At 39.3% G+C, this 53,590-nt stretch carries 46 protein-coding genes and 2 riboswitches; of the genes, 42 read left to right on the plus strand and 4 right to left on the minus strand.

All coding sequences use genetic code 11. The features are described 5' to 3' along the window. On the minus strand, positions 1-191 hold a 191-nt coding region (locus BM163_RS09135; protein ID WP_373855181.1), incomplete at its 3' end, for a hypothetical protein. Between the two features lie 365 nt (positions 192-556). Further along, positions 557-657: riboswitch (purine riboswitch) on the plus strand. A gap of 130 nt (positions 658-787) precedes the next feature. Between BM163_RS09135 and BM163_RS09140 the strand changes: the two genes are divergently transcribed. Next, positions 788-2,086, plus strand: a complete 1,299-nt coding sequence (locus BM163_RS09140) for an NCS2 family permease (RefSeq protein ID WP_089802392.1) — start codon at positions 788-790, stop codon at positions 2,084-2,086. A gap of 50 nt (positions 2,087-2,136) precedes the next feature. Here the strand turns inward: BM163_RS09140 and BM163_RS09145 are convergent, their stop codons facing one another. Continuing rightward, positions 2,137-2,460 carry an Hsp20/alpha crystallin family protein gene (locus BM163_RS09145; RefSeq protein WP_089802394.1) on the minus strand — a complete coding sequence of 108 codons (324 nt, stop codon included), beginning with the start codon at positions 2,458-2,460 and terminating at the stop codon, positions 2,137-2,139. A gap of 103 nt (positions 2,461-2,563) precedes the next feature. On the opposite strand from BM163_RS09145, the gene BM163_RS09150 reads away from it, so the two are divergent. The 40 genes from BM163_RS09150 to BM163_RS09340 all read left to right on the plus strand — a co-directional run bounded on the left by BM163_RS09150 (position 2,564) and on the right by BM163_RS09340 (position 50,275). Continuing rightward, the gene (locus tag BM163_RS09150) at positions 2,564-3,208 is read left to right on the plus strand and encodes a DUF2179 domain-containing protein (protein ID WP_089802397.1); all 645 of its coding nucleotides are present in this window, start codon (positions 2,564-2,566) and stop codon (positions 3,206-3,208) included. Then, the gene (locus BM163_RS09155) at positions 3,105-3,374 is read left to right on the plus strand and encodes an NETI motif-containing protein (RefSeq protein ID WP_229675547.1); all 270 of its coding nucleotides are present in this window, start codon (positions 3,105-3,107) and stop codon (positions 3,372-3,374) included. Before BM163_RS09150 ends, BM163_RS09155 begins: the two co-directional genes overlap by 104 nt. A gap of 82 nt (positions 3,375-3,456) precedes the next feature. Continuing rightward, positions 3,457-3,555: riboswitch (purine riboswitch) on the plus strand. Positions 3,556-3,709: 154 nt separating this feature from the next. Continuing rightward, positions 3,710-4,201, plus strand: coding sequence for a 5-(carboxyamino)imidazole ribonucleotide mutase (gene purE / locus BM163_RS09160; RefSeq protein WP_089802401.1), 492 nt, complete (start codon positions 3,710-3,712; stop codon positions 4,199-4,201). Further along, positions 4,188-5,315, plus strand: a complete 1,128-nt coding sequence (gene purK / locus BM163_RS09165) for a 5-(carboxyamino)imidazole ribonucleotide synthase (RefSeq protein WP_229675546.1) — start codon at positions 4,188-4,190, stop codon at positions 5,313-5,315. The genes purE and purK overlap by 14 nt, the downstream gene beginning before the upstream one ends. Positions 5,316-5,530: 215 nt before the next feature. Then, entirely contained in the window at positions 5,531-6,826 is a 1,296-nt protein-coding gene (purB, locus tag BM163_RS09170; RefSeq protein WP_089802404.1) for an adenylosuccinate lyase, read from the plus strand. Between the two features lie 22 nt (positions 6,827-6,848). Further along, positions 6,849-7,553 (plus strand): phosphoribosylaminoimidazolesuccinocarboxamide synthase, encoded by a 705-nt coding sequence (gene purC / locus BM163_RS09175; RefSeq protein WP_089802406.1) that lies wholly within the window; start codon positions 6,849-6,851, stop codon positions 7,551-7,553. 2 nt (positions 7,554-7,555) lie between these two features. Then, on the plus strand, positions 7,556-7,804 hold the full coding sequence (gene purS / locus BM163_RS09180; RefSeq protein WP_089802408.1) for a phosphoribosylformylglycinamidine synthase subunit PurS: 249 nt from the start codon (positions 7,556-7,558) through the stop codon (positions 7,802-7,804). Further along, positions 7,801-8,484 (plus strand): phosphoribosylformylglycinamidine synthase subunit PurQ, encoded by a 684-nt coding sequence (purQ, locus tag BM163_RS09185; protein WP_089802411.1) that lies wholly within the window; start codon positions 7,801-7,803, stop codon positions 8,482-8,484. The genes purS and purQ overlap by 4 nt, the downstream gene beginning before the upstream one ends. Beyond that, on the plus strand, positions 8,468-10,696 hold the full coding sequence (gene purL, locus BM163_RS09190) for a phosphoribosylformylglycinamidine synthase subunit PurL (protein WP_089802413.1): 2,229 nt from the start codon (positions 8,468-8,470) through the stop codon (positions 10,694-10,696). The genes purQ and purL overlap by 17 nt, the downstream gene beginning before the upstream one ends. Beyond that, positions 10,672-12,081 (plus strand): amidophosphoribosyltransferase, encoded by a 1,410-nt coding sequence (gene purF, locus BM163_RS09195; RefSeq protein ID WP_089802415.1) that lies wholly within the window; start codon positions 10,672-10,674, stop codon positions 12,079-12,081. Before purL ends, purF begins: the two co-directional genes overlap by 25 nt. A 15-nt stretch (positions 12,082-12,096) precedes the next feature. After that, entirely contained in the window at positions 12,097-13,128 is a 1,032-nt protein-coding gene (gene purM / locus BM163_RS09200) for a phosphoribosylformylglycinamidine cyclo-ligase (RefSeq protein ID WP_089802417.1), read from the plus strand. After that, complete coding sequence (gene purN, locus BM163_RS09205; protein WP_089802419.1) at positions 13,115-13,690, plus strand: phosphoribosylglycinamide formyltransferase; 576 nt, start codon at positions 13,115-13,117, stop codon at positions 13,688-13,690. Before purM ends, purN begins: the two co-directional genes overlap by 14 nt. A 17-nt stretch (positions 13,691-13,707) precedes the next feature. Further along, positions 13,708-15,240 carry a bifunctional phosphoribosylaminoimidazolecarboxamide formyltransferase/IMP cyclohydrolase gene (gene purH, locus BM163_RS09210; RefSeq protein WP_089802421.1) on the plus strand — a complete coding sequence of 511 codons (1,533 nt, stop codon included), beginning with the start codon at positions 13,708-13,710 and terminating at the stop codon, positions 15,238-15,240. 21 nt (positions 15,241-15,261) lie between these two features. Next, on the plus strand, positions 15,262-16,512 hold the full coding sequence (gene purD / locus BM163_RS09215) for a phosphoribosylamine--glycine ligase (protein ID WP_089802422.1): 1,251 nt from the start codon (positions 15,262-15,264) through the stop codon (positions 16,510-16,512). A 133-nt stretch (positions 16,513-16,645) separates the two neighbouring features. Then, positions 16,646-16,960 carry a hypothetical protein gene (locus BM163_RS09220; protein ID WP_089802425.1) on the plus strand — a complete coding sequence of 105 codons (315 nt, stop codon included), beginning with the start codon at positions 16,646-16,648 and terminating at the stop codon, positions 16,958-16,960. A 519-nt stretch (positions 16,961-17,479) separates the two neighbouring features. Further along, positions 17,480-18,520, plus strand: a complete 1,041-nt coding sequence (locus tag BM163_RS09225; protein ID WP_089802427.1) for a DUF3048 domain-containing protein — start codon at positions 17,480-17,482, stop codon at positions 18,518-18,520. A gap of 35 nt (positions 18,521-18,555) precedes the next feature. Continuing rightward, on the plus strand, positions 18,556-18,858 hold the full coding sequence (locus BM163_RS09230; RefSeq protein ID WP_089802429.1) for a YerC/YecD family TrpR-related protein: 303 nt from the start codon (positions 18,556-18,558) through the stop codon (positions 18,856-18,858). Beyond that, positions 18,859-19,845 (plus strand): Gfo/Idh/MocA family protein, encoded by a 987-nt coding sequence (locus BM163_RS09235; protein WP_089802431.1) that lies wholly within the window; start codon positions 18,859-18,861, stop codon positions 19,843-19,845. Between the two features lie 193 nt (positions 19,846-20,038). Further along, positions 20,039-20,716 (plus strand): heptaprenylglyceryl phosphate synthase, encoded by a 678-nt coding sequence (pcrB, locus tag BM163_RS09240; protein ID WP_089802433.1) that lies wholly within the window; start codon positions 20,039-20,041, stop codon positions 20,714-20,716. A 12-nt stretch (positions 20,717-20,728) separates the two neighbouring features. After that, entirely contained in the window at positions 20,729-22,924 is a 2,196-nt protein-coding gene (gene pcrA / locus BM163_RS09245; protein WP_176587444.1) for a DNA helicase PcrA, read from the plus strand. A gap of 16 nt (positions 22,925-22,940) precedes the next feature. After that, positions 22,941-24,929 (plus strand): NAD-dependent DNA ligase LigA, encoded by a 1,989-nt coding sequence (gene ligA / locus BM163_RS09250; protein WP_089802436.1) that lies wholly within the window; start codon positions 22,941-22,943, stop codon positions 24,927-24,929. Between the two features lie 16 nt (positions 24,930-24,945). Next, positions 24,946-26,097: a CamS family sex pheromone protein gene (locus tag BM163_RS09255; RefSeq protein WP_089802438.1), complete on the plus strand. Its 1,152-nt coding sequence runs from the start codon at positions 24,946-24,948 to the stop codon at positions 26,095-26,097. Between the two features lie 115 nt (positions 26,098-26,212). Beyond that, positions 26,213-26,503, plus strand: a complete 291-nt coding sequence (gene gatC / locus BM163_RS09260; RefSeq protein WP_089802440.1) for an Asp-tRNA(Asn)/Glu-tRNA(Gln) amidotransferase subunit GatC — start codon at positions 26,213-26,215, stop codon at positions 26,501-26,503. Between the two features lie 11 nt (positions 26,504-26,514). After that, positions 26,515-27,993, plus strand: a complete 1,479-nt coding sequence (gene gatA, locus BM163_RS09265) for an Asp-tRNA(Asn)/Glu-tRNA(Gln) amidotransferase subunit GatA (protein WP_089802442.1) — start codon at positions 26,515-26,517, stop codon at positions 27,991-27,993. After that, positions 27,994-29,424, plus strand: a complete 1,431-nt coding sequence (gatB, locus tag BM163_RS09270) for an Asp-tRNA(Asn)/Glu-tRNA(Gln) amidotransferase subunit GatB (RefSeq protein WP_089802445.1) — start codon at positions 27,994-27,996, stop codon at positions 29,422-29,424. 130 nt (positions 29,425-29,554) lie between these two features. After that, entirely contained in the window at positions 29,555-30,511 is a 957-nt protein-coding gene (locus BM163_RS09275) for a diacylglycerol kinase (RefSeq protein ID WP_089802447.1), read from the plus strand. A gap of 134 nt (positions 30,512-30,645) precedes the next feature. Further along, the gene (gene rlmD / locus BM163_RS09280) at positions 30,646-32,016 is read left to right on the plus strand and encodes a 23S rRNA (uracil(1939)-C(5))-methyltransferase RlmD (protein WP_089802449.1); all 1,371 of its coding nucleotides are present in this window, start codon (positions 30,646-30,648) and stop codon (positions 32,014-32,016) included. Between the two features lie 250 nt (positions 32,017-32,266). After that, the gene (locus tag BM163_RS09285) at positions 32,267-33,244 is read left to right on the plus strand and encodes a recombinase family protein (RefSeq protein ID WP_229675545.1); all 978 of its coding nucleotides are present in this window, start codon (positions 32,267-32,269) and stop codon (positions 33,242-33,244) included. A gap of 203 nt (positions 33,245-33,447) precedes the next feature. Continuing rightward, on the plus strand, positions 33,448-35,994 hold the full coding sequence (locus BM163_RS09290) for a DUF4268 domain-containing protein (protein ID WP_089802453.1): 2,547 nt from the start codon (positions 33,448-33,450) through the stop codon (positions 35,992-35,994). Between the two features lie 210 nt (positions 35,995-36,204). Next, positions 36,205-36,357: a toxin-antitoxin system, antitoxin component, PHD domain protein gene (locus tag BM163_RS13675; protein ID WP_143088213.1), complete on the plus strand. Its 153-nt coding sequence runs from the start codon at positions 36,205-36,207 to the stop codon at positions 36,355-36,357. Further along, positions 36,344-36,574 carry a hypothetical protein gene (locus BM163_RS09295; protein ID WP_089802455.1) on the plus strand — a complete coding sequence of 77 codons (231 nt, stop codon included), beginning with the start codon at positions 36,344-36,346 and terminating at the stop codon, positions 36,572-36,574. Before BM163_RS13675 ends, BM163_RS09295 begins: the two co-directional genes overlap by 14 nt. Before the next feature lie 699 nt (positions 36,575-37,273). Next, positions 37,274-39,256, plus strand: a complete 1,983-nt coding sequence (locus BM163_RS09300; protein WP_143088214.1) for a sensor domain-containing diguanylate cyclase — start codon at positions 37,274-37,276, stop codon at positions 39,254-39,256. A gap of 180 nt (positions 39,257-39,436) precedes the next feature. Beyond that, positions 39,437-39,784, plus strand: a complete 348-nt coding sequence (locus BM163_RS09305) for a hypothetical protein (protein ID WP_089802459.1) — start codon at positions 39,437-39,439, stop codon at positions 39,782-39,784. A gap of 342 nt (positions 39,785-40,126) precedes the next feature. Further along, positions 40,127-41,557, plus strand: coding sequence for an asparagine synthase (glutamine-hydrolyzing) (gene asnB / locus BM163_RS09310; RefSeq protein ID WP_307725329.1), 1,431 nt, complete (start codon positions 40,127-40,129; stop codon positions 41,555-41,557). 343 nt (positions 41,558-41,900) lie between these two features. Next, on the plus strand, positions 41,901-43,925 hold the full coding sequence (locus BM163_RS09315) for a methyl-accepting chemotaxis protein (protein WP_089802461.1): 2,025 nt from the start codon (positions 41,901-41,903) through the stop codon (positions 43,923-43,925). 212 nt (positions 43,926-44,137) lie between these two features. Then, positions 44,138-44,446 (plus strand): DUF2089 family protein, encoded by a 309-nt coding sequence (locus BM163_RS09320; RefSeq protein WP_089802463.1) that lies wholly within the window; start codon positions 44,138-44,140, stop codon positions 44,444-44,446. Then, positions 44,443-44,826 (plus strand): hypothetical protein, encoded by a 384-nt coding sequence (locus BM163_RS09325; RefSeq protein WP_089802465.1) that lies wholly within the window; start codon positions 44,443-44,445, stop codon positions 44,824-44,826. Before BM163_RS09320 ends, BM163_RS09325 begins: the two co-directional genes overlap by 4 nt. 143 nt (positions 44,827-44,969) lie before the next feature. Continuing rightward, on the plus strand, positions 44,970-45,503 hold the full coding sequence (locus BM163_RS09330) for a GNAT family N-acetyltransferase (protein ID WP_089802468.1): 534 nt from the start codon (positions 44,970-44,972) through the stop codon (positions 45,501-45,503). A gap of 50 nt (positions 45,504-45,553) precedes the next feature. Beyond that, positions 45,554-46,417: a hypothetical protein gene (locus BM163_RS09335; RefSeq protein ID WP_089802470.1), complete on the plus strand. Its 864-nt coding sequence runs from the start codon at positions 45,554-45,556 to the stop codon at positions 46,415-46,417. Between the two features lie 399 nt (positions 46,418-46,816). Then, the gene (locus tag BM163_RS09340) at positions 46,817-50,275 is read left to right on the plus strand and encodes a 1,3-beta-D-glucan phosphorylase, GH149 family (protein WP_089802472.1); all 3,459 of its coding nucleotides are present in this window, start codon (positions 46,817-46,819) and stop codon (positions 50,273-50,275) included. A gap of 188 nt (positions 50,276-50,463) precedes the next feature. Here the strand turns inward: BM163_RS09340 and BM163_RS09345 are convergent, their stop codons facing one another. Both BM163_RS09345 and BM163_RS09350 read right to left on the minus strand, forming a co-directional pair. Further along, a complete protein-coding gene (locus BM163_RS09345; RefSeq protein ID WP_089802474.1) occupies positions 50,464-51,762 on the minus strand; it encodes an alpha-glucosidase/alpha-galactosidase in 1,299 nt (432 codons plus the stop codon). A gap of 124 nt (positions 51,763-51,886) precedes the next feature. After that, on the minus strand, positions 51,887-52,753 hold the full coding sequence (locus BM163_RS09350; RefSeq protein WP_089802476.1) for a helix-turn-helix domain-containing protein: 867 nt from the start codon (positions 52,751-52,753) through the stop codon (positions 51,887-51,889). A gap of 176 nt (positions 52,754-52,929) precedes the next feature. On the opposite strand from BM163_RS09350, the gene BM163_RS09355 reads away from it, so the two are divergent. After that, on the plus strand, positions 52,930-53,283 hold the full coding sequence (locus BM163_RS09355; protein WP_089802478.1) for a hypothetical protein: 354 nt from the start codon (positions 52,930-52,932) through the stop codon (positions 53,281-53,283). The last annotated feature ends 307 nt before the right edge of the window (positions 53,284-53,590 follow it).

Genomic DNA, 53,590 nt, shown 5'->3' on the forward strand with positions numbered 1-53,590 from the left:
CGTTGCTTTAACCGTTGATGGATGGAGATGGAACTTTTCGCTTTCGAGCCCCTAAGCTCCCGGACCTCCGTTTGATAGCGAAAATGTTTGGCTTGATTAAACACCCGGAGGGTGTGATCCATGGACATCACAAAATCAGGATCGATTTTATGCTTATATAAGCGATTTGAAAAAATGGCCTTCATGCCCATGATACCCACCCTCCCTTGGTTTTGTGACGGTCACTGTTAGTGCTTTAATTATACCATGCGGAATATATGTTTGTCACTTCAAAAATATTCAAAACAAGCGATTCATCACCCACCTAGTGCTGACACACTTGAGGAAGGTGTCTTCTCGCCCTAAAGCGATAAATAGAAGCAGTGGATAAAAAAATAGAAAAATGGACATGGAAAACATAAAGGTAAATGGTAAACGCTAACATTCGGTTTTATTTGAAATGATATTCTGTGAAAAGAAAGGGATATCCGAATGATGAAAGAAATATTTTTTGTTAATATTCGTATTTTACTATTGACGATTGAAAGTGAACCATGTATGATAAACGATGTAATCAAAATAAAACAATATATTTCGTCGTATAATCTTGAGAATATGGCTCATGAGTCTCTACCGACCACCGTAAATGGTCTGTCTACGCAGAAGTGAATAATCATCGTTTGATGCTCTTATTATCTATTTATATTTTTATTAAATAACACTTACTTCTGACTAAACACAACACACTCAAGATTAATCATCTTTTGTGTGTTTTTTTATGCCGACGAAAAAAGAAGGGAAGAGGATTATGTTAGAAAAGTATTTCAATTTAAAAGAATTAGGTACCGATGTTAGAACGGAATTTATGGCAGGATTAACAACCTTCCTTGCTATGGCGTATATTTTATTTGTTAATCCAGATATTTTAGCAGCTGCAGGTATGGATAAAGATGCTGTTTACGTTGCTACAGCTTTAGCGGCAGTTATTGGTACACTTGTCATGGGATTATATGCAAAGTATCCCATCGCTCTAGCGCCAGGTATGGGCCTGAATGCCTTCTTTGCTTTTACAGTTGTAGGTGGCTATGGTATCCCTTGGGAAACAGCTTTAAGTGGTGTATTAGTATCTGGTTTGATTTTCATCGTGTTAACTTTATCAGGAGTGCGTGAAGCCATTATTAATGCTATCCCTAAAACGCTAAAATTAGCGGTTGGTAGCGGTATTGGATTATTTATCGCCTTTATCGGTTTTCAAAATGCAGGAATCATTGTAGGCGATCCAGCAACACTCGTTGCACTTGGTGATTTTACAAACGGAAACACAGCGCTTGCAATCTTTGGTCTTATTGTTACCGTTATTCTTATTACGTTGAAAATTGGCGGTGGTGTGTTCTACGGGATGGTCATTACGGCTGTTGTTGGTATTGTTGTCGGTTTAATTGATTTACCATCAGCAATTTTTGGATCAATTCCATCGGTTGCGCCAACATTTGGTCAAGCTTTTGTTAACTTTGGTGATGTGTTTACATTACAAATGCTCGGTGTTATTTTAACGTTCTTATTCGTTGACTTCTTTGATACAGCGGGTACGCTTGTAGCTGTTGCAGAAAAAGCAGGTTTAATGAAAGATAATGAACTACCAAATGCAAGTAAAGCATTACTTGCAGACTCAGTAGCAACAGTAACAGGCGCTGCTTTAGGTACATCAACGACAACGTCATATGTTGAGTCAGCTGCAGGTGTAAGTGCGGGTGGTCGTTCAGGATTAACGGCTGTTTTCACAGCTTTGCTCTTTGCATTAGCGTTGTTTTTCTCTCCATTACTTAGCGTTGTAACAAGCGCAGTTACAGCACCGGCACTTATTATTGTAGGTGTTATGATGGTATCGACACTTAAAGACATTGAGTGGGATCAAATTGAAGTAGCTGTACCAGCATTCTTAACGATTATTATGATGCCACTTGCATATAGTATCGCAACAGGTATTGCGGTAGGGTTTACATTCTATCCAATCACGATGTTAGCACGTGGACGTGGAAAAGAAATTCCGGGTCTTATGTGGGCACTCTCTGTTGTCTTTGTCTTATTCTTGATTTTCTTAAGCTAAATCAAGTGAGCACAAATTTATAAACTATGTAAATATAAAAAAGCGTCGTCTTAAGTATGAATAGACGACGCTTTTTTAATTACATACTCTCGCCCTATCTCTGTGTGTACAGTCGCAATAACTTTTTCAATAATAGGTGATGGTAAGGTGAATTTCCGGTAAATTGGTGTTGAGTAGACCTCTTTGTAAAGAGCTTTAGGAGCTTTAGGTAATGTTAATTTTCCCGTGAATATGACTTCAGAATGATGGCAGATGATTTTCAATGTGGCGCAATTATGGTCGGGTAAATAGATGTAAAAGTAAAAGTAGTCATGATCTTCATAAATATTGACAAGTGGAAAAAGACTTTCGCTAGATTTTTTAAAAAAGGACATATGCCAACCACCTCCATGATTAGTGTATGACAAAATAATAGGGGTGTTCATTGGAAAAAGAGGCGCACCTGTTATACAATGGGTAACAGGGGGTTTTAAAAACATGTTAGATAATGCAGTCGTGGTCATTTTAATTATTTTAACAGTCAACATTGTCTATGTATCCTTTTCGACAATTCGTGTTATCTTAACACTTAAAGGCCAGAAATACATTGCTGCGGCCATTGGTACACTTGAAATTATGATATATACGGTTGGTTTAGGTTTGGTTCTAGATAACTTAGACCGAATTGAGAACCTTTTTGCCTACGGTATTGGCTATGGTATTGGTGTCATCATCGGATCAAAAATTGAGGAACGTTTAGCGCTTGGCTATACAACGGTCAACGTTATTTCAACCGATCCGGAACTGAATTTTACCGAGCGGTTAAGAGAAAATGGTTATGGAGTGACAAGTTGGTATGCTTATGGAATGGAAGGTGACCGCTTGTCGATGCAAATATTGACACCGCGTAAATACGAAGGGCATCTGTATCATACCATAAAAGAAATTGACCCAAAGGCTTTCATCATCTCCTATGAACCAAAACAAATTAATGGTGGGTTCTGGGTGAAGAAAGTAAAGAAAGGAAAGATTAAACGTAGTGTCGAACAAGAAGAAACCATCATGCGCGCAATTGAAGAATCAGAAGGGCTCCACGTCTCAGAAGAAACGAAAGAAAGAACGCTTCACAAAACAAGCAAATGAGACGCTGGATGCGTGTCTGGATCGCATCCAGCTCGCGGGGTATATGCCGGTTCGCCGAGTAGAAAAGCCGGTCTTTGAAGAAGTGCTAGAAAATGGCTTAAAAGTGAATAAAGTAGTATCAAGCAGCATAGAATTTGATGCAATACTGATTAAAGACGAACAATAAATTATATTACTAATTTATTGTTCGATTTTTATTGACTAAATAAAAAGGTCTTGTTATGATAAATATGCAGAAAAAAGTCACAAATCAATTGAATAGCTCGCCTCATATAATTTGAGAATATGGCTCAAAAGTTTCTACCCATTACCGTAAATGATGGACTATGAGGGCAGATGGATCTATGACACATATAATTAACACACGTTAACTATATGTGTAATAGTCTGTGTCAATCAGTAATGATTAAGCGCATGTTCATCTTCTCTCATCTAATCCATGACGTGAAGTTGAGGCTGTGCTTTTTTTATTTTAAAAATGTTATAGAAATGAGGAAGATGATGGCACGAGTAGGCGTTATTATGGGAAGTATTTCTGATTGGGAGACAATGCAATATGCTTGTCGCATGCTAGAGGAATTTCAAATACCTTATGAAAAAGAAGTTATTTCAGCTCACCGCACCCCAGAAGACATGGTTACCTATGCAAAAGAGGCGAAAGACAGAGGGTTAGAAGTCATTATTGCAGGTGCTGGAGGTGCTGCACACTTACCTGGCATGGTCGCTGCATCAACCACATTACCGGTCATCGGTGTCCCTGTTCAGTCTAAAGCACTTAATGGTCTAGACTCACTCCTTTCTATTGTTCAAATGCCAGGAGGTGTCCCAGTGGCCACAGTTGCCATTGGCACGGCAGGAAGCAAAAATGCCGGCATTTTAGCTGCACAAATTATTGGTACACATGATGAGGTAGTGAGCAATAGACTGGATCAATACAGAATAGAGATGAAAGACAAAGTCCAGGAAATGAGGGATGAACTTGCCAAAAACTAGTTTACTCTATGGAAAAACAATTGGCATCATCGGGGGTGGTCAGTTAGGCCGAATGATGGCTACAACTGCAAGACATATGGGGTATCGCCTCATTGTACTTGACCCAACACCAGATTGTCCCGCTGCACAACTTGCTGATCATCATATTATCGCAGACTATGACGATTTAGAGGCGATTAAACAATTGCGCGCAGTAAGTGACGTCGTCACCTATGAATTTGAAAATATTGATTTAGAAGCTGCTCGATATTTAGAGAAAGAAGGCGTCTTACCACAGGGGGCAAAATCTTTAGAGATTACCCAAGATCGTGAAAAAGAAAAACAAGCCATGATCGATAGCCGTCAACCTGTTAGTCCGTTTCAAATTGTTGATTCAGAACAAGCCCTATCTGAAGCTGTAGAAGCCATTGGGCTGCCTGCTGTTGTTAAAACGTGTCGCGGTGGATATGACGGGAAAGGTCAAGTGAAAGTAAAAACACATGCTGATTTAGCGGCCGTAAAGAGACTGTTAAAAGAAAGTGGTCGCCTTATTTATGAAGCATTTGTTTCATTTGATTGTGAGATTTCGGTTGTTTTTACGCGAAGTGTAGAGGGAGATATGTGTTATTTCCCGATTGGTGAGAATGTGCATCGTGATCACATCTTGCATACGACAACAGTTCCGGCGAATGTTCCTGAGACTGTTCAAGTTAAAGCCAAACAAGCAGCTAAAGAAATTGCTGAAACAATTGGTGTTGTTGGGACGTTTACACTTGAGTTATTTGTGAAAGGTCAGGACATATACGTTAACGAACTCGCGCCACGTCCACATAACTCGGGCCACTATACGATTGAAGCGTGTAATGTGAGCCAGTTTGAACAACATATTAGAGCGATTGTTGGTCTACCGTTGTTACCTGTATATTTCCACGGCGCTAGCCAGATGATCAATTTATTAGGTGATAATCTTGATCAATACTTTAAACATCCTGAACTCTTAACGGACGTGCACATTCATATGTATGGCAAAGATGAAATAAAAGTGAAACGTAAGGTGGGTCACTTGACAGTAGTTGCTGAATCAACTGAGGCATTAGAAAGAAAATTAGCTAACTTACACAAAAAAACGATGTGAGCAAACGTAACATAAGCTGGCGTAAAAGATAAAAACGTCGGTCAATCAAGTAATCGGGGACAAATAAAATAAGCAGTATAAAGAAGTAGTAAAAGATAGAGAATAGAAGGTTTAAGCAAGAGAGACTTAAAGCCCAAAATAGAAAAGAATAGATCTTGGTAGAGAGAAGCTAAACAGCATCATAAAAATGAGAAACATACCAGGAGGATAAATTCATGATAGAACGCTATACACGCGAAGAGATGGGTCGGATTTGGACAGAGGAAAATCGTTATAAAGCATGGCTTGAAGTGGAGATACTGGCTTGTGAAGCGTGGAGTGAACAAGGTGTCATTCCAAAAGAGGATGTAAAAAAAATACGTGAAAACGCCACGTTTGATATTAAACGTATTCTTGAAATTGAACAAGAAACACGTCATGACGTCGTTGCCTTTACGCGTGCAGTGTCAGAAACTTTGGGAGAAGAGAAAAAGTGGGTACATTACGGCTTAACCTCGACAGATGTTGTTGATACCGCTCTTTCTTATCTAATGAAACAAGCTAATGAGATTATTCGTAAAGATGTTGTTAATTTTATTGATATTTTAAAAAATAAAGCCATTGAACATAAACATACGGTGATGATGGGGCGAACACATGGTGTTCATGCGGAACCCACGACATTTGGTTTGAAAATGGCACTTTGGTATGAGGAAATGAAACGCAACTTAAAACGGTTGGATGAGGCGTGTGATGTCATTGAAACAGGAAAATTATCCGGCGCAGTTGGTACTTATGCCAATATTGATCCGAAAATAGAGCAGTACGTATGTGAAAAACTAGGCTTAAAACCAGCACCGGTTTCTACGCAAACATTGCAACGCGATCGCCATGCGCAGTATATAGCTACCTTAGCATTAATTGCGACATCGATTGAGAAGTTTGCGACAGAAATTCGTGGTCTTCAAAAGACTGAAACACGAGAAGTTGAAGAATTTTTCAACAAAGGACAAAAAGGATCGTCAGCGATGCCACATAAACGAAACCCAATCGGTTCGGAGAATATGACCGGTATGAGTCGTCTTATGCGCGGATACATGGTGACGGCTTATGAAAATGTCAGCTTGTGGCATGAACGTGATATTTCACATTCATCAGCAGAGAGGGTTATTATTCCTGACGCGACAATTACGTTAAATTATATGTTGAATCGCTTTAGTCAGATTATTAAAAACTTAACCGTTTTTGAGGATAATATGAAGCGCAATATAGATAAGACATTCGGTGTTATTTTCTCGCAACGTGTTTTATTAACGTTAATTGATAAAGGGATGAGCCGAGAAGCAGCATATGACCTTGTGCAACCTAATGCGATGAAAGCATGGGAGACGGGGGTTCACTTTAAGGCATTGATTGAACAGGTAGATGATATTACAAGTCGATTATCACAAGCAGAAATTGATGGGTGCTTCGATTATACGTATCACTTAAAGAATGTCGACGGTATCTTTGAACGTATTGGATTAGCTTAATCTTAAAAGTAAAGGGATGATAATGATGCTTAAGCTACTATATGAAGGTAAGGCTAAAAAAGTCTATCAAACAGAAAAAGAAGATGAGTTAATTCTAAGTTACAAAGATGATGCGACAGCCTTTAATGGCAAGAAAAAGGCGCAGTTTGTTGGGAAGGGGCGCTTTAATAACTTGATTACTGCACATGTGTTTAACTATTTAACAGCTCAAGGGATTCCACATCATTTTATTAAAACGCTAAATGATACCGACCAACGCGTGTATAAAACAACGATTCTACCGGTCGAAGTGGTAGTGAGAAATCGATCATCATACAGTTTAAATCAGCGCTTAAGTATTCCTGAAAAAACGCGCTTTTCTCCACCACTTGTTGAGTGGTTTTATAAAAATGATGATTTAAATGACCCATTAATTAATGATCAACATTTGTTCTTATTAACTGATGTGACCGAGCTAGAGCTAGCGCATATTCATGCTTTAACATTAAAAATCAACGAGGCTTTAAAAGATTTCTTTAGACAAATTGATTTAGACTTAATTGACTTTAAGATTGAGTTTGGCAGAAATTCAGCGGGAGACATTATCTTAAGTGATGAAATATCACCCGATACGTGCCGCTTAGAGGATATTCATACTGGCGAGCATCTTGATAAAGATGTGTTTCGTCAAGGAACAGGCGATTTATTAGATGTATACCAAATAATATTATCACGGTTGGAGGACTAACAATGACAAAAGTAAGCATTCACGTAACATTAAAAGAAGGGGTTCTTGACCCTCAAGGTAAGGCAATCGAAAATTCATTAAATACACTTGGATATGAAGGTGTACATGACGTGCGCGTTGGTAAATTAATAGAAATGTTTATTGACCATGGTGATGTTGAAACACAAGTAAAAGCGATGTGTGATAAGTTACTCGCAAACCCGGTAATTGAAAACTTTACGTATGAGATTGAGGAGGGAGTAGCCCAGTGAAGTTTGCGGTGATTGTCTTTCCAGGATCTAATTGTGACCGTGATATGTATCATGCTGCAAAAGATGCACTTGGCGCTGAAGCAGAACTTGTTTGGTATCAAGATGCCAAATTAGAAGGCTATGATGCTATTCTTATTCCGGGTGGTTTTTCGTATGGGGATTACTTACGTTGTGGCGCGATTGCTTCAACATCAGAAATTGTCACTTCTTTACGTCGTGAGGCGGAAAAAGGCACGCCTATTTTAGGGGTGTGTAATGGATTCCAGATTCTAGTCGAATCAGGTCTTTTACCAGGGGCCTTAATTAGAAATGATCAACTTAAATTTATTTGTCACTTTGAAGACCTTATTGTTAAAAATAATGAGACCTTATTTACAACAGATTATGATAAGGATGAAGTGATAAAGATTCCTGTTGCACACGGTGAGGGTAACTATTACTGTGATGATACAACCTTAAGTGAATTAAAAGCAAACAATCAAATCGTGTTTACTTATAAAAATAACCCAAATGGGTCAGTAAGTGATATTGCAGGTATCGTGAATAAAAAAGGAAATGTACTCGGTATGATGCCACACCCAGAAAGAGCAGCTGAGGCATTACTAGGTAGCGATGACGGCTTAAAGATGTTTACATCAATGCTTAAAAATTGGAGGGACCAATATGCAACAAACGCGTGAAGTAAGTCCAGAAATGATTGAAATAGAAAAACATTATCGTGAGATGGGCTTAACCGATGAGGAGTATCAGTCAATCAAACGTATTTTAGGACGTCATCCTAATTTTACAGAGACCGGTATTTTCTCTGTTATGTGGTCTGAACATTGTAGTTATAAAACATCGAAGCCACTTTTGAAAAAGTTCCCAACAGAAGGTCCTCAAGTCATTCAAGGGCCCGGTGAAGGAGCAGGGATTGTCGATATTGGTGATAATCAAGGGGTTGTATTTAAAATTGAAAGTCATAACCACCCTTCAGCGGTTGAACCGTATCAAGGAGCAGCTACGGGTGTTGGTGGTATTATTCGTGATATATTCTCAATGGGCGCAAGACCCATCGCATCACTTAATTCTCTGCGTTTTGGTTCACTAAACAATCCACGTGTGAAGTACCTCTTTGATGAAGTTGTTCATGGTATTAGTGGTTACGGGAACTGTGTAGGTGTGCCAACCGTTGGCGGAGAAATACAATTTGATGATTCCTATGAAGGGAATCCGCTTGTCAATGCGATGGCTGTTGGCTTAATTGATAAAAAAGATATTCAACAAGGTGTTGCGAAAGGTTTAGGTAATACCGTCCTCTATGTTGGTTCTAAAACAGGCCGCGATGGTATTCATGGCGCAACATTCGCCTCAGAAGATTTAACCGAAGATTCAGAGAGCAGACGCTCAAATGTGCAAGTAGGCGATCCATTCATGGAGAAGCTTTTAATTGAAGCATGTCTTGAAGCGATTCATTGTGATGCCCTCGTTGGGATGCAAGATATGGGGGCAGCTGGTCTCACTTCTTCAGCATCTGAAATGGCGAGTAAAGCAGGCATGGGAATGGAAATGAATTTAGACCTCATTCCACAACGCGAACAAAATATGTCGGCTTATGAAATGATGTTGTCCGAATCACAAGAACGTATGTTACTTGTTGTTGAAAAAGGCCGTGAACAAGAAATTGTTGATATCTTTAAAAAATATAGCTTGGAAGCTGTGAATGTTGGCCATGTAACAGATGATAAGCAATTCCGTCTTTTTCATAAGGGAGAAGTTGTTTGTGAGATTCCAGTAGACGCACTTGCAGAAGATGCACCTGTGTATAATAAGCCATCAAAAGTTCCTGCTTATTATGAAGAGTTTCAACAAATGTCACCTTATGCGCCTGTGGTGACAGATCACCAAGGAACATTAAAACGCCTCCTACAGCAACCCACAATCGCAAGTAAAGAGTACGTATACGATCAATACGATTCAATGGTTCAAGCGAATACAGTGGTTAGCCCAGGATCTGACGCAGCAGTTGTGCGTATCCGTGACTATGATAAAGCGATTGCTATGACGACAGACTGTAATTCGCGTTATTTATACCTCGATCCATTTGTTGGAGGAAAGATTGCGGTTAGCGAGGCGGCACGTAATATTTATGCTTCTGGTGCCAAGCCACTTGCTATTACAGATGGTTTGAACTTCGGTAATCCAGACAAACCTGAAAACTTCTGGCAAATGGAGCAAGCGGTTGATGGTATGAGTGTTGCTTGTCTCGCGCTGGATACGCCTGTGATTAGTGGGAATGTCTCACTTTATAATGAATCAAATAATCAAGCGATTTTTCCTACGCCAATTGTAGGGATGGTTGGGTTAATTCGTTCAACAAAATATATTACAACGCAGCATATGAAACAGGCGGGCGATGTTATTTTAGTTATTGGTGAAACAAAAGCAGAATTTGGTGGTAGCGAACTACAAAATATCTTAGAAGGTAAGTACTTCGGCCAATCACCTGCGGTTGATTTAGCGGTTGAACGTCAACGTGGTGACCAGTTGTTAGAAGCAATTGAACAAGGACTTATCCAATCGGCACACGATGTATCTGAAGGTGGCTTTGCCGTTGCGCTTGCAGAAACGTTATTTAATCAAGAATCCTTAGGAGCTAAAGTACATCTAGAAGGTGATGCGACGTCACTATTATTTAGCGAAACGCAGTCACGCTATGTGGTTTCGGTGAAAGAAGAAGACGTGTCAGCTGTCACATCGCTGATTCCTGACGCGCAAGTTATTGGTCATGTCACAGATGATTCTCAACTCGTGGTGACAATTAATAATGATGTCATCATTGATGAGTCGGTGGATACATTAGAGACACTTTGGAAAGGGGCTATTCCATGCTTGCTGAAATCAAAGGCTTAAATGAGGAATGTGGTGTCTTTGGTATATATGGCCATGAAAAGGCAGCTGAAATGACTTATTATGGTCTGCATGCTTTACAACACCGTGGCCAAGAAGGAGCAGGGATTGTCACGAGTGATAAAGAAGCACTCCATATTCATAAAGGTATTGGCTTAATTAATGATGTTTTTAGCGAAGGGCAAATTAAAAATTTACCAGGTAATAGTGCCATTGGGCACGTGCGCTATACAACACAAGGTGGGGGCGGCTATGAAAATGTTCAGCCGCTCGTTTTCCGCTCTCAAACATCAGGGCTAGCTCTGTGTCATAATGGAAACTTAGTCAATGCTTTTGCGCTAAAGTCGAACTTAGAAGCGCAAGGAAGTATCTTACAAACAACTTCTGATACAGAAGTTGTTGCTCACCTGATCAAACGAAGTGGTCACTTACCGTTAGAAGAAGCCATTAAGCAGGCATTAGGTATGATTAAAGGTGCTTATGCTTTTATTATTATGACAGAAGATACTATGTATGTTGCGTTAGATCCGCGTGGATTTAGACCTCTTTCATTAGGGAAGTTAGGTGAAAGTTATGTGGTAGCTAGTGAAACGTGCGCATTTGATTTAATTGGTGCAAAATACGAGCGTGAAGTTAAACCAGGAGAGCTGCTTATTATTAATGAGGATGGTCTGCGTTCAACGACCTATAGCTCGCCAATGTCTCGGACACTTTGTTCAATGGAATATGTCTATTTCTCAAGACCCGATAGTAATGTGAATGGCTTAAATGTTCATGCCTCACGTAAAGTGATGGGGAAACAATTAGCCAAAGAAGCACCTGTTGAGGCGGATATTGTTACAGGCGTGCCTGATTCTAGTATTAGTGCAGCTATTGGTTATTCTGAAGCGTCGGGGATTCCTTATGAAATCGGCTTAGTAAAAAACCGCTATGTTGGTCGCACGTTTATTCAGCCGTCACAAGAATTGCGAGAAAAAGGGGTTAAAATGAAGTTATCCCCAGTAAGAGGCATTGTTGAAGGTAAACGGGTGGTAATGATTGACGATTCTATTGTCCGTGGAACAACGTCGCGTCGAATTGTCAATTTGTTAAAAGAAGCGGGAGCAGCAGAAGTCCATGTAAGAATTGCCTCGCCACCGATTGTCAACCCATGCTATTACGGAATTGATACATCAACAAAAGGTGAATTGATTGCAGCTAATTACTCGCTTGAGGAAATGCGGAAAGAGATTGGTGCGGATTCACTGGCCTTTTTATCTGTTGATGGACTAGAATCCTCTATCGTTAAAGAAGATACGTTAGAACAAGGTATTTGCCATGCATGTTTTACTGGTAAATATCCAACTGAAATATATCCGGATACATTAAATCCAGCGTATAAAGAATAATTAGGAGGGTCCTTCATGAGTGATATTTATAAATCGGCAGGTGTCGATGTCCATGCCGGCTATCAAGCCGTTGATTTAATGAAAAAACATATCTTACGTACAAATCGTAAAGAGGTCATCGGAGGTGTAGGTGCTTTTGCCGGACTTTTTGATTTATCAGAGATGTCATATGAACAACCTGTACTCGTCTCTGGTACAGATGGCGTTGGCACGAAATTAAAACTTGCCTTTGAACTGAATAAACACGATACTGTGGGTATTGATCTTGTTGCAATGTGTGTAAATGATGTCATTAGTCAAGGCGCTGATCCACTCTTTTTCCTGGATTATATCGCCTGTGGAAAAAACGAACCTGAGAAAATTGAACAAATTGTTAAAGGGATTGCGGACGGCTGTGTGATGAGTGGTGCAAGTTTAATAGGTGGAGAAACGGCTGAAATGCCTGGCATGTATCAAGATGGTGAATACGATTTAGCAGGATTTACTGTAGGGATTGGCAATAAACCTGACCTTATTACAGGTGAGTCGATTGAGTCGGGAGATATTGTGCTAGGTATTAAGTCAAGTGGTGTGCATTCAAACGGATTTTCTCTTGTGAGAAAAATAATTGCTGAACAAAAATTGTCACTTACAGACTATGTAAATGAACTTGGAATGACATTAGGTGAAGCATTACTTGAGCCAACGCGTATTTATGTGAAGCTGATTCAAAATTTAAAAACGCAAGTAACAATTAAAGGACTTAGTCATGTCACAGGTGGTGGCTTCTATGAAAACTTGCCACGGATGTTACCAAAAGGCCTTGGTGTCGATGTATTTAAAAACAGTTGGGATGTATTACCAATATTCGATTATCTTCAGACGCAAGCTGATTATTCTTTAGAAGATATGCTAGGTGTCTTTAATATGGGAATTGGTATGGCAGTGGTTGTTGGTGAAGCAGAAAAAGCACTTGCTTTAGATATTTTAAATGAACAAACAACGGATGCGTTTCATATTGGTACAGTGACTGTGGGTGAGGGAGTGACACTTGTTGAAAACGACTAAGAAATTAGCGGTATTTGCATCAGGTACAGGTTCTAATTTTATTGCTATTCAAGAAGCAATTGAACAAGGCACACTTGATGCGACGATCGCTCTCGTTGTAAGTGATGTCCCGACGAGTGCCGTTATTGAGAAAGCAAAGAAAAAAGGGTTAAAAACATTTGTTTTTAACCCTCAGTCATATTCAGATAAAGAAGCTTTTGAAACAGAAATTGTTGAAGCCCTAAGTGAAGCTAAGGTTGATTGGGTCATTCTTGCTGGTTATATGCGTTTAGTAGGACCGACACTTCTATCAGCGTATGAGGGGAAGATTGTCAATATTCATCCGTCATTGTTGCCTAGCTTTAAAGGGCTTGATGCTATTGGTCAAGCTTTTGACGCGGGTGTTAAAATAACAGGGGTTACGATTCATTTTGTAGATGAGGGGATGGACACGGGGCGTATTATTGCTCAAGAAGCGGTAACTGTAAAAAACTCATCGACAAGAGTGGCTTTACAAAAAGATATTCAAGCAGTAGAACACCGATTGTATCCAGAAACAATCAATTACTTGCTCCAACAATAAACAAGGGGGAATTTTTAGTGAAGAAACGTGCGTTACTTAGTGTTTCTGATAAAACGGGACTAGTCCCATTCGCGAAAGGGTTAATAGAACTTGGGTTTGAACTTATCTCAACAGGTGGGACGTTAAAAGCACTTCATGAAGGTGGTTTAGAGGCACTTCAAGTGTCAGAAATCACCGGGTCAGATGAAATTTTAGACGGTCGTGTAAAATCACTACATCCTGTTATTCATGGTGGTCTTTTAGCACGCCGTGATAATGAAAATCATATGAAGCAATTAGCAGAACGAGGCATGCACTTAATTGACGTCGTCGTTGTTAATCTCTATCCATTTAAAGAAACGATTAAAAGACCTGACGTAACAGAAGCTGAAGCGATAGAAAATATTGATATTGGTGGACCAACGATGTTACGTTCAGCGGCGAAAAACTTCCGCGATGTGACGGTTGTGGTCGACCCAACTGATTATGATCGCGTTCTTACGTCATTACAAGCAGGTAGTGATCACGAGATGCGTAAACAACTCGCAGCAAAAGTATTCAGACATACCGCACATTACGATAGCTTGATAGCAGAGTATTTCGTTACTTTAACGGAAGAAAAAGACACTGAAACCTTATCGCTTAGCTATGAATTAAAACAATCGTTACGTTATGGTGAAAACCCACATCAAGAAGCTGCATTTTACGAAAAAGCACATTATCAAGGGGCTTCAATAGCGCACTGTAAGCAATTAAATGGCAAAGAATTATCTTATAATAATATTCAAGATGCCAATGCGGCGCTTGAAATTGCATTAGAATTTAATGAACAGCCAGTGGCGGTTGCAATTAAACATATGAACCCTTGTGGTGTAGGTATTGGTGAGACAATTGAAGAAGCCTTTGGTAAGGCATATGATGCTGACCCTATTTCCATCTTCGGCGGGATTGTTGCGTTAAACCGTGAGGTAAATAAAGCGACGGCCGAACAATTAAAAACGATATTCTTGGAAATTGTGATTGCTCCAAGTTTCAGTGAAGAAGCATTAGCTATTTTAAAAGAAAAACCGAATTTACGTCTGTTAGAGACAGCGTTTATAAAAGATACATCTGATAAGAAAAAAGTCGTCAGTGTTTTGGGAGGCTTACTCGTACAAGACCGTGACGAAGGCAGTATCCAATTAAATGACTTAGACGTTGTCACAGACCGTCAACCAACCGCAGAAGAATTAGAAGCGCTGCTATTTGGTTGGCGAGTAGTGAAACATGTCAAATCAAATGCCATTGTTTTAGCAACAAAAGATCAAACAGTCGGTGTAGGTGCAGGCCAAATGAATCGAGTAGGTGCGGCCAAAATAGCGATTGAACAAGCAAACGAAAAAGCTAAAGGTGCCACATTAGCTTCAGATGCTTTCTTCCCTATGCCAGATACGGTTGAAAATGCGGCCCTTAGTGGCATAACTGCCATCATCCAACCAGGCGGTTCTAAACGCGATCAAGAGTCGATTGATATGTGTAACAAGCATGGTATAGCTATGGTTATGACGAAAATGCGTCACTTTAAACATTAAAGGAAAGTGGGACAATAAGACATGAAGGTACTTGTGATTGGTAGTGGTGGTCGTGAACACATGTTGGTAAAAACATTAAATAAATCCCCGCGCGTCACAGATGTTTTTGTTGCGCCAGGTAATGCGGGTATTAGTCTTGATGCGACATGCGTGGACATAGAAGAGACAGATTTTGATCAATTGATAGATTTTGCAAAACGAGAAAGTATCGCGTGGACGATTGTTGGTCCAGAAGTCCCCTTAACTAAGGGGATTGTTAATGCTTTTAGAGCAGAGGGACTAAATATTTTTGGTCCAACAAAAGAGGCCGCAGTTATTGAAGGCAGTAAAGACTTTACAAAAGCTTTGATGGAGAAATACAATGTCCCAACAGCGGCTTATCAAACGTTCACAGACGCGCGTCTTGCGATTGACTATATTAAGGAACAAGGGGCACCTATCGTTGTAAAAGCGGATGGTTTAGCTGCTGGAAAAGGTGTTGTTGTCGCTATGACAGAGGAAGAGGCGATTGATGCAGTTGAAGACATGCTTCTTAATCATAGTTTTGGTGATTCTGGCGCGCGGGTAGTGATTGAAGCGTTTCTTGATGGTAAAGAATTCTCATTGTTTGCTTTTGTAGAAGGTGTCAACGTCTACCCTATGATTCCAGCTAGAGATCACAAGCGAGCATTTGATAATGATGAAGGACCTAACACTGGTGGAATGGGAGCTTACAGTCCACTTGTTGATCTGAGTCCAGCTCATGTGGACTTTGCGATTAACCATGTACTTCAACCAGTCGCAAAAGCGATGGTCAAGGAAGGACGTCCATATACCGGCTTATTATATGCAGGATTAATTGAAACAAAAGAGGGAATTAACGTCATTGAATTTAATGCTCGATTTGGAGACCCTGAAACACAAGTTGTATTACCGCTACTTGAGAATGACTTGATTGATGTTATTGAATCCGTCAGTCAAGGCAGGGATCCACAATTAACATTTAAAGACGCATTTGCGATTGGAACAGTCGTAGCTGCTAAAGGCTATCCAGGAAAGTATGAAACAGGTGTTGTTCTACCTGAACTACCAGAAGATCCTGACTGTTATGTGGTCCATGCGGGCACAAAGCAAACGAAGGATGGTTTTGTCTCTGCCGGTGGTCGTGTGTTGCTTGTTGGTGCTGTTAAGCCAACACAACAAGAGGCACAAACAGCAGTGTACCGTTACCTCGAATGTTTTGATCGAACAGATGACTTTTTCTACCGAAAAGATATCGGATTCAAATCATGATTATAAGGAAATAGATATAAAAAGCAGGCTGAAGAGGGCCTGCTTTTTAATTTTATCGTCCTAGAGCGAGAAGACACCTTCCTCCTACGCTGCTAACCCCGCTTATACAAGTCACATTGGAAAGATCAAATATATGAAGCGGCTCAGTGTGTCCATTCACATGGCAGCAGCTTATGTCATTGCCTGTCGGATAATGGGCTTTAAAGAAACACTCCTACCGATGTTGTATTCACTTGTCCCAGAGCAGAAACACAGTCTACACTATTGGGCGCAATGGGCGTATATGACGCGTACCCTGTCTTTTGTTACAACCCATGTGTTCTACCATACAAAACGATTCGACCAAAGCAAGTTGTGTTCCTGGGACACCCTATTTCCCCAAGAGGCTTTAAAACATGTTGAGAAAATAGGTTTGCGGCGGATGGAGAGTAGAAAACCTCATGCTTAATTGAACGAGCATGGGTCACCTTTAGAGTGTCCTTAGGGATCCCCTTCCTCAAATATTCGTTAGAATGTTAGGTAGGGGTAGTTCAACGAGGAATAATAGTTAACTAAATCATAGATCTCTGTTCTGATGACTGGCAAATGATCACATGGTTTGGTTGCACGCAACATGTTTTCAAATGGTAACAGGCCAGCCCGAAAATCACGCTAGCTATATCAGGTCTTTCTCCCTTTTTATAAATCCTTTGATTAATACCGCTGTGTAACGCCCCCTTCTAATTCCCTTACTTTTAGCTTTATATAATAATTAGCGGCTCCAGATGACATGTATCAACTTCCGATCACCAACGCTTGTGACATGGTTTTCACGTATTGAGCTACAACATGTATAGCAGCTGGTCAACAAAAGACGCAACCTGGTGTCGTTTTTTGTGAGCAATCGTTAAAATAAGAAATTCATTTCCCGTCAACGAGTGAGATTTGTTATACTAGACAGTAGAGTAACGAACTAATAGAGTAAAGGATGAGTCCTGTGAAAAAAATAGTCATCATGGCCTTAATTTTTGTTAGTGTAATCTTAGTAGCATGTAATGGCGATGACGCGAAGACGTCAAAAGACCAACAGAAAAAAGAAACGTCAGAACAGATGCGTGAACCGATTGAAAGTATGGGGGAAAATGTGGCGCCTTTAACTGGTGAGCCGTTGGATGAGCCACTTACTCATCGTATCCTCGCTGTCATGGTGAATAATCATCCAAGCGCACGCCCTCAATCAGGGTTATCACAAGCAGATATCGTGTTTGAAATTCTTGCTGAGGGGAATATTACTCGCCTTTTAGCGATGTTCCATAGTCAAGTGCCAGATGTGATCGGACCGATTCGAAGTGCCCGGCCGTACTACTTTAACTTGGCTGACGATTATGGGGCGCTCTATATTTACCATGGTGCAGCAGGATTTATTGAAAAGATGCTTCAAGATGGTGCAGCGGATTATTTGAACGGGGCTTATTATGATAATAACCAAACACTTTTTAAGCGTGAATCATTCCGAGTGGCCCCACACAATTCTTATTTGATCACAGCAGGTATTGACGAAGCGGCAACAAGTAAAGGTTACACTGTTGAGCAATCTCCTGATCCGTTAACTTTTAATCGAGGGGAAATATCAGCGAGTGAGAAGGCATCAGAAATTTCGATAAGCTATGGCAATGATGTGGTGCGTTACCTTTATAATGATGAAGCAAAGACGTACACACGCTACAATAATCAATCGCAAACGAAGGAACTAAGCGATGAGACGCCAATTATGTTAGATAACGTCTTTATTCTTGAGACGTACCACGAAGTCGTTGATGACGCTGGTCGTCGAGAAGTGGATTTAGCCTCAGGGGGTCGAGCATTATTATTTCAACAAGGTTATGTTAAACGTGTCAATTGGGAGAATATTGATGGCCGCTTGCTTCCAGTTGAAGATGGTGAAGTTGTCCCGTTTGTTCCAGGTCAAACATGGGTGAATGTTGTACCAACATCACAAGGGATTGACCAAGTGAGCCTAACAGAATAAATAGTTGTGTGATTTAATATGAAGGAGGGGATTCGATGCAAATCGATAAATTACGCGGGGAACAATTGGATCAACTGTTTGATGCGATACTATCACTAGAATCGCGAGAAGAATGTTATCAATTTTTTGATGATATTGCGACGATGAATGAAATTCAAGCATTAACACAACGATTAACAGTCGCAAAAATGTTGTCTGAAGGACAAACATACCACGCCATTGTGGACGAGTCACATGCGTCAACAACAACGATTTCTCGTGTGAAACGTTGTTTAACGTACGGTAGTGGCGGCTATGATGCGGTGCTAAAAAAATTAGCAGCCAAGGAGGATAAATAAATGATTAGATTAGGTGTGATCGGAACAAATTGGATTACAGAACGTTTCCTAGAAGCAGCACATCAAACAGATCAACTGCAGTTAACGGCAGTTTATTCTCGTACAGAAGAAAAAGCTAAACAGTTTGCAGAAAAATACGCTGTTGATCACACATTTACCCGCTTATCTGCATTTTTTGAAAGTGATGTTTTTGATGCGGTTTATATTGCGAGCCCAACAGCTCTTCATGCTCAACAAGCGATCCAGGCAATGGAAAATAAAAAACATGTCTTAGTTGAAAAGCCGATGGCATCGAATGTACGTGAAGCTGAAAAAATGATCGCTGTCGCAGAAAAAGAAGGCGTTGTGTTAATGGAAGCGATGAAAACAACCCATTTACCTAACTTTGACTTAGTCAAAGATTTAATGGAAGAGATCAAACCCGTTCGCAGGGTCATCGCGAACTTCTGTCAATATTCTTCTCGTTATGACCGCTACAAAGAAGGCGAAGTACTTAATGCTTTTAAACCAGAATTATCAAACGGGTCATTAATGGATATCGGTATCTATACCATTTATCCGGTCATTAAACTATTTGGACGTCCGAAAAAGATTCAAGCTCAAGCAATGGTGTTAGCATCAGGTGTCGATGGCAGTGGCACCGTTTTGTTAAGCTATGACGAGCTTGAAGCGAATATGATTTTTTCTAAAATCACCAACAGTGCCCTTCCGTCAGAAATTCAAGGCGAAAACGGGTCGATTGTGATTGATAAATGGAGTGATATGTCCGGTATTCACTTGGTTGATAAAAAGGGCGATAAACAAGAGCGTTCCCTTGAACAGTTAACCAATTCTATGGGGTATGAAGCGCGTCATTTTGCGGACCTTATTAAAACAGGTGAAACAGAAAGTGATATTAATACGTTTGAGACATCATTAGAAACGATGAAAGTACTAGATGAAGCCCGTCGCCAAATCGGGGTCGTTTACCCAGCGGATGAAAAATAACTTTCTTGCGATTAAGTAGTCCTTATTCATTTGATCCGGTTTTTCTTTGAATTCCCAAAATGATAAGATGACGTTTTTTAGAAAAAATGCGCTGACACTCGGCGTGTTTTTTCTTGTTTTTTTATGTGTTTCAACATAGCTGGCACAGATTTTGTTATAATGAAACGATGAATAAGTCTTGGAGGAATATATGATGAAGACAATTGATACGTGGCAACACGTTTTTAAATTAGATCCCGCAAAATCATTAACCGACGATGAACTTGACCAAGTGTGTGAGTCAGGGACAGATGCGATTATCGTTGGTGGTACAGATAACGTGACGCTTGATGGTGTCCTTGACTTGCTTAGTCACATCCGTCGTTATGAAGTGACCGTGGCACTTGAGGTGTCAAATACAGAAGCAGTAACACCTGGATTTGATTATTACTTAATCCCGATGGTATTAAATAGTACAGAAAAGAAGTGGATGATGGACTTGCAGCACGAAGCCATCAAATCTTTTGGCCCGATGATTCCCTTTGATGATGTGCGTGCAGAAGGCTACTGTATAATGAATCCAGATGCTAAGGCATTTCAACTGGCTCATTGTCAGCTTCCAACCGTAGAGGATGCGGTGGGTTATGCGAAGATGGCTGAACATCTCTTTCATCTCCCAATCTTTTACCTGGAATATTCCGGTGTAAAAGGAGACATAGATGTGTTAAAAAAAGTAGCGCAACCATTAAAGGAAACGCAATTAATTTATGGTGGTGGCATTAAAACGCTTGAAGATGCGAAAGAAATGAAGCAATATGCTGACACCATTGTTGTGGGCAACAGTTTATATACCGACTTCAATCAGGCAATTAAAACAGTGAAGATAAAATAAGGAGGCATTTTTGTGAGCAATCCGTTATTACGAGGGTTAAATCCAAAACAACAAGAAGCAGTTAAACATACCGATGGGCCGCTCTTGATTATGGCAGGGGCGGGTAGTGGAAAAACACGTGTGTTAACACATCGCATTGCCTACTTACTCGATGAGAAAGACGTCTCCCCTTTTAGTGTGTTAGCCATTACCTTTACGAATAAAGCAGCCCGTGAGATGAGAGACAGAGTGGAAAAGCTTGTAGGACCCGAAGCAAAAAACATGTGGGTCTCGACGTTTCACTCCATGTGTGTCCGGATATTACGGCGTGATATTGACCGGATTGGCTATAATAAACAATTTACTATTTTTGATAGTGCAGACCAGCTAACGGTGATAAAAAATATATTAAAGAACAACAATTTAGATACAAAGAAGTTTGAACCGCGTACGATGTTAGGTATGATCAGTCAAGCGAAAAATGAGTTGTTAACAGCAAAAGTCTTTAAAAAAGAGGCGCATGACTATTTCACGAAAGTCGTGGCCGATGTCTACACCGATTATGAGAAGATTCTAAGGAAAAATCAAGCACTGGACTTCGATGATTTAATTATGCAAACTATTACATTGTTCCAACAAGTTCCAGACGTTTTGGCTTTCTATCAGCGAAAGTTTCAATATATTCATGTGGATGAGTATCAAGATACGAACCACGCACAATATATGTTAGTCAAGCTGTTAGCCGCGAAATTTAAAAATGTCTGTGTCGTCGGTGACCAAGACCAATCGATTTACCGTTGGCGCGGGGCAGATATAAAAAATATCTTATCCTTTGAAAAGGATTACCCAGAAGCAAAAACGATTCTTTTAGAGCAAAATTATCGATCAACAAAGCCCATACTCGATGCAGCAAATGCAGTTATTGAACATAATCGAAATCGAATCAAAAAGAACCTTTGGACTGATAATACAGAAGGACAAAAAATCATTTATTATCAAGCGGAGACTGAGCGCTATGAAGCTTATTATGTGGCTGATAAAATAAGTGAATCAGTTCGAGAAGGACGATATCACTATCGTGATTATGCTGTTTTATATCGAACCAACGCACAGTCGCGCGCAATTGAAGAGACACTAGTGAAATCAAACATCCCTTACCAGATGGTCGGTGGAACAAAGTTCTATGACCGAAAAGAGATCAAAGATGTTCTTGCGTATTTACGTCTCATTTCTAACCCAGATGATGATGTGAGTTTTAGTCGGGTTGTAAACGAACCGAAGCGTGGAATAGGTAAAACAACGTTAGAAAAATTACAGCAGTACGCTGACATACATGATATTTCGCTTATCACAGCAATTAAAGAAGTCGATTTTATTGGTCTTAGTAAACGGGCAACGAATCAGCTGCTTTTGTTTAGTGAGATGGTGAATAATTGGAATAAAAAGCAGACGTTTTTAACGGCGACGGATATGGTGAAGGATGTATTAGAAGAAACGGGCTACGAAGAGATGTTAAAAAATGATCCTTCTATTGAATCGCAAACGCGTTTAGAAAACATCAATGAATTTAAGTCTGTTACACAACATTTCGAAGCGCAATCAGAAGATCAGTCGCTAATAAGTTTCTTAACTGACTTAGCCCTTATTAGTGACATTGATCGATTGGATGATAATGAACATGGGGATAATAAAGTAACCCTTATGACACTTCATGCAGCAAAAGGACTTGAGTTCCCGGCAGTCTTTTTGATTGGTTTAGAAGAAACCGTCTTTCCGCATAGCCGGTCAATGATGGATGAAGAAGAGATGGACGAAGAACGTCGACTTTGTTATGTCGGTATTACGCGTGCAGAAGCTGAATTGCACTTAACGCATGCAAATATGCGGACACTTTATGGTCGAACGAACTATAATAACCGTAGTCGCTTTATAGATGAAATTCCAACGGAATTAATTGATGGATTCGATAAAAAAGCGTCAGAACCTTTTGGATTGCCGGTGCGAGAGGCAAACAGACAAAAACCGGTTCGACGTCCAGTTAAACAACCATCACCAGGCGCTAATTTAGACTGGAAACCAGGTGATAAAGCGGAGCACAAAAAATGGGGAGTGGGCACGGTAGTAAAAGTCTCAGGGGAGCCTGGTGAACGCGAACTCGACATTGCTTTTCCAGCACCCGTTGGTTTAAAACGGCTGATGGCACAGTTTGCGCCAATTACAAAAAAATAGCGGGAGGACTCTAGCGATGGGAGTAAGAGAAGATATACAAGCGTTAAGAGAGAAGCTTGGACAATACAATCATGAATACTACGTTTTAGATCAACCATCTGTCCCAGATAGTGAATATGATCGTTTAATGCAACAGTTGATAGATTTAGAAGATAAATATCCTGAACTTAAAACGGCTGATTCACCAACTGTAAGAGTTGGGGGGACAGTGCGTGAGGTGTTTGAAAAAGTTGAACATAAACGGCCAATGTTATCTCTTGGAAACGCCTTTAATGAAACAGATTTACGTGCGTTTGATGAGCGTGTGAAAGGAGCACTTGGTAAGGAGGCAATTGATTATGTTTGTGAGCTTAAAATTGATGGCCTTGCTGTGTCCTTAACATATGAAGAAGGGCGATTTACAATTGGCGCTACCAGGGGAGACGGCCAAACAGGAGAAGACATAACAGAAAATCTTAAAACCATTCGAAGTTTGCCACTAAGTATTCAGACGTCAGGCAGTTTAGAGGTACGAGGTGAAGCTTTTATGCCTAAGGCATCCTTTCTTAAATTAAATGAAGCACGCATTGCGCTTTTTGACGAGCCGTTCGCCAATCCTCGTAATGCAGCGGCAGGGTCTTTACGTCAATTAGATAGTAAGATTGCCGCCAAGCGTCACTTAGATATCTTTTTATATGCTGTGGGTGAAGCGCCTGAACAAAAACAATCGCACAGCGAGTATTTAGCATATATTGAGTCATTGGGGTTCAAAACCAATAAAGAACGCCACGTGTGCTCCTCGATTGAAGAGGTGATTGACTATGTGGCACGCTGGTCGACGAAGCGCATAGACTTGCCTTACGATATTGATGGTATTGTCATTAAAGTTGATAGTATAAATGACCAAGACCAACTAGGCTTTACCGCTAAAAGTCCGCGCTGGGCAATAGCGTATAAGTTTCCTGCAGAAGAAGTAGTAACAACGCTAGAAGACGTTGACTTTAGTGTTGGACGGACGGGGGTTGTCACGCCTACGGCCATCTTAATACCTGTTAAAGTAGCAGGCACAACAGTCAGTCGAGCGTCATTGCATAATGGCGATTATATCAAGGAAAAAGATATTCGTCTTAAAGATCGCGTCATTATAAAAAAAGCGGGTGACATTATCCCAGAAGTGGTGCGTGTGATTAAAGAGGAACGCTCAAAAGATTCTCGTCCCTTTTATATGCCAACGCATTGTCCGAGCTGTGATTCAGACCTCACGCAACTTGAAGGTGAAGTGGCTCTGCGCTGTTTGAATCCACAATGTCCGGCGCAGCTGACAGAAGGACTCGCACATTTTGTTTCTCGCTTAGCGATGAACATTGATGGCTTAGGAGAGAAGGTTGTTGAGCAATTGTACCAAGCTGACCTCGTTAAAGATGTGAGTGATTTATATTACTTAAAAAGAGAAGATTTATTAACGCTCGATCGCATGGGTGAGAAGTCGGCCGATAATTTACTACGTGCGATTGAGGCATCAAAAAACAATTCTCTCGAACGTCTTTTGTTTGGGCTTGGCATTCGTTTTATTGGTTCAAAGGCAGCGAAAACATTAGCTTACCGTTTTGAAACGATGACATGCTTAAGGGAACAGGATAAAGCATCATTGATGGCGGTTGATGAAATTGGTGATAAAATGGCGGATGCTGTTAGCCAATATTTTAATGAACCTCATGTGGAAACATTACTGGCTCGTTTACATGCGGCAGGGGTTAACATGACGTATACAGGCCCTAAAACATCTGCTGCAGTAGATGAGAGCTTTACGAATAAAACGTTTGTTATTACTGGAACACTCGAGCATTATAAACGTCAAGAGTTAAAAACACTTATAGAAGCGCGTGGTGCAAAAGTGACGGGGAGTGTATCTAAGAAAACAGATGTTTTAATTGCTGGTGAACAAGCAGGTTCAAAACTAGAGAAGGCAGAACAATTAGGCATCACTATCTGGAATGAAGCGATGTTAAAAGAAAAGTTGACATAAGGAGAGGAGGGAAATGATGAAGCGTGTGATTATGCTGTTTGTACTTGTACTACTTGTGGGTTGTGCCCCGAGATATGAAGATAATGATGAAGTCATTGATGAGACACTACCCGGAGAAGAACAAGAGACAGCGATTATACCGAATTACAAAGTCGATGCGTCGGATTACCAGGTGCTCTTACCTTATCGCTTAAGCGAATCACGTGGTGTAACGACGAACCAAGTTGCTAACCGCGTGGATATACGTGCACTTGAGAATGACTTAAGACGCCATTCAACAGATGTGTTTGATCCGAAAGATTACTTCTTTCAAGAAGGTCAACAAATCGGTCGAAGTGAATTATATAGTTGGTTAGAACGTTACTCGGATACAACAGAGCTTGGATTGAATCCTGCCATAAGTTATAGCTCAGATAGTTCACTTGATGAAAAACTTCAAGATGAGCGAGATAACCCGAAATATTTAACGCACATTCTAGAACAGAATTATTTGGTACGTACAGAGGAAAATTCTGTCCAATTAGCCGGCATCTCACTAGGGATTGCGATGAAATCTGAATATCAATTTCAGACAGAGATTGGTGGCCCTTTCTATTATGAATCAATTGAGTCAGAAGCGATGCTATCTGAAGCTAACCGAGTAGCGGCGGAAGTTGTGACGCGTTTACGACAAAAAGATGGCTTAGCGGATGTGCCTATTATGATTGCGATTTATCGTGAAGCAACGAGGAATAGTCTCGTTCCTGGAAGTATTGTAGCTAAGACGGTCGTAGATGCAGGTTCTGGGAATGTGAGTGGGTGGCAAACGGTAGATGAAGAGTATGTCCTTTTCCCATCAACCCGTGCCCGTCAAGTAGATCCTGATTTGTCAGCGATTGTGAATGAGTTCCAAAATGACATTAGAGAATTTTTCCCTAATTATGTCGGGCTAATAGGTGAAGGCTTTTATCAAGGCAATCAACTGAGACGGCTGAAGTTAGAAATACCCATTCCTTTTCAAGGTCAAGCAGAAGTAAATGGCTTTACCCAATATGTATACGGCCTTGTTATGGATAGTTTTCAAACGCATTTCGATTTGGAAGTCGTCATCAGGTCAGATGCGCGTCAAGAGAGCTTAATTACCCGTAAGCGGGATGCAGAAAAAGCGGATGTCTATATATATGAATAGGCATCCTCGAAATCTTCAGATAATTCAATGGAACAGTTGCCTAAACTATTAAAAGTTTGCTATTATCATAAGTATGTTTAAATAATGGGACGTAAGATAATCGGAGGTGAATGAAATGACAGACATTTCAAAAGATCAAGTAAGACACGTTGCTCACTTAGCTCGTTTAGCCGTAAGTGAGGAAGAAGTAGAAGTTATGACAAAACAATTAGGTGATATTATTCATTATGCAGAGTTACTTAATGAACTTGATACAACAGGGGTAGAGCCAACAACTCACGTGCTGGACTTAAAAAATGTGATGCGTAAAGATGAGCCACGTAAGTGGATTACGCGTGAAGACGCACTTAAAAATGCACCAGACCATCAAGCTGGACAGTTTAAAGTGCCAGCGATTTTAGAATAGGGGGGATACAGATGACATTATTTGATTATACATTAGATGAGCTACAAAAAAAGCTACATAATAAGGAGCTGACTGTCACAGAACTTGTACAAGCTTCTTATGACCGTATCGATGCAGTAGAAGATGAGGTTAAATCATTTCTTACGTTAGATAAAGATAGAGCACTGGAAAAAGCCAAACAATTGGATGAAAATATGCCTGAAAAAACAAATCCTTTATATGGTATTCCTGCGGGAATTAAAGATAACATTGTTACAAAAGGATTAAGAACGACGTGCGCCAGTCAATTTTTGAGTAACTTTGATGATCCTTTGTATGATGCGACGGTTATGGAAAAACTAAATAAAGAAGAAGCTGTTGTCATTGGTAAGTTAAATATGGATGAGTTCGCGATGGGCTCAACAACAGAAAACTCAGGTTATTATGATACACGTAACCCATGGAACACAGACTATGTCCCTGGTGGGTCAAGTGGTGGTTCGGCGGCTGCTGTTGCAGCAGGTGAGGTCTTTTATTCACTGGGTTCTGATACAGGTGGGTCTATCCGCCAACCAGCATCGTTTTGCGGAGTCGTCGGTTTAAAACCAACGTATGGCCTCGTCTCACGTTTTGGTTTAGTAGCTTTTGCATCATCATTAGACCAAATTGGTCCATTGACACGTACAGTTGAGGATAATGCGTATGTTCTTCAAGCAATTGCAGGCCATGATAAGATGGATTCAACATCAGCTAATGTTGACATTCCAAACTACCATGATGCGCTAAAAGAAGGTGTAAAAGGACTAAAAATTGCTGTTCCTAAGGAATACTTATCAAGTCAAGAAGGTATTCAGCCTGAAGTACGTGAGAAAGTTGAAGCGGCACTAGAAGTATTTAAATCACTTGGTGCAACAGTAGAAGAAGTCTCATTACCACACTCAAAATATGCTGTAGCCGCTTATTACTTATTGGCTTCTTCAGAGGCAAGTGCTAACTTAGCGCGCTTTGATGGGATTCGTTATGGTAAGCGTGCTGAAGGAGCGGAGAACTTAATTGATCTCTTTAAAAAGTCACGCAGTGAAGGCTTTGGAGATGAAGTGAAACGCCGAATTATGCTTGGAACGTTCGCGTTAAGTTCAGGCTATTATGATGCTTACTATAAAAAAGCACAACAAGCACGGACGTTAATCAAACAGGACTTTGATAAAGTGTTTGAAACGTTTGATGTTATTATTGGTCCAACGTCACCAACACCAGCCTATAAGGTTGGTGAAAAAATTGATGATCCATTAACAATGTATGCTGACGATGTATTAACCATTCCAGTTAACTTAGCAGGTGTACCTGGGTTGTCATTACCATGTGGTTTTAGCAAAGAACATCATTTGCCAATTGGTTTGCAGATTATTGGTAAACACTTTGATGAGAAGACGATTTATCGTGCAGCATATGCTTATGAGCAAGCAACGGAACATCATAAAGAACGCCCCAATTTGGGAGGTGCAAAATAAATGAACTTTGAAACAATCATTGGACTAGAAGTCCACGTTGAACTTAAAACGGACTCGAAAATATTTAGCCCGAGCTTCAATCATTTTGGTGCAGAACCAAATGAAAATATTAGCCCGATTGATTTAGGCTACCCAGGTGTTTTGCCGGTGCTTAATGAAGAAGCGGTCAATTTTGCGATGAAGGCAGCAATGGCGCTAAATTGTGAGATTGCAACACATACTAAGTTTGATCGTAAAAATTACTTTTATCCGGATAATCCAAAGGCCTATCAAATCTCTCAATTTGACCAACCTATTGGAGAGAATGGTTATATTGACATTGAAGTAGATGGAAAAACAAAACGTATTGGTATTACACGTCTGCATTTAGAAGAAGATGCCGGTAAATTATCACATACGGATGAAGGGTATTCGCTTGTAGATTTTAACCGTCAAGGCACACCACTTGTTGAAATCGTATCTGAGCCAGATTTACGCTCACCAGCAGAAGCGTATGCGTATTTAGAAAAACTGAAAAGTATTATTCAGTACACCGGTGTATCAGATTGTAAAATGGAAGAAGGATCACTGCGATGTGATGCGAATATTTCCCTTCGTCCCATTGGACAAGATGAATTTGGTGTGAAAGCAGAGCTTAAAAACTTAAACTCATTCTCATTCGTTCAAAAAGGTCTTGAGTTTGAAGAGAAGCGCCAACAAAAAGTCCTATTAACAGGCGGAGAAATTTTACAAGAAACGCGCCGATATGATGAACAAACAAAAGAAACGATTCTTATGCGTGTTAAAGAAGGTTCAGATGATTACCGTTACTTCCCTGAACCAGACTTAGTGCCACTTTATATTGATGAGGCATGGAAAGAGCGTATTCGTGCGGAAATTCCTGAATTACCAGATGCACGTAAAAAGCGTTATGTGGAAGACTTGAATTTACCTGAATATGATGCAATGGTGTTAACGCAAACAAAAGAAATGTCTGATTTCTTTGAAGCAGCAATTGCTGCAGGTGCCGATGTAAAACAAGCATCAAACTGGTTAATGGGAGAAGTGTCAGCATACCTTAATAAAGAGCAAAAAGAGCTGCATGATTTACCAATGACGCCAGAAGCACTTGCGCGAATGATTACGTTAATTGGAGACGGCACCATTTCATCTAAGATGGCGAAAAAAGTCTTTAGTGAGCTTGTGCAAAACGGGGGAAATCCGGATGATATTGTAAAAGCAAAAGGATTAGTCCAAATATCTGATGAGGGTCAGTTAACAGACATCATTACGGCAATTTTAGATCAAAATGAGCAATCGATTATCGACTTTAAAAATGGTAAAGATAAAGCGATTGGCTTCCTGGTTGGACAAGTGATGAAACAAACCAAAGGTCAAGCGAACCCGCCAATGGTGAATAAGATTTTGATGCAAGAGATCAATAAGCGCTAAGCATTAGAACATAAGAAAATAATCTTAAACAAAAGGCTATCAATGACTTATTGATAGCCTTTTTATTTGAAAAGTGATATGATTTTGACGTGATACATAGCTATATATAGAATAAATAAGGGGGATAATCATGAGACGCGCACGTATTATTTATAATCCAACATCAGGCAGAGAAGGTTTTAAGCAAAAGCTACCGGATGTTTTAGTAACGCTGGAACAAGCTGGCTTTATCACGTCGGCTCATCAGACAACAGAAAAAGGTGATGCGATAAAGGCTGCTCGATTTGCTTGTGAAGAAAAATTCGATTTGATTATTGCTGTAGGTGGAGATGGAACAATCAATGAAGTTGTCTCGGGCATGGCCGAACAACCACACCGCCCAACGCTTGGCATTATCCCCGCAGGTACAACGAACGACTTCGCGCGGGCTTTAAAGATTCCACGTCAAATTGATAAAGCCGTTCAAAGTATTGTGAATGGTCATGAAGAGGCCTTAGACATTGGTAAAGTAAATGAGCATTATTTCATCAACATTGCTGGTGGGGGGAAGATTACGGAAGTTTCTTACGAAGTGCCAAGCAAGCTAAAAACCGTACTTGGTCAGCTGGCCTATGTGATGAAGGGTGTCGAAATGTTGCCTAGACTCCGTCCAATTCATACACGAATAGAGTATGATGGTGAAGTATTTGAAGATAATATTATGTTATTTTTAATTGCGAACTCTAATTCAGTTGGAGGATTTGAAAAATTAGCGCCTGATGCCCGTATGAATGACGGGGTGTTTGATATTTTTGTTTTAAAAAATACAAATATTGCTGAATTTGTCCGTGTGATCTCAGACGCTCTCCGTGGACAGCACATATCGAATAAACATGTCTTTCATGCCACAGCAAATGAAATAAAAGTAACAACTGAGGAAACCATGCAGTTAAACATAGATGGGGAATACGGTGGATTATTGCCTGGACACTTTAAAAATCTTAAACAACATATTCGCTATATATTACCTCAAGATGACCATCAAGAGGCCGATGATAAGAAAGCATTACTTGAGTCGATTGAGTTTCCAGAAGATGGGGATGAATAAAATGATAAGAAGACTTCTTTTAGTAGGAGTCTTTTTGTATTTCCCGGGAAATACTGTCGAATGAAAGGCTTTTAAAAAGTGAGAGTTTCTGCTACACTTACAACAGCAAATGAAGATAAAGGACGTTGAGAATAATGAGTAAACATGCACCTGTAAAGAAAAATCAAACGATTGTTTTAACTTTTGAAGATATGACCCACGAAGGGAATGGTGTGGGAAAAATCGATGGTTATCCTGTGTTCGTTCCTAATACTTTGCCCGGAGAAGAGGCGGAAGTTAAGGTTATTTTTGTGAAGAAAAACTTTGCCATAGGGAAATTAGTCGAACTAAAAAAAGAAAGTGCCCATCGTGTGGAGCCACCTTGTGATGTTTATCATCAATGCGGGGGTTGCCAATTACAACACATGGATTATGAGATGCAACTTGAAATGAAGCGACAGCAAGTCGGAAATGTCTTTAAAAAGATTGCCCATATTACAGATGTTGAAGTAAAACCAACGCTCGGAATGGAAAATCCTTGGCGTTATCGTAATAAAGTTCAAATTCCTGTGGGTGAAAAAAACGGGGAACTGATTACAGGCTTTTATCGGAAGAAAAGTCATGAGATCATTGAAGGTATGGAGACGTGTATCATTACTGACGAAGTAAATGATGCTGTTGTTGAAAAAGTAAGAACGATTGCGAGTAAGCTCGGCATTAGAGCCTATGATGAAAATATTCATAAGGGCACGCTACGTCATATTGTTGTTAGGCGTGGAAAACAAACGAATCAATTAATGTTAGTACTTGTCACGCGCACAAAAACCTTGCCGCACAAACAAGACCTACTTGATGAAATTATTAAAGCTTTCCCGGATATTGATTCAATTATTCAAAACGTGAATGGTCAACGGACTAATGTCATCTTAGGTAGAGAAACAGTGACACTTTATGGAGCGGATTATATTTATGATACGATAGGTGATGTGAAGTTTGCGATCTCAGCGAAGTCGTTTTATCAAGTGAACCCTGACCAAACCAAGGTGCTCTATGACCAAGCGCTCGCCTTTGCTGGACTCACCGGAAAAGAAACGGTGATCGATGCGTATTGTGGAATCGGAACGATTTCACTCTTTTTAGCCCAACAAGCAAAACAGGTCTACGGTGTAGAAATTGTGCCAGAAGCCATAGATGATGCGAAGAAAAATGCGGCACTTAATAACATTACCAACGCGGAATTTGTTGTCGGTGAAGCTGAGAAGGTAATGCCTTGGTGGAAGACGCAAGGGTTAAGACCGGACGTAATTGTCGTTGATCCACCGCGTAAAGGGTGTGATGAAGCTTTACTAAATGCCATGATCGATATGGGACCAGAACGGATCGTCTATGTTTCATGTAACCCGGCTACGTTAGCACGCGATGTGAAAGTGTTATCAGGTAATTATGAAGTCAAGTATATTCAACCTGTGGATATGTTCCCGCAGACAAGTCATGTTGAAGTGGTAGCTTTGCTGACAAGAAAATAAATGCAGTTGCCCTAGGAAATACCGTGTTTAAGGTGTTTTCAGGGGTTCTTTATTTTATGAAAGTGTGTAAAGTGATGAATAACTGGTGTGTTTTAACCTGAGCAGGAAAAGAAATAGATTGGAATTAGCTACGGAATTATCGTTTTGGTTTGGGAGTTTAAACGTTTGACAAAAGCGTTGTTCAGTTAAATGTAGTATTAATACTTATTTTGAAAAGGAGGCAATAAACACACTCGATGCCAAAGGAGAGGTGCTACTCACCATTCTCTCATCCCTTGCCCAGGATGAAAGCAGATCCATTAGCGAGAACTCCACCTGGGGGATTAGAAGACGCTTTGAAAACGGACAGTTCAAGATGAGCACTAAACGCTTTTTGGGCTACGACACTGATGAGAAGGGCAAGCTGGTCATAAATCGAGAGCAGGCTAAAATTGTAGAGAGGATTTACGATGAGTACCTTTCAGGCAAGACTGTAGACCACATCAAACGAACACTTGAAAAGGAAGAAGTGAAGAACTGGAATGGCAAGACTAAATGGCAGGCAACAACGATTCAAAGCATGCTTCAGAATGAAAAGTATAAGGGTGATGCCATTTTGCAAAAAAGCTACACCGTTGATTTCCTGACGAAAAAGCGAGCAAAGAATGAAGGGCACATTCAGCAGTACCACATCGAAGAAAATCATGAAGCCATTATTGATCCCTTGATTTGGGAAGCAGTCCAGCTAGAATACGAAAGAAGAAGTAACTACATTGAAGAACATGGAACCAACTCTTATTCACACAGGCCAGAAACAAACCCATTTGCGGGAAAGGTAGTCTGCGGTACTTGCAATCAGGCATTCACAAGAAAAGGCTGGAAGTCAAAGAACAGCTACAGAAAGGTATGGCAATGCCAGGAACGGTATAAGGTCAAAGGGGTGCAGGGCTGTACCAATAGGCACATTGATGAAGCCATTTTGATTGATGCCTTCATCCTTTCATGGAATGCACTCCTCGATAACCGAGAAGAGCTAAAAAGGAGATGGGAAACTACTGCAGAGTTTGGAAACCCGCTGGAACAGTACAGGGCTGTCCAGTTTGCAGATATAACAGAAGATCCAAAACATATTAAAGAAGTTGATACGGACTTCATCTTAAGAACCTTGGACCACATCAAAGTCTATGAAACGGGGAAGATCATCATCCGGTTTATGGATGCAACGGAGATGGAGTGTAATGGGGAATAATTAGGGATTAGCTGGCTGACTTGGATATATGATCTGAGTCGGCTATTTTAAGTTAACCTGGGTTTACATTGATAAATATTTAGAAATATCTTATAATTTTAAATAGGATAATATGCAAATATTCAAGCAGCCTCGAGTGCATATTCGAGTTTTTTTATTTTAATAAGGCTGTTATCGAATGAATATAAAGGTGGTGATTAGTTTTGGGTGATTTACAATCTCTCTCTGATTTATTTCAGAATAAGCTTTTTAGGATTCCAGACTATCAAAGAGGATATGCATGGAAGCAAAGTCAACTTATAGATTTCTGGGATGATGTGATGAATCTACAAGAAGATAGGTATCATTATACCGGACTACTTTCTCTAAAAGCTGTACCCAAATCTGAGTCAATAGGCTGGGGCAATGATAAATGGTTGTTGGATTCAGGTTTCAAAGCTTATCATGTTGTTGATGGGCAGCAAAGACTTACTACATTTTCAATATTGATGAATGAAATCGTATCGTTTGCTAAAGGACTTGATATCAACGCTGAAAAAAATGAGGATGAAGTAGTCATCTGTTTTCAAACTCTGAAATCGATACGATCGAAGTATATATCGCAAAAAAGACCGCCACAGAATATCATTACTACCTATTTATTTGGTTATGAGATTGACAATCCAAGTGCTGAGTATCTTACATACAAGATTTATGAAGAACCGCACAGTGGAACGATTAACGAGACATATTATACTAAAAATTTGAAGTATGCTAAGGAGTTTTTTATTGATTGTTTAAATAAATTGTTTGATTCAGAAGGCTTAGATGGGATAGAAAACCTTTATCGTAAATTGACTTTACAACTTATGTTTAATATCCACGAGATCGAAGATGATTATGATGTTTTTGTTGCATTCGAAACAATGAATAATCGAGGGAAAAAGCTTACAAATCTGGAACTTCTCAAGAATAGACTTATTTATCTAACAACATTATATGATGATGTTCAACTAGATGTTATTGATAAGGATGAGTTAAGAAAACAAATCAATGATGCGTGGAAAGAAGTGTATTATCAGCTTGGCAGAAATCAAAATGCTCCATTATCTGATGATGAGTTTCTAAGAGCGCATTGGATTATGTACTTTCATTATTCACGTAAAAAAGGGGATGATTATATAAAATTCCTGCTCAATAAATTCTCAGCAAAGAATATTTTTGAAAAGCAGGTAGTTGCTATTGATGAAGAAATCCCTGAGGTAATAGAAGATGAAGTTGATGAAGATGATGATAGCATTCAAAATCTAGAGAATGATATACCTATTGAAATTAGTAAATTAAAGCCTAATGAAATAAGATCTTATGTCAATAGCTTAAAAGACGTTGCCAAGTACTGGTTTTATACGCATTTTCCAGAACAAAGTGAATTAACTAATGAAGAAAAAATATGGTTAGAAAGACTTAATCGAATTGGTATTGGTTATTTTAGACCTATCGTTACAATTTCTCTAGTTCCTGAATTGAATATATCTCCAAAAGATCGAGTCGAGTTCTTTAAGGCTGTTGAAAGATTTATTTTTTTATCTTTTAGAATGGCGGCATTTCAATCCAGCTATAAGAGCAGTGATTATTATAGAAAAGCCAGAGCTTTGTATATGCGAGAGATTGAGATTTCAGAAGTAACCAAGTCTCTTACAGAAACTGCTACATATGATATGGACTATGCTATTAAGAACTTTATTACTAGAATAGATAAGCGCTTCTCAAATGGTGATGGGTTTTATGGATGGAGAGATCTTCGATATTTTTTATATGAGTATGAATTTGAAAAAGCTCTTCTTACAGGAATTGAAAAATTAGGATGGAAGCCATTTACAAAAGTTGAAAAAGATAAAGTTACGATTGAACATATACTTCCTCAAACACCCACCAAGTGGTATTGGAGAAATCAATTCAGGCAATTCGATGAAGAAGAGATAAAAACATTATCTGCTTCATTAGGAAACTTGTTGCCTTTATCGCAAAGTGTAAACTCATCATTGCAAAATGATAGTTTCGAAGATAAAAAATCATCTAATACTAAAGGTCGTAGGGGATATGAAGATGGTTCTCATTCAGAGATTGAAGTATCACACCACTCTGAATGGAATGCAAAAAGCATTTTAGACAGAGGAATGAAAATGCTTAGATTTCTTGAAAAGCGATGGAATGTGTACTTTGATAATGAAGAACAGATGTTGGAGCTTTTACACTTAGAATTTGTCAACGATGTCAGAGAAGAAGTGCCAGAATTGCCATTAGAGATAATTGCACCAGGAATGGTAGATATTACTAATGGTGGTAGTTCAGTATCGACTTCAGATTTGCAATTAGACTTTTGGACGAATTTTGTGAACTATTGTGCAGAGATTGGAAGAACTGATGACATTGGTTCCAGGAAACCTTTGAGACAAAATTGGTATGATGTAAGTATAGGAAAGACAGGTTATCATGTTTTCTTAAATATAATTGGGAAATCCACACTACGAATTGGCCTGTATATTTATAGCGGGGAAGTTTTTACTAAGCTAGAAGAAAATAAAGAAACCATAGAACAAGTTTGTGGTTTTAATTTAGAATGGTACACAAGTAGAAAGACGAGTGTACACAAAAGAGTTCTGTATTCAACAACTACAGATTTGTATGATAAGTCAAAATATCAGGAAAGTTTTAATTGGCTTATAACTCATTTTGATAAACTAAAGGAAGCTTTGGATGCAGTTGACTAAAATTACATGTGCCTAAAGGAGGGTAGCCTCAATGCATGGAAAAATAACCGTAGATAAAAATGAATATCATTTCTTTTTTGATGAAAAGACTTTTGAGCTAACTATCCACGATTTTCCTGCAATTATATTGTCCACTGAAGGTATATGTAACTGCTAAAATAAAGTATACAGGTATCGCCTGATAAAAATGGACGAGGTGATTTAGCTGTTATGAGTATTGAAGCGTATGAAGCACTAAGTGGCAAAATAGATCTTTATCGACAGCTTGATGAGGGAAGAACAGCTGTTGAAGAAGGAAGAAAACGGCCATTTGATGAAGCTATGAATCATATTAAACAGAGTATAACTGATGGAAAAATATAACGTTGAATTAACAGTGATAGCTGAAAATGATCTGCTGGAAATTGTGAAGCATATTACTTTCCAGCTCTTTATACCTGTTTCAGCGCTTATCCCAATTAGGATACAGGAAACTTATCGTCAAAATTATATCGTCTTCTTTTCCATCAATGAGAAAGAAAGGATAGTCGATGTAGAAAGAATACTTTATCCTAAACATGACTGGCTTAAGTTTTTATAATCTTCATGTACATCATTTACTGGATATACCGTCATCATCCTCGAAGTTCCAAGCTGAACTTTAAGTATGATGGCGTTTTTTTTAGAAAATGGTCAAGAACTTTCGTGACATCAACATAGCTCAGCTTTAAAATTATGGTTAGATTTTTTAATTGTTTAGTTTAATAGAAGCAAGTCAGCCTTGAGAATCTTTTAATAAAATAATGTAAATGAGTCTAATCTACCTCGTTTAATATGAGAAAAAAGTAATGAACTATAAAGGATTAAATGCTATTATGGTAGTGTCATAAACATTTTTGAATAATAGATGATGAAGAACCTTTGTTTATCTTATTCCTGTTAATAAGAATGCCTTTAGTTTTACAAACACAGTTTAAGTACCGGATAAAAAATGATAAGCATCGAATGATGAGTGAGAGAAATAACTGATCAACACATTGATATAGATACAAAGCATGCTCAATTGCCAAAGCATTAAGATAGACTGAAAAGAATCGAGCGGTGTGAATTTATAAAAAAACATTGAATCACTTTAATACATAATGTAAAATAATTTCCTCCAAAAAACAAACGAGAACCTTGTTGTTTTGGAGGTGTAAGTAAATAAAATACTTACGCTTATAGAGAAGCCTCAATTATTTAATGTAATGGTGAAAATATTGAATAAAAATAAGGTTAATAGAAGAGGGAGAAGAAAGTGATGCAACTAGATACAAAAACACTTATTTTTATATTAAGTCTTATTTTAATCACTCAAGTTATTGCTTTGTTTATTCAATACCAATTAGAAAATAAACCTTACCGTGGAATTGGCTGGTGGTTAAGTGGCGCGTGTTTAATGGTCCTTGGTGTCCTCTTTATGCCTTTAGTGAATGTAGAATCGTTACGCTTCCTCGCAATGGTGGCCAATCCGTTCATGGTGCTCGGACAAGTATTTTTTTATATTGGAATTGTTCGTTTTTTTAATCAAAAAGAAAACCGCTATTTACTTGGTACGTCATATGTTGTATTCTTGCTGATCTATTATTATTTCATATTTATCGATAATGATATTTCAAGTCGTACAATCGTCATCAATAGTGCGTTAGCGCTTATTTCTTTTCTAACACTGCTTAAACTTATATCCGAAAAAGATCAAGCGAAATTTAATGCTGCCAAGTTTACTGCAGTTGCGTTTTTAGTCTACGGTATATTTTTAACGGTAAGAGTAATCTATACCGTGCGTGCGCCATCGGTTCAAACATATATTGAACAAGGTATGCTTCTTAAAGCAAGCTTTATAATTCCTGTTATTACGAGTAACCTTTGGACTTTTGGCTTGGTTCTTATGATCAATCAGCGCCTAAACATAGAAAATCTTTTGGAAAAAGAGAAAATGCGTTTGATTTTCAATACGGGACCAGATGCCGCGATGATTACACGATTACATGATGGGGCATTTGTCGATGTAAATGGAGGATTTTCAACCATATTTGGCTACACGCGTGAGGAAGTATTACAAGATCATACTGCCAAAATATGCGTATGGAATCAAAACGATGACCGACAACAATTTATAATTAAGTTAAAAGAACAAGGGATCTGCGAAAACATGGAATATCTATTTAAAGATAAGAAAGGGCAACAGTTTTACGGAATAATCTCAGCGAGAAAGATATTGATCCAAGGTGTGCCCCATAGTATTAGTGTTATTCGTGATATTACGAAACGAAGAGAAGTAGAACAAGCGTTAATGGAAAGTGAAGAACAATACCGTTCTATTCTTAATGCGTCACCTGATGATATTACTATCACCGATTTAGAGGGATACATTCTTATGATTTCTCCAGCGGCTAAACAAATGTTTGGATACGAAGAGTCGTTTAATCAGTTTGTTGGGATGCATATATTAGATTTTATCGTGCCTGAAGATGTTGAAAGAGCAAAAGCTAATATTCAAAAGATGTACCACGATGGTGCTAGTCGACCGAATGAGTATCACGGGGTGAGGCAAGATGGAAGTACATTTGATATTGAAGTGAATAGCGGGTTTGTGCGTAATCCTAATGGAGAGCCTATTCGCATGGTATTTATTGTTCGAGACATCACAGAACGTAAAATAGCCGACCAACAAATCCAAGCTTTGGTTCAACAACTTGAAATCGAAAAAAATACAGCCCAATTACATGCGATGACTGATAGTCTAACAGGCTTATCCAACAGAAGATATTTTGATCTTGTTCTTAAAACAGAATTTTATCGATTGAGACGATCTAAAATGGCATTGTCACTTATTATGCTTGATATTGATCATTTTAAGAAATTTAATGATACCTATGGCCATCTAAATGGTGATGAATGTTTAAAAAAGATAGGTGATACACTTAGGGCGATTGTTGGTCGAACAACGGATACAGTAGCTAGATTCGGTGGAGAAGAATTCATTGTCATTTTACCTGAAACAGATGCTCATGGGGCAATTAATGTGGCAGAAAGAATTCGATCAGGTGTAGAGTCACTTAAGATTAATCATTCAGCATCGGATACTGCTCCATACGTTACCGTTAGTCTTGGGGTAGTAAGTGTTAATCCAAGCAATGTTATCTCACCAAAGCACATCGTCGAAACAGCAGATAAAGCTCTTTATGCTGCGAAAAATAATGGGCGTAACCGAATGGAAGTAATTGATGAGAGCAACACTTAATGGACCGATGATGGATACCTATATGATAATTAATGTAGAGTTTTTAAAAAGAAAGTTATGACCATTAATGATCTAGCCCTTCCTTTTTAACAGAATGAATGGTCATATTATTTGATTTAAGTAATGTTTGAAAGAGTCAACTATTCATTGCTGCGGGTAGACTGTATAAGCGGACGATATATGAAGGTGACGGGGCGTTATGGTAAGATGACCATTTCTGGACGTAAAGATGCTAAATCAGGTAACTTTGTCTTTCATTATCACCCAGAGACGCATACCCTTACCTTCAAAGCGATTGACCAATGTGTGATTAGTCTCTCTGACGTTGTTTTCCCCTATGGCCAAGACCATGTCAACCATGCCATTCAGACACAAATGAACCTGAAAGATAAGAAGAAGTACGGGAAGCCCATTGGATGGTCACTTGAGGACCATGGTGCCTACTATAGCGTTAAATGCTTAATTGATGTGCCTCCTGTCCCCTATCTAAATACGTCCACATCAACCGGTATGATGGGTGTTGATTAGAATGTTATTCATATCGCTGTCGCCAATGTCAACGACATTGGTCAATGTGTGGATGCCTTTACCCTTCCGTTTAACTTAGAGGGTAAAAGTAGTGGACAGGCAACGAAAATAATAGAAGCGGAGGTCATTGCCCGTCGGGCAATGGGCGTATATGACGCGTATCCTGTCTTTTGTTAGAACCCATGTTTTCTACCAGACAGAACGATTCGACCAAAGCAAGTTGCGTTCCTGGAACACACTATTTCCCCAGCAGGCTTTAACAGATGTTGAGAAAATAGGTTTGCGGCGGTTGGAGAGTAGAAAACCCCACGCCTAGTTGAACGAGTGTGGGTCACCTTTGTGGTGTCTTTATGGAATCCCCTTCCTCAAACATTCGTTAGAATGTTAGGTGGGGGTAGTTCAATCGCGTCTGAGCTCAAAGCATTATTAGCACATGATGCAGTGAAACCGATTTTAGATCAACAAGGTGTTAGTGAAGTTTTGGCGCTCGGTCCATCGAGGACACCAGGAAATGGTGTGTTTAAGTGGATTCATGAATTACGAGCGGCCCATGTTGGAACACTTGATCGAAGGGGTTTCAAAACATGGAGATATTGGGATGTTAAAAGTAGAGCACATACAGAAACCCTCGAAAAAACAGCGCAAACTGTTCGCGCGTTATTAGTAGATGCTGTCGAACGTCAACTTGTATCAGATGTTCCAATCGGTACCTTTCTCTCAGGTGGCGTTGATTCAAGCGCAATAACCGCGATAGCTGCTAATTATTTAAAAAAACATAAAAATCAAAGACTCCCGACCTTTTCAATTGATTATGAAGATAATGCGCATTATTTTAAAGAAAGTACTTTTCAACCGAATAGTGATGCCGATTTTATTGGGAAAATGGTAGAGGCGCACAATACCGAGCATTACACCTATATTTTGGATAATAAGACACTAGCAGAATTATTAAAAGAGGCAGTCGAGTATCGAGACTTGCCGGGGATGGCTGATGTTGATAGCTCATTATTGTGGTTTTGTCAGAAAACAAAAAATGAAGTCACTGTAGCGTTATCTGGAGAGTGTGCAGATGAGATATTTGGCGGGTATCCTTGGTTTTACCGAGAAGAAGATTTAAAGCGGGAAGGATTTCCTTGGATTCGATCAGCTGATATTCGTACACGATTACTTACAAAAGAATGGCAAGAAAAGTTGGATCTTCACGCCTATATGCTAAAAAGTTATCAAGAGACAATAGATGCAACACCAAAATTCGAAGGTGATAGTGAATCAGAAACAAAGCGGAGAGAAATGTTCTACTTAAACATGCATTGGTTTATGCCGACCTTATTAGATCGAAAAGATCGCATGAGTATGGGGGCTAGCTTTGAGGCGCGTGTGCCTTTTAGTGATCCCCGATTAGTTGAGTATGTTTGGAACATACCATGGGAAATGAAAAATTATCAAGGGAGAGAAAAAGGTATTCTAAGAAAAGCGCTTGAAGACTTAATTCCAGAAGATATTTTATATCGGAAGAAAAGTCCTTATCCAAAAACCCATCATCCAGCATATACAGAGGCAGTAGTAGAGTGGATGGAACGCATTCTGGATGATCCGGATGCGCGTTTATTTGAACTTTTTGATAAAGAGGCAATAAGAGAACTTGTCGCAACAAAAGGAGAAGAAATTGATGCACCATGGTTTGGACAATTAATGAAAGGACCTCAATTGCTAGCGTATTTAGCACAAGTAGATTATTGGTTACGTAAATATGACGTTGTAATAGAAAAATAACACTTGCTCCATCAAATATCTCGTGAATAATGTGACGGGTTATATTCAATGATAACGTGATTTAGCAACAATATTTACAAAAAGAGCCCTAAATACAAACAAGTAGCGCATGGTGACGCTACTTGTTTTACATAACGCTTTTACGACATAGTTTCACGATGTTTCAGTACTTCATGGCTATATTGACAAGTTTTTACTGACATATGATAAGATAAATCTAAGTGTTTGTAGTCGGTAGAACTAATCAGGAAATACTACCTTATTTACCTATAAAATACATAGAGATTTCACATCCTTTTTCCTGTATAATGCGAGTATAAAAAATATAAGGGGCGTTATCTAGATGAAAAGTATTAGGACAAAATTGGTTGTTTACTTCTCTGTGATTATGACAGTGGCTTTAGTCGTATTAGGCTTCGTCATTATGAACGGCGCAAGTGACTCCATTCAAAATGATGCAGAAGAAAGTTTATTGTCTTTATCACATGAAGCGGCACGCGTAGCAGACAGTCGAATAACAGGTGAGTTTCTTTACCTTGAAGGACTTACTAACTTGCCAGAAGTTCAAGAAGAAACAAGAGATATTGATGCGGCCATGGCTGTATTTAAAGAACGGGTACAAGAGACAAGCTATTTACGGATTGGGATGGCCGATCTTGAAGGGAATTTATACTTATCTGATTCTTACGGGGATGATGGAGATATCGTTGATATCTCAGAGCGTGACTATTATCAACAATCATTAAATGGCGAGCGAGGATTAATGCCACCATCTGAAAGTGTGAATGCGGCCGACGGTGACCGATTAATTATGGTCACATCTGTTCCTGTTATAGAAAATAACCGCGTCACTGGTGTCATTGTTGCCGTTGGTGATGCTGACTTTTTAAGTGTGATTGTTGAGGACATTACATTTGGTGAGCAAGGTTATGCTTATATGATTGATGATACTGGCACAGTGGTGGCTCACCGTAACCGTGAGATGATTCGTGATTTCTTTAATCCCATCACCTTGGCAGAAGAAGATCCATCTTTATCAACAGTAGCGACGCAGTTTGAAGACATACTTTCAACTGATGCGGGAGTAGGAAGCTATACTTTTAATAACGAGCCTATGTATATTGGTTATAGCACTATAGGTGACACAGGTTGGAGTCTTGTTGTGACAGCAGACGAGCATGAAGTCTTATCATCAGTTGATGATTTACAACTGACAACGATTGTGATGACAGTTGCGGCAGTATTAGTAGCTATTATCTTAACTTTCATCGTTGGTTCTCGTATATCTAAGCCGATTCGCTCCGTGTCACAATCAGCTGAAAAGATAGGTGAACTCGATTTAAGACAGGACATCGAACCAGCCCTACTTAAAAGTAAAGACGAAGTAGGACAACTTGCGACCTCCCTTCAAGCGGTGACAGAAAATATGCGCAGGGTCATTCAGCAAATCAATGATTCTGCAGGTAATGTGTCAGCAGCTTCTGAACAGTTAACGGCAACCTCAGAACAATCTGCCTCTGCTTCAGAAGAAGTAGCGGCAACCATTCAAGATATCGCCGATGGTGCGGAGAATCAAGCAGAGAATACCGAAGCGGGATCTGAAAAAGCGCATCAACTTGGCGAGATTGTTGAACAAGAACAAGCAGTTGTGAATCGTTTGAATGTGGCCTTTAAGAAAGTGCATAGGGCCGTTGAAGAAGGTATGACGGAAATTAAGCGTTTAGCGATGCTGTCTGACAAAACATCAAAAGCAACAAAAGAAGTAGAAAGTGGGATTCATAGTACGAATGATAGCTCACACCGCATTAGTGAAGCGAGTAATGTGATTGCTAATATTGCCGAACAAACAAATCTATTAGCACTTAATGCGGCGATTGAAGCTGCACGAGCCGGTGAAGCAGGAAAAGGTTTCTCCGTTGTCGCTGAGGAGATTCGTAAGCTCGCTGAACAATCAACCGAGTCTACAGCTTCGATTGATGCCATCGTAAAAGAACTCCAAACAAATGCGGAAAGTTCAGTTAAAGTCATGGCAGACGTATCAAAAGTCATTGAAGAACAATTAGCTAGCGTACAACTCACACAGGCTAAATATGAACAAATTGAAACAGCCATGGTCACCTCAAATGACGCAGTGGATTCTTTAAATGACACAGGAAAGCAGATGGCAGAAATTAAAGAAGAGATTGTCTCATCATTAGAAAATCTCTCAGCCATTGCCGAAGAAAATTCAGCCGCCACAGAAGAAGTTTCAGCTGCAACCGAGCAACAGACGTCTTCGATGGAAGAAATCTCACGTTCAAGCTTAAGCCTCGCTGAACTAGCGGTAGAACTTAAAAAATTGATTGAACAGTTTAAAATCAATGAATAAAAAGCGTCATTCACATCGTGTCATTTAAATAATCATCCTAACATCCTTTTCATTTAGAGTATCAATTATCTAAGTGAAAAGGATGTTTGCTTTTTTAAGCAGACAGAAAAAGTAAATTAAGAGTAATGATCAAGATAAATAAACAATAATAAAGATTTACTTTAATAAAATTAAATGTTATTATTAATATTATTAAAGTAAGGGGTGAGGTTGTGCCGATTGACATTGTGCCTGAGTGGATGAAAAATTTAGAAGAGGAAGACATAACGTTTATCAAAAAATTTGTGTTAGCTTCGGGATCGTTAAAAGAAATGGCCAAAGTATATGATGTGACCTATCCAACTGTACGTTTGCGCTTAGATAAGTTAATCGACAAGATTCATATCAATGACCGGGAGACGAATGAACCTTATGTCTCGCTCATAAAGCGATTAGCAGTAGATGATAAAATAGATTTTGATACGGCAAAAATATTGATCCAAGCGTATAAAAAACAAATGAGAGAGGAAGCTGACGAATGATTATCGCATTACTTATGAGCTTAGTATATGTAGGTATCTTACTTGGTATTGTTGGCGGAGTAATTTGGTTTCAAATTGTCTTATCAAAAAAAGATAGTAAATGGCCGGGATTAATTTTACCACTGATTTCCCTATTGTTATCATTATCGGTGACGCTTAGTATTGCTGCTTATTATTCGGTTAGCTCCGAACAAACGACCAATCAGGATGGTATTGTTACGAAAGTGGGAGAAGTAACGAGTACTATGCTGACAGACTTACTTCCAATGATCGTGGTATCTAGTTTTCCGACGTTGTTCCTACTCGTGATCTATATCGTTATACGAAACAAAAAGAAACATCACCAGATGGTCGAAAGAATGGCGATTCATGACTTATAAGTCAATGTGTCTTATCGTCTATGTTTAACGAAGAGCTCAACACCTTTACGCAGTGTCACTTTAAGCTGTTAAAGGTGTTGTTTTCGTGTATAATCAAAAACATATTAATATACGGTGAAACGATAAGGGGTTGGATAATTGTCATGGAACGATTAAAGTTAGTGTTACCTACACCAGAATACAAAGCAGCTTGTTTAGATTACAGAAAAGAATTTGAGCAATTTAATGAGGTGATGCATGGGACAGCTGGACTTTCGCACGTGGAATCTTTTGAAGCGTGGTTAAAAGATATTCAGAATAGTTATTTGGAGGAAGAACTGACAGATGACCGAGTACCGGCCACAACCTATCTTGCAGTCACAGTCGATACCCATCATTTAATTGGCATGGTGAATATTAGACATAGACTGAATGATGTTTTAAAAACATCCGGTGGTCATATCGGTTATAGTGTGAGAGCTTCAGAAAGACAGCGAGGTTATGCAACTGAGATGCTCGGGTTAGCACTCAAAAAGTGTCAATCACTTCATATTCCACGTGTGCTCGTGACATGTGATCAGGATAATATCGCCTCAGCTAAAACCATTAAGAATAATCATGGCCAATTGGATCAAGCGTTTATGCATGAAGGAACAATGATTGAACATTATTGGATTGACTTAACAGAGGAAGCTTAAAAATACTTTATGTTAAAGGGATCACACAAATACGAAAGGATGTATGAAAGATGTATGTATTAGAAAACAATCGTTTAAAGGTAAATGTTGCTGCACCAGGCGAAGTATATGATGGATCAAGGTTTGATTGGACCGGTTTTATTACCCAGATCACCTTAGATGACGTTGTTACGTTCTGTGTGCCAGAGCGTCTTGAAAAAGGTGTCGGAACGGGTGGCATCGGACTAAGTAATGAATTCGGTATTGATCAACCGCTAGGGTATGAGGGGATAAAGAAGGGGCAACAATTTCCGAAAATAGGTGTTGGGTTACTTACGAAAGATAGCGAAAGTGACTATGACTTCTTCCATCGTTATGATGTTACCGCAGCTAAGTTTCACGTGTCTCACACACATTCAAGCATCACGTTTGATGCAGAGGCTCATAATGACAATGGATATGGCTTTCACTTAAATAAAGAGATCTCTCTGTTAGATGATCACGTTGTCATCCGGTATACACTTAAAAATACCGGAGATGAATCATTTAAAACCAATGAGTATGCTCATAACTTTATTGGTATCAATCACGAAACCGTCAATGAGAACTATCAGCTGACATTACCTAAAATGAATCATCTAGAGGTTGCAGTGGGGACAATCAAACAGACGAATCAGCAATTAACATGGCCTGTTGTTCCAGATGGTGATTTTTATGCGCATATTGAAATGAATGAAGAAAGTGCGCCATATAACTGGGAAGTGTATCATACACAGATAAAAGCAGGTGTAAGAGATCTTACTAGATTTACGCCATCGAAGATGGCGCTATGGGGACGAGATCATGTCGTTAGTCCGGAAGTGTTTATCGATATCGATTTATCACCAGGTGAGACTGCGACGTGGGATAGATGTTATCAGTTTTACCGAAACTAATCTGATATATCATGGCTAGTTGTATATTTTCTTATCTGGTAACAGTTTGTTTAAGTAGTGTTATGATAAGATGATGTTTAAATGAACGAAAGTTTCTTAAATACTTCGAAAATAAAAGGGTTGTATTCTCATGGTAAACCGTTTACAATAAGAATATCAAAGAGATTTCAATGATTTTCGAAAGCGGTTTTCTTGTTGGTATAATAAGATTTTAAAGGGTTAAGAGCGTATTTTTAAAAGTAGCGTTTATTACAGGAGAACAACATGTTTTTTGTCAATATTCACGAAAATCCACACTTTAGTGCCTGTTTAGCTGCTTAAGATTGCAGAAAACCTTTACGAAAGTTATAATCGTTCAGAACAATAGCTCATTTAATTAATAATAGAAAGGATTTTTATATGAAAACTCTACATGATTTATATTTAGGGAACGGTTTTTTACGCCAATATTCGAAAGCGGTTTCGCTAAAAATGATGACATTAAATAATGAAACATTCTTTAAAATTGAGCATGTGAATCAGATGACACCATTTTTTATGACCGTCGTCAGTGATACCGATCATTGGTTATTCGTATCAAGTACAGGAGGGTTAACGGCTGGACGAAAAAATGCGGAATCAGCATTATTTCCGTATGAGACAGATGACAAAATCCACGACAGTGTTGAAACAACGGGGCCAGATACAACGTTGATTGTAACAAAAGGTGAGAAAGATTATTTGTGGAAACCATTTTCAACGCATTTAGCAGGTGTTTATCACATTACTCGTAATCTTTATAAAAATACGACAGGTGATAAAATTATTTTTGAAGAAATTAATACTGATCTAGGTTTAACGTTTAATTATACATTAAAAACAAGTGAAGCTTATGGTTTTATTAAACAGTCGACACTCATCAACACGACTGATGAAGCCGTCAGTGTGCGTGTGTTAGATGGGTTAAGAAATATCTTGCCATACGGCGTTAATACATTACTTCAAACAACAAAGAGTACACTAGTTGATGGCTATAAACGTTCAGAGCTACACGAAGATGTCGGTTTAGGCATTTATACACTTAGTTCTATTCTGACTGATAAGGCAGAACCGAGTGAATCATTAAAAGCAACCACCGTTTGGTCAAAAGGACTGGATCAACCAACCTATCTTTTATCAGAACAACAAATTAAAGCGTTCTCATCCAATGGGCATATTGAGACGGAAGAGGATGTCAAAGGTCGACGGGGCGCTTATTATGTGTCTGACGTTGTCGAGTTGCAAGCGGGCACGGAAAAATCATGGTCTATTGTGGCTGAGTTAAATCAAAGTGCGGCAGATATTCTAAAATTAAAACAAACGTTAGCCGAGAATCATGCCTTACTTGAAGAGGTAGAGAAGGATGTGACCCATGGTTCAGAGAACTTACGTCAACTTGTCTTTAATGCGGATGGTTTCCAGCACACCGCTAATGACAAGGCAAGCTACCGTCATTTTTCCAATACGTTATATAACATTATGCGTGGAGGCATTTATGCCGATGGTTATATGATTGATAAACAGGACTTAACGCACTTTGTGAAACAATGGAATCAAGCGGTCTATCGTGATGAAATAGCCTTTTTCGCTGGCTTACCTAACACATTACATTACAACGATTTACTTGATCGCGCCCAAAATCAAAAGAATACGAATCTAGAAAGACTCTTGTTTGAATATTTACCACTCACGTTTAGCCGTCGTCACGGTGACCCAAGTCGTCCGTGGAACAAATTTAATATTGAAGTGACAAAAGAAGATGGCTCAAAGGCGTTAAACTTTGAAGGCAACTGGCGAGATATCTTCCAAAACTGGGAAGCGCTTTCGTTTTCATATCCAGCCTTTACCGAAAGTATTATCGCGAAATTCGTGAATGCTTCGACCGCTGACGGTTATAATCCGTACCGGATTACGAAAGAAGGCATTGATTGGGAAGTCCTTGACCCAGAAGATCCTTGGTCAAATATCGGTTACTGGGGTGACCATCAAATCATCTATCTGTTAAAATTACTTGAGTTATCGAAAGATTATAACCCAGAAAAGTTACAGATACTTCTAGCTAAAGATATGTTTGCGTATGCGAATGTGCCATACCGCATCAAAGGGTTTGAAGCGTTAGTCAAAGACCCAAGAAACAGTATTATTTATGATGATCAGAAAGAAGCAGCCATCAATGAACGTGTCCAAACAATTGGTTCAGACGGTAAATTAATCTTCCATAACGACAGCGTCTACCATGTTAACTTGATGGAAAAATTATTAGTTACTTTGCTGGCGAAGTTTTCAAACTACGTACCAGAAGGTGGTATTTGGATGAATACCCAGCGTCCAGAATGGAACGATGCGAATAATGCCCTTGTAGGTAACGGGTTATCCATGGTGACACTTTACTACATGTACCGTTTCCAGGTGTATATGGACCAACTCGTAAAAGAATTGCCATCAGAATCGATTAACGTATCTGCGGAAGTGAAGCAAATGTTTGATCAAACGTTCAACATATTGAAATCACATGAATCTATTTTAGGCGAACCTATTTCTGATGACACACGTTTTATGATCGTAAAAGCGTTAGGTGAGATTGGTGAAAGCTACCGTGAAACGGTCTATAACGATGGTTTCTCTGGTGAAAAAGCGGAACTTTCTGTTCGTGCACTACAAGACTTTATTGATGTATCGTTGTCACACTTAAAGGATACCATTGTTAAAAACAAACGTGAAGACGGTTTGTATCATGCCTATAACTTGATTCGCTTTAATGGAAACAGTTGTAACGTCGATTATTTATATGAAATGTTAGAAGGTCAAGTAGCCGTATTAAGTTCAAAAGCTCTACCGAAAGAAGAAGTGATTAACGTTTTAGCTTCACTAAAAGAGAGTGCTATTTATCGTCAAGACCAAAACAGCTACATGTTGTACCCTAACCGAGACTTACCTAAATTCTTAGAAAAGAATATTATTCCGGCTGAAGATGTTCAAGGCTCAGTTATTCTTAAACAAGAATTAGAAGCTAAACAGACACGCATTATTGAACAAGATGTCGATGGACGCTATCACTTTAACGGTCGCTTTAGAAATGGTGAAGAAGTAAGAGAAGCGTTAGAAGCTTTAGGTTGCTACAACGAGGCAGATATTATTGCGGTTGAAGATTTATTTACGAATCTCTTTAACCACCATGCCTTTACCGGTCGTTCAGGAACCTTCTACAAGTACGAAGGACTTGGTAGTATTTACTGGCACATGGTGTCGAAATTACTACTTGCGACACAAGAGAACTTTAATGATGTGTATCATGCACACGGCATGACTGAAGAAGCGAAGCAGTTGGTCACCTATTACCGCGACATTAAAGCAGGTATTGGCGTAGATAAGACACCGGAGGAATATGGGGCCTTCCCGACTGAAGCTTATTCACATACACCAAGCTTTGCTGGTGTGCAACAACCGGGTATGACGGGACAAGTAAAAGAAGATATTCTTTCCCGCTTTGGTGAACTTGGGGTCACTGTAAAGAACGGTCAACTTAGCTTTGATCCTGTGTTATTATCAAAAGCAGAATTCTTAACGACAGACAAAGAGTGGTCATTGGCTCACCGTCAAAACCTAGAAGCGACACCATCACTTACTTTAACTAAAGACACGATTGGCTTTACTACGCTTACGGTCCCCGTTATTTACGTGTTAAGCGATGAAGAAAAAATGATTGTCACTGACGTATCAGGTAGAGAAACCGTCTATCAAGGTCACACTTTAGATCCAGAAACAAGTCAGATGCTCTTTGGTCGCCATCATGATATTGTTAAAATTACGGTGTCTGTTGATCAAAGTAAATTAGTCTAACATAGAAGGGAAAATGAGAGGACGCCCTATATAACACATAAGAAATCTAAAAAACTGTAAGTTCGGGGCGCCTTGTCATTATACCGGAAAAGAAAGAGTTTACCTGGGGAGCTTCACAGGTAAACTTTTTCTTTTGGTTTAGATTATTAGCGCATCGTTTAAGCAAATGACAATAAAAGAATGGCTGTCTATTTATACTCAGGTAACCAGTCCCCGTGAGCGTCGATTAAATCATCACATAATTGAATCGTGTCATCAATCGATAATTCAGCAGCTGTATGAGGATCAAGTAGTGCGGCTTGATAAATCTTCTGTCTATCTTTTGTTAAGGCAGCTTCAATCGTTAACAGTTGCGTATTGATATTGGTACGATTTAAGGCGGCACATTGTTCCGGTAAGTCCCCGATATAGGTTGGATTGACACCACTCGCATCAACTAAACAAGGGACTTCAACGACGGCATTTTCAGGTAGATTACTAATAAGACGGCCTGTGTTTAAGACGTTACCACCAATTTTAATCGGTTTGTTCGTTTCCATTGCCTCGATAATGTACGACCCATATTCGTGTGATCGTTCATGCGTTAAGTTTTTATCGTGAATTAAATCATCTCGCATTTGTTTCCAACCTTCGATTTGATTCACGCAGCGACGCGGATATTCATCGAGGGGGATGTTATATTTTTCAATAAGTTCAGGGTACTGTTTTTTTATAAAGTACGGATGGTATTCCGCATTATGCTCAGATGATTCGGTCACATAATAACCGAACGTGTTCATTAGTTCGAAGCGGACCATGTCATCATGTTTGTCTTGTTGTTTTGCTTTGGCGCGACGTTTAATTTCAGGATAAAGGTCTTTACCGTCTTGCGTAATCTCAAGTAACCATGCCATATGATTGATCCCGGCGATTTTCCACTGGATATTGTCTTTTGGCATGTCAAGTGAGTCAAGTAAGTGATCCGTACAAACTTGCACACTGTGACACAGCCCGACCGTTTTAATGCCTTCTTTTAACATGATGTTAGTTAATACTGCCATTGGATTCGTGTAATTTAAAAACCAAGCATCAGGACACACTTCTTTTATATCTTTCGCGAAGTCTTGCATGACTGGAATCGTCCGTAAATTACGGAAAATTCCGCCAATACCGAGTGTATCGGCAATCGTTTGACGTAAGCCGTATTTTTTGGGTACTTCAAAGTCCGTGATTGTACAAGGATCATAACCGCCGACTTGAATCGCATTAATGACGTATTTTGCCCCACGTAACGCATCTTTTCGGTCGTGATACGCGACGACTTTTACCGTTGACTGCAAGCTTTCTTTTAAGTTTGTCAGCATGCGCTCTGAGTCGTTAAGACGTTCATGATCGATGTCATATAACGCAAACTCAAAATTTTGTAACGCCTCAACCGTCATACAGTCACCTAATACATTCTTTGCGAATACGGTACTTCCTGCGCCTAAAAAAGTAATTTTATTCATAATTATATCCTCCTTGTGGTGATGCGTGTCACCTAAATAGTCATTGCCTTATCTGTATTTTAAGCGCATTCATAATAAGGGACAATCGAAAATAAAACTAAAATAAGTAAAATATTGCGCTCTTTTAGTCTAAAAACAATTGGTTAACAGGCATAAAAGAACGGCTGTTGCGATATTGACTCGGCGGAATATCTAACGCTTTTTTAAAGACTTTACTGAAATAATTCGCCTCATTGAATCCGACACGGATGGCGATGTCTTCAATGGTCAGTGTGTGGTCTTGTAGTAAGGTAAGTGCTTCATTTAGACGGACTTTCGTTAAATATTTTATCGGTGTCTCGCCCATGGTTTGATTAAATAGCCGGGTGAAATAATACGTCGATAGGCCGGAGATAGCGACAATGTCTGAAAGTGCAAGATCTTGATCAAAATGTGACTCGATAAAGGCGACGGCTTGTGGTAATTCAGTGTCTTGCGCTTGGTCATGTTCGATATATTGTAAGAGCTCCATTAAAAAGGTATAGGCGTGACGTGACAGTTCGTAACCATAAGACATACCTGTTGATGACAATTTATCAAGCAAGTTAAAAAGGTAATGAATCGGCCGGCTCTCTCGTTTTAATTTAAAGATGTGTCCATATGTATTAATCGCACCCGTTAAGAGTCTTACAGCTTCATCTCCATAGAGGGTAATATAAACAAAAGACCAAGCATCAGATGTCTCTGGTAAGTAATAACAATGATCGCTCGGTAATGGCACAAGGAAAGCATCCTGAGCCTTTAACAAGATGATGGTGTCGTCAATCCGGATCGCTCCTTCACCCGCGAGTGTGTATTGAAACACAACTTTTCCTGTTTCATTTCGTTTTAAGCCATCCCACTGATAGTGCGTGCTTGTTTGTGTTTCTTTTCCAATCGAGTGGATACTAGCAATACGCTGTTGAAAATCTCCTTTAAATTTAAAACCATAAGATTGTTGATGATTTGTCATTGTGCCTGGCTCCTTTTCACGCTATGATGGTAGAAATAAGGATGTTGATGATCGTGATCGTTTTACATAAAAGTTATAAGGTGCATGACAACATCTTATCACAACCGTACCGTTATTTTCTTGGATATGAGAGAAGTAGCCTATTGGATAAAGGATTACGTAAGAGGAGGGGGACGATGGATTTTGTATTGATTTTTAGTGATAGTGCTGTCGGTAAAATGACGGTAGGTAAAGCGTTAATGGAACGGACAGGCTTAAGGTTATTTCATAACCATATGATGATTGAACCTGTATTAGAGGTTTTTGGTGAATTTAATCTTTCAGCCATTGAAAAAACACGTGAGATTATTTTTGATGAGTTTCTTAAAACGAATCAACAAGGGCTTATTTTTACTTTCATGTGGGCGTTTAGTGAGCCGGATGACTGGGATTATGTTCAGGCGTTGCATGATAAGTTTACAAGTCAAGGGGCGACGTGTTACTACGTCGAACTTGTGGTGCGCCCGGCATGGGTAGTAACTTGGTGGTGAAAGTCCATTACAGACTTGGCAGTAGGAACTGTTAGCGAATGACAAGGGTGTCTTCCGTGAGGGAGAATCTGAAGGAAGTCGGACGCAAACACTTGCACTGACGAACAGAAACTTCATACTAAGGCTCGGTGAAATGGATAAGTCTACAACACAAGATGAAGTCCAATACTGCCCGAAATTTCATTGAGTAAATGAAGCAGTGACATGAGTGGAAAGTGACTACTCTTACCCGGGGAGATCTCTATCTTTATTCCAAACGTTCGTAGTGATATGAAACGGAAGGTAGAGAAGTCAGCAGACGTCATAG

Origin of the sequence: Halolactibacillus alkaliphilus, from assembly GCF_900115465.1 — a bacterium.
Lineage (GTDB): Bacteria > Bacillota > Bacilli > Bacillales > Amphibacillaceae > Halolactibacillus > Halolactibacillus alkaliphilus.

Coding starts and splice junctions, on each gene's coding strand:
- purD (WP_089802422.1), top strand. CDS start 15,262: ATGAAGGTACTTGTGATTGGTAGTGGTGGTCGTGAACACATGTTGGTA.
- gatB (WP_089802445.1), top strand. CDS start 27,994: ATGAACTTTGAAACAATCATTGGACTAGAAGTCCACGTTGAACTTAAA.
- gatA (WP_089802442.1), top strand. CDS start 26,515: ATGACATTATTTGATTATACATTAGATGAGCTACAAAAAAAGCTACAT.
- BM163_RS09140 (WP_089802392.1), top strand. CDS start 788: ATGTTAGAAAAGTATTTCAATTTAAAAGAATTAGGTACCGATGTTAGA.
- BM163_RS09305 (WP_089802459.1), top strand. CDS start 39,437: ATGAAGGTGACGGGGCGTTATGGTAAGATGACCATTTCTGGACGTAAA.
- BM163_RS09295 (WP_089802455.1), top strand. CDS start 36,344: ATGGAAAAATATAACGTTGAATTAACAGTGATAGCTGAAAATGATCTG.
- BM163_RS09355 (WP_089802478.1), top strand. CDS start 52,930: ATGGATTTTGTATTGATTTTTAGTGATAGTGCTGTCGGTAAAATGACG.
- BM163_RS09230 (WP_089802429.1), top strand. CDS start 18,556: ATGCAAATCGATAAATTACGCGGGGAACAATTGGATCAACTGTTTGAT.
- BM163_RS09325 (WP_089802465.1), top strand. CDS start 44,443: ATGATTATCGCATTACTTATGAGCTTAGTATATGTAGGTATCTTACTT.
- BM163_RS09335 (WP_089802470.1), top strand. CDS start 45,554: ATGTATGTATTAGAAAACAATCGTTTAAAGGTAAATGTTGCTGCACCA.
- BM163_RS09345 (WP_089802474.1), bottom strand. CDS start 51,762: ATGAATAAAATTACTTTTTTAGGCGCAGGAAGTACCGTATTCGCAAAG.
- BM163_RS09225 (WP_089802427.1), top strand. CDS start 17,480: ATGAGTCCTGTGAAAAAAATAGTCATCATGGCCTTAATTTTTGTTAGT.
- purM (WP_089802417.1), top strand. CDS start 12,097: ATGAGTGATATTTATAAATCGGCAGGTGTCGATGTCCATGCCGGCTAT.
- rlmD (WP_089802449.1), top strand. CDS start 30,646: ATGAGTAAACATGCACCTGTAAAGAAAAATCAAACGATTGTTTTAACT.
- purL (WP_089802413.1), top strand. CDS start 8,468: ATGCAACAAACGCGTGAAGTAAGTCCAGAAATGATTGAAATAGAAAAA.
- BM163_RS09315 (WP_089802461.1), top strand. CDS start 41,901: ATGAAAAGTATTAGGACAAAATTGGTTGTTTACTTCTCTGTGATTATG.
- gatC (WP_089802440.1), top strand. CDS start 26,213: ATGACAGACATTTCAAAAGATCAAGTAAGACACGTTGCTCACTTAGCT.
- purE (WP_089802401.1), top strand. CDS start 3,710: ATGGCACGAGTAGGCGTTATTATGGGAAGTATTTCTGATTGGGAGACA.
- pcrB (WP_089802433.1), top strand. CDS start 20,039: ATGAAGACAATTGATACGTGGCAACACGTTTTTAAATTAGATCCCGCA.
- purS (WP_089802408.1), top strand. CDS start 7,556: ATGACAAAAGTAAGCATTCACGTAACATTAAAAGAAGGGGTTCTTGAC.
- BM163_RS09145 (WP_089802394.1), bottom strand. CDS start 2,460: ATGTCCTTTTTTAAAAAATCTAGCGAAAGTCTTTTTCCACTTGTCAAT.
- BM163_RS09340 (WP_089802472.1), top strand. CDS start 46,817: ATGAAAACTCTACATGATTTATATTTAGGGAACGGTTTTTTACGCCAA.
- BM163_RS09300 (WP_143088214.1), top strand. CDS start 37,274: ATGCAACTAGATACAAAAACACTTATTTTTATATTAAGTCTTATTTTA.
- purB (WP_089802404.1), top strand. CDS start 5,531: ATGATAGAACGCTATACACGCGAAGAGATGGGTCGGATTTGGACAGAG.
- BM163_RS09150 (WP_089802397.1), top strand. CDS start 2,564: ATGTTAGATAATGCAGTCGTGGTCATTTTAATTATTTTAACAGTCAAC.
- BM163_RS09350 (WP_089802476.1), bottom strand. CDS start 52,753: ATGACAAATCATCAACAATCTTATGGTTTTAAATTTAAAGGAGATTTT.
- BM163_RS09330 (WP_089802468.1), top strand. CDS start 44,970: ATGGAACGATTAAAGTTAGTGTTACCTACACCAGAATACAAAGCAGCT.
- BM163_RS09255 (WP_089802438.1), top strand. CDS start 24,946: ATGAAGCGTGTGATTATGCTGTTTGTACTTGTACTACTTGTGGGTTGT.
- purF (WP_089802415.1), top strand. CDS start 10,672: ATGCTTGCTGAAATCAAAGGCTTAAATGAGGAATGTGGTGTCTTTGGT.
- ligA (WP_089802436.1), top strand. CDS start 22,941: ATGGGAGTAAGAGAAGATATACAAGCGTTAAGAGAGAAGCTTGGACAA.
- BM163_RS09220 (WP_089802425.1), top strand. CDS start 16,646: ATGAAGCGGCTCAGTGTGTCCATTCACATGGCAGCAGCTTATGTCATT.
- purC (WP_089802406.1), top strand. CDS start 6,849: ATGATGCTTAAGCTACTATATGAAGGTAAGGCTAAAAAAGTCTATCAA.
- BM163_RS09275 (WP_089802447.1), top strand. CDS start 29,555: ATGAGACGCGCACGTATTATTTATAATCCAACATCAGGCAGAGAAGGT.
- BM163_RS09235 (WP_089802431.1), top strand. CDS start 18,859: ATGATTAGATTAGGTGTGATCGGAACAAATTGGATTACAGAACGTTTC.
- BM163_RS13675 (WP_143088213.1), top strand. CDS start 36,205: ATGAGTATTGAAGCGTATGAAGCACTAAGTGGCAAAATAGATCTTTAT.